57 protein-coding genes (2 of these 57 running past the window's edge) are annotated in these 57,671 nt (G+C 41.7%); 35 read left to right on the plus strand and 22 right to left on the minus strand.

Annotated elements, in window-relative coordinates; all coding sequences use genetic code 11:
* Nucleotides 1-120 carry the 5' portion of a DNA translocase FtsK 4TM domain-containing protein gene (locus MJ595_RS17905; RefSeq protein ID WP_263079410.1) on the minus strand. Its footprint begins 2,289 nt before the window's first position, so 120 of the gene's 2,409 nt are visible here — the first part of the coding sequence; the start codon lies at nucleotides 118-120; its stop codon lies off the left edge, out of view.
* 103 nt (nucleotides 121-223) lie between these two features.
* Here MJ595_RS17905 and MJ595_RS17910 point away from each other — a divergent pair, with 103 nt between their 5' ends.
* A complete protein-coding gene (locus tag MJ595_RS17910) occupies nucleotides 224-859 on the plus strand; it encodes an ion channel (protein WP_263322537.1) in 636 nt (211 codons plus the stop codon).
* Nucleotides 860-1,455: 596 nt separating this feature from the next.
* Here MJ595_RS17910 and MJ595_RS17915 read toward each other — a convergent pair.
* Nucleotides 1,456-2,721: a Rid family hydrolase gene (locus MJ595_RS17915; RefSeq protein ID WP_263079411.1), complete on the minus strand. Its 1,266-nt coding sequence runs from the start codon at nucleotides 2,719-2,721 to the stop codon at nucleotides 1,456-1,458.
* A 382-nt stretch (nucleotides 2,722-3,103) separates the two neighbouring features.
* Here MJ595_RS17915 and MJ595_RS17920 point away from each other — a divergent pair, with 382 nt between their 5' ends.
* The 3 genes from MJ595_RS17920 to MJ595_RS17930 all read left to right on the plus strand — a co-directional run bounded on the left by MJ595_RS17920 (nucleotide 3,104) and on the right by MJ595_RS17930 (nucleotide 4,986).
* Nucleotides 3,104-3,772: a hypothetical protein gene (locus MJ595_RS17920; RefSeq protein ID WP_263079412.1), complete on the plus strand. Its 669-nt coding sequence runs from the start codon at nucleotides 3,104-3,106 to the stop codon at nucleotides 3,770-3,772.
* Nucleotides 3,773-3,945: 173 nt separating this feature from the next.
* Complete coding sequence (locus MJ595_RS17925; protein WP_263079413.1) at nucleotides 3,946-4,623, plus strand: 2OG-Fe(II) oxygenase; 678 nt, start codon at nucleotides 3,946-3,948, stop codon at nucleotides 4,621-4,623.
* Nucleotides 4,624-4,827: 204 nt separating this feature from the next.
* A complete protein-coding gene (locus MJ595_RS17930) occupies nucleotides 4,828-4,986 on the plus strand; it encodes a hypothetical protein (protein WP_263079414.1) in 159 nt (52 codons plus the stop codon).
* Nucleotides 4,987-5,120: 134 nt separating this feature from the next.
* On the opposite strand, the gene MJ595_RS17935 is transcribed toward MJ595_RS17930, so the two are convergent.
* On the minus strand, nucleotides 5,121-6,488 hold the full coding sequence (locus tag MJ595_RS17935; RefSeq protein ID WP_263078002.1) for a transposase: 1,368 nt from the start codon (nucleotides 6,486-6,488) through the stop codon (nucleotides 5,121-5,123).
* A 47-nt stretch (nucleotides 6,489-6,535) separates the two neighbouring features.
* Between MJ595_RS17935 and MJ595_RS17940 the strand changes: the two genes are divergently transcribed.
* The 5 genes from MJ595_RS17940 to MJ595_RS17960 all read left to right on the plus strand — a co-directional run bounded on the left by MJ595_RS17940 (nucleotide 6,536) and on the right by MJ595_RS17960 (nucleotide 9,726).
* The gene (locus MJ595_RS17940) at nucleotides 6,536-7,156 is read left to right on the plus strand and encodes an RDD family protein (RefSeq protein WP_263079415.1); all 621 of its coding nucleotides are present in this window, start codon (nucleotides 6,536-6,538) and stop codon (nucleotides 7,154-7,156) included.
* A gap of 21 nt (nucleotides 7,157-7,177) precedes the next feature.
* A complete protein-coding gene (locus MJ595_RS17945; protein ID WP_263079416.1) occupies nucleotides 7,178-7,738 on the plus strand; it encodes a GNAT family N-acetyltransferase in 561 nt (186 codons plus the stop codon).
* On the plus strand, nucleotides 7,735-8,049 hold the full coding sequence (locus MJ595_RS17950) for a cupin domain-containing protein (protein ID WP_263079417.1): 315 nt from the start codon (nucleotides 7,735-7,737) through the stop codon (nucleotides 8,047-8,049). The genes MJ595_RS17945 and MJ595_RS17950 overlap by 4 nt, the downstream gene beginning before the upstream one ends.
* 149 nt (nucleotides 8,050-8,198) lie before the next feature.
* On the plus strand, nucleotides 8,199-9,077 hold the full coding sequence (locus MJ595_RS17955) for an IS982 family transposase (RefSeq protein ID WP_263078216.1): 879 nt from the start codon (nucleotides 8,199-8,201) through the stop codon (nucleotides 9,075-9,077).
* Nucleotides 9,061-9,726 (plus strand): hypothetical protein, encoded by a 666-nt coding sequence (locus MJ595_RS17960; RefSeq protein ID WP_263079418.1) that lies wholly within the window; start codon nucleotides 9,061-9,063, stop codon nucleotides 9,724-9,726. The genes MJ595_RS17955 and MJ595_RS17960 overlap by 17 nt, the downstream gene beginning before the upstream one ends.
* Before the next feature lie 108 nt (nucleotides 9,727-9,834).
* Here MJ595_RS17960 and MJ595_RS17965 read toward each other — a convergent pair whose 3' ends face one another.
* Nucleotides 9,835-11,202: a transposase gene (locus MJ595_RS17965; protein WP_263078002.1), complete on the minus strand. Its 1,368-nt coding sequence runs from the start codon at nucleotides 11,200-11,202 to the stop codon at nucleotides 9,835-9,837.
* A gap of 283 nt (nucleotides 11,203-11,485) precedes the next feature.
* Here MJ595_RS17965 and MJ595_RS17970 point away from each other — a divergent pair, with 283 nt between their 5' ends.
* The 4 genes from MJ595_RS17970 (at nucleotide 11,486) to MJ595_RS17985 (ending at nucleotide 14,352) form a co-directional block, all read left to right on the plus strand.
* Nucleotides 11,486-12,481 carry a hypothetical protein gene (locus MJ595_RS17970; protein ID WP_263079419.1) on the plus strand — a complete coding sequence of 332 codons (996 nt, stop codon included), beginning with the start codon at nucleotides 11,486-11,488 and terminating at the stop codon, nucleotides 12,479-12,481.
* Between the two features lie 108 nt (nucleotides 12,482-12,589).
* Complete coding sequence (locus MJ595_RS17975; RefSeq protein WP_263079420.1) at nucleotides 12,590-13,138, plus strand: hypothetical protein; 549 nt, start codon at nucleotides 12,590-12,592, stop codon at nucleotides 13,136-13,138.
* 78 nt (nucleotides 13,139-13,216) lie between these two features.
* A complete protein-coding gene (tmpT, locus tag MJ595_RS17980; protein WP_263079421.1) occupies nucleotides 13,217-13,855 on the plus strand; it encodes a thiopurine S-methyltransferase in 639 nt (212 codons plus the stop codon).
* 152 nt (nucleotides 13,856-14,007) lie between these two features.
* Nucleotides 14,008-14,352, plus strand: a complete 345-nt coding sequence (locus tag MJ595_RS17985; protein WP_263079423.1) for a ribonuclease E inhibitor RraB — start codon at nucleotides 14,008-14,010, stop codon at nucleotides 14,350-14,352.
* Between the two features lie 185 nt (nucleotides 14,353-14,537).
* On the opposite strand, the gene MJ595_RS17990 is transcribed toward MJ595_RS17985, so the two are convergent.
* Entirely contained in the window at nucleotides 14,538-14,834 is a 297-nt protein-coding gene (locus MJ595_RS17990; protein ID WP_263079424.1) for a helix-turn-helix domain-containing protein, read from the minus strand.
* A 108-nt stretch (nucleotides 14,835-14,942) separates the two neighbouring features.
* Here MJ595_RS17990 and MJ595_RS17995 point away from each other — a divergent pair, with 108 nt between their 5' ends.
* Nucleotides 14,943-15,077 (plus strand): hypothetical protein, encoded by a 135-nt coding sequence (locus MJ595_RS17995; RefSeq protein WP_263079425.1) that lies wholly within the window; start codon nucleotides 14,943-14,945, stop codon nucleotides 15,075-15,077.
* 24 nt (nucleotides 15,078-15,101) lie between these two features.
* The gene (locus MJ595_RS18000; protein WP_263079426.1) at nucleotides 15,102-15,800 is read left to right on the plus strand and encodes a glutathione S-transferase family protein; all 699 of its coding nucleotides are present in this window, start codon (nucleotides 15,102-15,104) and stop codon (nucleotides 15,798-15,800) included.
* On the opposite strand, the gene MJ595_RS18005 is transcribed toward MJ595_RS18000, so the two are convergent.
* Complete coding sequence (locus tag MJ595_RS18005; protein WP_263079427.1) at nucleotides 15,797-16,063, minus strand: hypothetical protein; 267 nt, start codon at nucleotides 16,061-16,063, stop codon at nucleotides 15,797-15,799. The genes MJ595_RS18000 and MJ595_RS18005 overlap by 4 nt on opposite strands.
* Before the next feature lie 194 nt (nucleotides 16,064-16,257).
* Between MJ595_RS18005 and MJ595_RS18010 the strand changes: the two genes are divergently transcribed.
* A complete protein-coding gene (locus tag MJ595_RS18010; protein WP_263079428.1) occupies nucleotides 16,258-16,497 on the plus strand; it encodes a YecH family protein in 240 nt (79 codons plus the stop codon).
* Nucleotides 16,498-16,811: 314 nt separating this feature from the next.
* On the opposite strand, the gene MJ595_RS18015 is transcribed toward MJ595_RS18010, so the two are convergent.
* The 6 genes from MJ595_RS18015 to MJ595_RS18040 are packed head-to-tail and all read right to left on the minus strand — an operon-like array spanning nucleotide 16,812 to nucleotide 22,245.
* Entirely contained in the window at nucleotides 16,812-17,588 is a 777-nt protein-coding gene (locus MJ595_RS18015; RefSeq protein ID WP_263079429.1) for an SDR family NAD(P)-dependent oxidoreductase, read from the minus strand.
* A gap of 50 nt (nucleotides 17,589-17,638) precedes the next feature.
* Nucleotides 17,639-18,289, minus strand: coding sequence for a DUF6134 family protein (locus tag MJ595_RS18020; RefSeq protein ID WP_263079430.1), 651 nt, complete (start codon nucleotides 18,287-18,289; stop codon nucleotides 17,639-17,641).
* On the minus strand, nucleotides 18,286-18,834 hold the full coding sequence (locus MJ595_RS18025) for a DUF3833 domain-containing protein (protein WP_263079431.1): 549 nt from the start codon (nucleotides 18,832-18,834) through the stop codon (nucleotides 18,286-18,288). The genes MJ595_RS18020 and MJ595_RS18025 overlap by 4 nt, the downstream gene beginning before the upstream one ends.
* A gap of 48 nt (nucleotides 18,835-18,882) precedes the next feature.
* Nucleotides 18,883-20,103, minus strand: a complete 1,221-nt coding sequence (locus MJ595_RS18030; protein WP_263079432.1) for a cyclopropane-fatty-acyl-phospholipid synthase family protein — start codon at nucleotides 20,101-20,103, stop codon at nucleotides 18,883-18,885.
* 34 nt (nucleotides 20,104-20,137) lie between these two features.
* A complete protein-coding gene (locus tag MJ595_RS18035) occupies nucleotides 20,138-20,920 on the minus strand; it encodes a DUF1365 domain-containing protein (RefSeq protein ID WP_263079434.1) in 783 nt (260 codons plus the stop codon).
* Complete coding sequence (locus MJ595_RS18040; RefSeq protein ID WP_263079435.1) at nucleotides 20,917-22,245, minus strand: FAD-dependent oxidoreductase; 1,329 nt, start codon at nucleotides 22,243-22,245, stop codon at nucleotides 20,917-20,919. Before MJ595_RS18040 ends, MJ595_RS18035 begins: the two co-directional genes overlap by 4 nt.
* A gap of 160 nt (nucleotides 22,246-22,405) precedes the next feature.
* Between MJ595_RS18040 and MJ595_RS18045 the strand changes: the two genes are divergently transcribed.
* Together MJ595_RS18045 and MJ595_RS18050 are read left to right on the plus strand one after the other, a co-directional pair.
* Nucleotides 22,406-22,960 (plus strand): sigma-70 family RNA polymerase sigma factor, encoded by a 555-nt coding sequence (locus MJ595_RS18045; protein WP_263079436.1) that lies wholly within the window; start codon nucleotides 22,406-22,408, stop codon nucleotides 22,958-22,960.
* Complete coding sequence (locus MJ595_RS18050) at nucleotides 22,957-23,610, plus strand: ChrR family anti-sigma-E factor (protein WP_263079438.1); 654 nt, start codon at nucleotides 22,957-22,959, stop codon at nucleotides 23,608-23,610. Before MJ595_RS18045 ends, MJ595_RS18050 begins: the two co-directional genes overlap by 4 nt.
* Before the next feature lie 44 nt (nucleotides 23,611-23,654).
* Here MJ595_RS18050 and MJ595_RS18055 read toward each other — a convergent pair whose 3' ends face one another.
* The 3 genes from MJ595_RS18055 to MJ595_RS18065 all read right to left on the minus strand — a co-directional run bounded on the left by MJ595_RS18055 (nucleotide 23,655) and on the right by MJ595_RS18065 (nucleotide 27,037).
* Nucleotides 23,655-24,197 (minus strand): YaeQ family protein, encoded by a 543-nt coding sequence (locus tag MJ595_RS18055; protein ID WP_263079439.1) that lies wholly within the window; start codon nucleotides 24,195-24,197, stop codon nucleotides 23,655-23,657.
* Nucleotides 24,198-24,288: 91 nt separating this feature from the next.
* Nucleotides 24,289-24,816 carry a YfiR family protein gene (locus MJ595_RS18060; protein ID WP_263079440.1) on the minus strand — a complete coding sequence of 176 codons (528 nt, stop codon included), beginning with the start codon at nucleotides 24,814-24,816 and terminating at the stop codon, nucleotides 24,289-24,291.
* Nucleotides 24,817-24,829: 13 nt separating this feature from the next.
* Nucleotides 24,830-27,037, minus strand: a complete 2,208-nt coding sequence (locus tag MJ595_RS18065) for a TonB-dependent receptor (RefSeq protein ID WP_263079441.1) — start codon at nucleotides 27,035-27,037, stop codon at nucleotides 24,830-24,832.
* Nucleotides 27,038-27,192: 155 nt separating this feature from the next.
* On the opposite strand from MJ595_RS18065, the gene MJ595_RS18070 reads away from it, so the two are divergent.
* The 5 genes from MJ595_RS18070 (at nucleotide 27,193) to MJ595_RS18090 (ending at nucleotide 35,762) form a co-directional block, all read left to right on the plus strand.
* Nucleotides 27,193-27,906 carry a hypothetical protein gene (locus tag MJ595_RS18070; RefSeq protein ID WP_263079442.1) on the plus strand — a complete coding sequence of 238 codons (714 nt, stop codon included), beginning with the start codon at nucleotides 27,193-27,195 and terminating at the stop codon, nucleotides 27,904-27,906.
* 100 nt (nucleotides 27,907-28,006) lie between these two features.
* Nucleotides 28,007-28,558, plus strand: coding sequence for a hypothetical protein (locus MJ595_RS18075; protein WP_263079444.1), 552 nt, complete (start codon nucleotides 28,007-28,009; stop codon nucleotides 28,556-28,558).
* 135 nt (nucleotides 28,559-28,693) lie between these two features.
* Nucleotides 28,694-29,491 carry an enoyl-ACP reductase gene (locus tag MJ595_RS18080; RefSeq protein WP_263079445.1) on the plus strand — a complete coding sequence of 266 codons (798 nt, stop codon included), beginning with the start codon at nucleotides 28,694-28,696 and terminating at the stop codon, nucleotides 29,489-29,491.
* A 130-nt stretch (nucleotides 29,492-29,621) separates the two neighbouring features.
* Nucleotides 29,622-31,175 carry a hypothetical protein gene (locus MJ595_RS18085; RefSeq protein ID WP_263079447.1) on the plus strand — a complete coding sequence of 518 codons (1,554 nt, stop codon included), beginning with the start codon at nucleotides 29,622-29,624 and terminating at the stop codon, nucleotides 31,173-31,175.
* Nucleotides 31,176-31,691: 516 nt separating this feature from the next.
* Nucleotides 31,692-35,762, plus strand: a complete 4,071-nt coding sequence (locus tag MJ595_RS18090) for a hypothetical protein (protein WP_263079448.1) — start codon at nucleotides 31,692-31,694, stop codon at nucleotides 35,760-35,762.
* A gap of 117 nt (nucleotides 35,763-35,879) precedes the next feature.
* Here MJ595_RS18090 and MJ595_RS18095 read toward each other — a convergent pair whose 3' ends face one another.
* Both MJ595_RS18095 and MJ595_RS18100 read right to left on the minus strand, forming a co-directional pair.
* Complete coding sequence (locus MJ595_RS18095; RefSeq protein WP_263322538.1) at nucleotides 35,880-37,187, minus strand: transposase; 1,308 nt, start codon at nucleotides 37,185-37,187, stop codon at nucleotides 35,880-35,882.
* A gap of 192 nt (nucleotides 37,188-37,379) precedes the next feature.
* The gene (locus MJ595_RS18100; protein ID WP_263078015.1) at nucleotides 37,380-38,717 is read right to left on the minus strand and encodes an IS1380 family transposase; all 1,338 of its coding nucleotides are present in this window, start codon (nucleotides 38,715-38,717) and stop codon (nucleotides 37,380-37,382) included.
* Between the two features lie 323 nt (nucleotides 38,718-39,040).
* On the opposite strand from MJ595_RS18100, the gene MJ595_RS18105 reads away from it, so the two are divergent.
* From MJ595_RS18105 to MJ595_RS18115, 3 genes are all read left to right on the plus strand, one after another.
* Nucleotides 39,041-40,444: a DUF3638 domain-containing protein gene (locus MJ595_RS18105; RefSeq protein ID WP_263322539.1), complete on the plus strand. Its 1,404-nt coding sequence runs from the start codon at nucleotides 39,041-39,043 to the stop codon at nucleotides 40,442-40,444.
* 84 nt (nucleotides 40,445-40,528) lie between these two features.
* Nucleotides 40,529-42,004, plus strand: a complete 1,476-nt coding sequence (locus tag MJ595_RS18110) for a hypothetical protein (RefSeq protein ID WP_263078329.1) — start codon at nucleotides 40,529-40,531, stop codon at nucleotides 42,002-42,004.
* 198 nt (nucleotides 42,005-42,202) lie between these two features.
* Nucleotides 42,203-43,843 (plus strand): hypothetical protein, encoded by a 1,641-nt coding sequence (locus MJ595_RS18115; protein ID WP_263079450.1) that lies wholly within the window; start codon nucleotides 42,203-42,205, stop codon nucleotides 43,841-43,843.
* 117 nt (nucleotides 43,844-43,960) lie between these two features.
* Here MJ595_RS18115 and MJ595_RS18120 read toward each other — a convergent pair whose 3' ends face one another.
* From MJ595_RS18120 to lon, 3 genes are all read right to left on the minus strand, one after another.
* A complete protein-coding gene (locus MJ595_RS18120) occupies nucleotides 43,961-45,862 on the minus strand; it encodes a SurA N-terminal domain-containing protein (protein ID WP_263079451.1) in 1,902 nt (633 codons plus the stop codon).
* A 276-nt stretch (nucleotides 45,863-46,138) separates the two neighbouring features.
* Entirely contained in the window at nucleotides 46,139-46,411 is a 273-nt protein-coding gene (gene hupB / locus MJ595_RS18125; RefSeq protein ID WP_263079453.1) for a DNA-binding protein HU-beta, read from the minus strand.
* 952 nt (nucleotides 46,412-47,363) lie between these two features.
* Nucleotides 47,364-49,781 (minus strand): endopeptidase La, encoded by a 2,418-nt coding sequence (gene lon, locus MJ595_RS18130; protein ID WP_263079455.1) that lies wholly within the window; start codon nucleotides 49,779-49,781, stop codon nucleotides 47,364-47,366.
* A gap of 702 nt (nucleotides 49,782-50,483) precedes the next feature.
* On the opposite strand from lon, the gene MJ595_RS18135 reads away from it, so the two are divergent.
* From MJ595_RS18135 to MJ595_RS18165, 7 genes are all read left to right on the plus strand, one after another.
* The gene (locus MJ595_RS18135) at nucleotides 50,484-50,843 is read left to right on the plus strand and encodes a hypothetical protein (protein WP_263079456.1); all 360 of its coding nucleotides are present in this window, start codon (nucleotides 50,484-50,486) and stop codon (nucleotides 50,841-50,843) included.
* 101 nt (nucleotides 50,844-50,944) lie between these two features.
* Nucleotides 50,945-52,312, plus strand: a complete 1,368-nt coding sequence (locus tag MJ595_RS18140; RefSeq protein WP_263078002.1) for a transposase — start codon at nucleotides 50,945-50,947, stop codon at nucleotides 52,310-52,312.
* Between the two features lie 179 nt (nucleotides 52,313-52,491).
* Nucleotides 52,492-52,758, plus strand: coding sequence for a hypothetical protein (locus tag MJ595_RS18145; protein ID WP_263079457.1), 267 nt, complete (start codon nucleotides 52,492-52,494; stop codon nucleotides 52,756-52,758).
* A 141-nt stretch (nucleotides 52,759-52,899) separates the two neighbouring features.
* Nucleotides 52,900-53,373: a helix-turn-helix domain-containing protein gene (locus MJ595_RS18150; protein ID WP_263078037.1), complete on the plus strand. Its 474-nt coding sequence runs from the start codon at nucleotides 52,900-52,902 to the stop codon at nucleotides 53,371-53,373.
* Complete coding sequence (locus MJ595_RS18155; RefSeq protein WP_263322427.1) at nucleotides 53,295-53,948, plus strand: IS630 family transposase; 654 nt, start codon at nucleotides 53,295-53,297, stop codon at nucleotides 53,946-53,948. Before MJ595_RS18150 ends, MJ595_RS18155 begins: the two co-directional genes overlap by 79 nt.
* A 601-nt stretch (nucleotides 53,949-54,549) precedes the next feature.
* Entirely contained in the window at nucleotides 54,550-54,975 is a 426-nt protein-coding gene (locus tag MJ595_RS18160; protein WP_263079458.1) for a GNAT family N-acetyltransferase, read from the plus strand.
* A 94-nt stretch (nucleotides 54,976-55,069) separates the two neighbouring features.
* Nucleotides 55,070-55,594 (plus strand): GNAT family N-acetyltransferase, encoded by a 525-nt coding sequence (locus MJ595_RS18165; RefSeq protein WP_263079459.1) that lies wholly within the window; start codon nucleotides 55,070-55,072, stop codon nucleotides 55,592-55,594.
* Between the two features lie 54 nt (nucleotides 55,595-55,648).
* On the opposite strand, the gene MJ595_RS18170 is transcribed toward MJ595_RS18165, so the two are convergent.
* Entirely contained in the window at nucleotides 55,649-56,356 is a 708-nt protein-coding gene (locus MJ595_RS18170; RefSeq protein ID WP_263079460.1) for a hypothetical protein, read from the minus strand.
* Between the two features lie 49 nt (nucleotides 56,357-56,405).
* On the minus strand, nucleotides 56,406-56,804 hold the full coding sequence (locus MJ595_RS18175) for a hypothetical protein (RefSeq protein ID WP_263079461.1): 399 nt from the start codon (nucleotides 56,802-56,804) through the stop codon (nucleotides 56,406-56,408).
* Nucleotides 56,805-57,156: 352 nt separating this feature from the next.
* Between MJ595_RS18175 and MJ595_RS18180 the strand changes: the two genes are divergently transcribed.
* Together MJ595_RS18180 and MJ595_RS18185 are read left to right on the plus strand one after the other, a co-directional pair.
* A complete protein-coding gene (locus MJ595_RS18180) occupies nucleotides 57,157-57,420 on the plus strand; it encodes a helix-turn-helix domain-containing protein (protein WP_263078558.1) in 264 nt (87 codons plus the stop codon).
* Between the two features lie 23 nt (nucleotides 57,421-57,443).
* Nucleotides 57,444-57,671, plus strand: the start of a protein-coding gene (locus tag MJ595_RS18185; RefSeq protein WP_263322482.1) for an IS630 family transposase. Its footprint extends 600 nt past the window's final position; 228 of the gene's 828 nt are visible here — the first part of the coding sequence; the start codon lies at nucleotides 57,444-57,446; its stop codon lies off the right edge, out of view.

Genomic DNA, 57,671 nt, shown 5'->3' on the forward strand with positions numbered 1-57,671 from the left:
CCGCAGGCGCAGCGATAATCCCTCACTCAACACCGAGTCAGGCCCAAGCAACCAGGACAGGGAGTCCAACACCCGGACTGCTTTAGTTTTTTTATTTTTCTTGCTCACAGTCTTCGCCATCGCTGTAGAGAAAATCCTTTTTTTCTGAAGATATCACGGCCATCCCTTCAGGATACAGCCTTGTTATGAAACCATTACCCCCAGGAATAAAGGAAATAGAGTGATGACAGCATTACACCTGAGAGCACCCGTTGCTCATTTAACAGTATTATTATTGGCATTGATAACCAGTTTATTATTATCACCCTCTATCAACGATAACTCCGTGGCGGGAACCTTATTCTCATGCCTGATGCTAATCACCCTTATGACTACCCTGACACCACTGGCCACAGACACTCACAGAGTCAGGCTTATTCTTAAAATAACCGGGATCATCCTGATACTGCTAAGACTGGGGGTAACAGATACACAGCTACCCAAATGGGTTTCCTTATTTAGCCTGGCCAGTGTGATTATTTTTCATACCGTCCTGATGGTGCTATTAATGAAACACCTGTTTTCTGATGCACCGCAAACCGAAAAACTACTGGCTGCCATTAACTTTTATCTACTCACTGGCATTAACTTCGGTTTTGTTTATGTCCTGTTGAATCTACTTTCTCCCGGCGCCTTTAACTTTCCTTCCGGCGGCATTTATGACTGGCCAGACTTTCTCTATTTCAGCTTTGTCTCGCTAACCACCCTGGGTTATGGTGATATCATTCCGATTTCGCCCCTGGCTCAAAGCCTGGCTGCTTTGGAAGCGGTTATTGGAGTACTAAGCCCTACGGTAATGATTGCCCGTTTTGTCAAGTAACTATACATGGAGTGTCCTGGTTGCCAGTGCCAGAAGAGAAATGGAATAGCATCCTTGCCTTTACTATTTTCAGTTTTTCTTTAACAGGATTTCTTTAATTTCCAATGACATCATTTCGCTCCGGTTTTTTTATTTGGAAGCCTGATTATAGACAGGAAAAACCAGTACTTTTTAACCAGCCATGTCGCACCCAATCGTACCTATTTATCGCTCTAACTGTGTAAGGTTTAGCAACCTGGTTCAATTTCTCAATGGTTATTCCATCGTTACGGCCAAGAATATCCCCTAAACAAATCAGGCTTTACACGACACTTACATTTTAATAGAGTGTCCGCCGCAACTATCACTGTTCACAGGCATGGATCAATAGCCAAGAAGAACCTGCTAGCGGATGATGCATATCAATCAGATAACAAGCTACTGAGGCCCATGCTTTGCCTGCCCATTTCAGGGTAAGGAGACTCCTCCGGGCGGTAGCGTCTATTGATCATCTCTCTTCAAAATATCTACTTCCTGCCCCTGAATGTTTAAGCTCCCAACAGAAATGCTTGTCATTAAACGAAAACCCCACAACCAAGGAGGGGCCAAAATCCGCGTTAGGCTTGTGGTGGAGTACCTATACCATTAGAAACAACCGCATCAATTTGTACTAAAGCACCCATAGGAATAGCTGAAACGCCAATGACTGTTCTAGCAGGCAGGTCGCCTTTAAAGAAGGTTGTGTAAATTTTATTTACAACATCAATATCTGCGATATTTTTGAGCTGGATATTTATTTTAACTATATCGTCCATAATATGATCAACACTTTCCACAATAGCCTTGATATTTTTCAGGCATTGTTGAACCTGCATTGTTATATCACCCTCTACCAATACATTGGTTTTTGGGTTCAAAGGCAGCTGGGCCGCAATATGATTATAATGAGAAAACGCCACGGTTTGCGTATATAAATCACTTTTTGGTGCATTTTTCGTATTATTTGCTCTTATGACAATACCATGTCTGTCTTCAACTGCCTGTGGAGGTGTACCATCGCCGTGAGATACAACAGCATCAATTTGCACCAAAGCATCCAAAGGCAAGGCTGAAGCTGCGATTACTGTACGTGCAGGAAGATAAGCTGCAGTCCGGGCGATGGCTGAATCCGGGAAAAAAGTTGTGTAGACTTCATTGACAGCTTCAATGTCAGAAAGATTTTTAAGAAAGATATTTATTTTGACAATATCATCAAAAGGTACGTCAATACTGCATAAAATGGCCTTTATATTTTTCAGGCACTGTCCGGTCTGTTCTTTTACGCCACCAGTAATCATTTTACCTGACTCAGGATCGATAGGTAGCTGTGCTGAGATATTATTGTAATGAGAAAAAGCGACCGTTTGTGTAGAAACAGGACTTTTTGGCGAGTTTTCCGTATTTCTTGCAACTTTAACAAGATCACAAGGGGCCTGCGAAGGTGTACCTTCACCGTTTGAAATAAGCGCGTCAATTTGTATCAAAGCACCATCTAAAGGTAGCGCCAAAACTTCAGCTGTCGTCCGTGTAGGAAAACTGCCATGAAAGAATGTTTCATAGACTTTATCAACGACACCCACATCTGAGATATTCTTGAGAAATATATTGATTTTAACAACATCGTCCATCACATGATCAATACTTTCTACAATTGCCTTAATATTGACTAGGCACTGCTTTGCCTGCTCTTCTATACCTCCCGCTACAACTTTACCTGTTTCAGGGTCTACAGGTAATTGAGCTGAAATATTATTGTAATGGGAAAAAGCGACCGTTTGTGTAGAAATAGCGCTTATTGGTGCATTCTCAGTATTTCTGGAAAGCTTGATAATATCGCCACTCATATCGATACCTATCCTGTGTAAAATCTCAAAGGGGATTATAGTCGATATCATAAATGAGAAGATAAAATGTGGTTTATATAGCCACCAATTCTCTAAATCCTATTAGTATTTCTTAGCCTTCTAGTTATTCATACTACCTTGACCACAAACTATCTACATCATAAAGCTTCGGCATCACCTACTCAGGTCTCTTTCATGATCAGACCTTTATAACTATTATTGCATTTTGATATTCAATTAAAAACTTTCTCTTTCCAAATACTTACCAGCCATAAATAAAGTTTACCCCAGATAATGTTTAACCGCTCTCATTTTATAACACCCCTGATTAATTCCACAACAACCCCACTTCACTCATTATATTTACCCTGATACAGAGACCATGTTTAAATTTAAATTTTATTTTTTCATTATCATTATCACCCTACTTACAGGTTGCGTTAGCCCCATTCCATTAAATGAGCAATCTCCTGCTCCTGAATATAAACCAGCTGACAAATTACTAATATCTGTTATAGATGAAAGAAAGCGGGTTTCAGAAGGAAAACCTGATAACTTTATAGGCGTAGCTCATGCTGCATTTGGCATTCCAGTTGACTGGAGTATCAGTCAGGCGCTGTCTGTTGAAAAAGGAGATAAAGAGCGAAATCTATCTGAATTTCTTACATATCGAATTATCAATGGATTGAAGTCCAAAGGATGGAATGCAGAAGCAATCATCATGGATAACAGAATAGATACTGATAAAGCAGCTGAAGTCCTTAAGCAAAATAAAGCCAATAAACTATTAATTTTAAATATTCATGAATGGTATTTCAGCATCAACTTAAACTGGGTATCTGAATTTAATTTTGACACAGATACCCTTATACAAGTGTATCAAATAAAAAATGGCAAAATACTGGAAAAACAGATTGCAGGACGGGATGTCATTATTGAAAAAGCTGATGACTCTCCTCAAAATAGCATTTTAAGGGCATACAGGGATCAATTGCAGGAAATATTCAGTGATCCCGATATCCAGAGTGCACTTATAAAAAATAAAATCTGATCGATTAAAGGTATAAATTTTTAATCGACATAGAATCAAAGTAGCAATAGTGGTATAATATCTAAAATCAAAACAATAGGTATTATATCACTTATTTAATAAAGCTTAAAAAATTATCAATAAATAAGAAGACTGAAAAAAATCATAACTGCATGTATTAATTAGGGGGAGCTATGTTGGAAGCAACAAGCTTATTGGAGAACATTTGTGTCAATGATGCCAGCAATGAGAGACTTTTTGCTAGCATTGCCCAAGATATAGAACAAAAAGGTTTCAGTATCCGGCCTAAAGCCTTGTCTGAGGATTTACAAATAGCCTTAAGTGCTCAACAACAAAAAATAAATGATAATAATTATTCCACGGCTGGAATAGGTCGAGCAATCAATTATTTAAAAAACGATGGAGTGCGATCTGATAAAATCTCCTGGATTACCGGTCAATCAGTGGCAGAAAATAATTGGTTATATTGGGTAAACCAGTTACGGACTTATTTAAACCGCCATTTATTCCTGGGCCTATTCTCCTTCGAAAGCCACTTTGCTCACTACCAGCCAGGTGATTTTTACCGTAGACATTACGATGCCTTCAAAGGTGAGTCCAATAGGATATTATCCCTTATTATCTACCTGAATGAAGGGTGGACCCAAGCCGATGAGGGAAAACTGGTTCTTTATGGAAATGACCATGACAGGGAAGGAATCAAAGTGATACCTGCCATGGGTACACTGGTTACCTTTCTTAGTGAAGATTTTCCCCATGAAGTACTGCCGGCCAATAGGGACCGGTTTTCTATCGCTGGCTGGTTCAGGATTAACACATCAACAAAGGAAAAAACTGATCCTCCTTTATAAAGGCAGGGGTTATAAAGCAGTTTATTAATTAGAAAAGCTTGCCAATAGCAATTCCCATGGTAAGCTTTTCCCTGGTATAAATACTTAAGCTCCATATTCAATCAATCCATAGAAGAATTAACCAATAATAGATATTTATATAACTTATTGTAGATGAAGTATTTTTTAAGATAATTTCTCACTCTATTTCAGGAATTACTATTAATGTACCCAAGACTGATCCGTCGAATAAAAGCCTTGATCATTGATTCCATAATAGTCGTCACCTTATTTATTGCCTGTTTAACCATTGTCTCTTTAGCAAAATTTGATAATGATTACCTTAACTTAGCTATCGTTATTTTACCAGCTATTCCCGCATGATGAACGTCGATGATCGTTGGTATTGACAATAAGGCAGCAAAAATAATGAAGCCGATCAAAACTGAGCCGCCAATTAACAAAGCGGAGCTTTAAAGAAAAAATGTCACCCCTGAACGTAGCTACGATATGGCCGGTTATGATGTATCGAATGGAATCACCCTTTTCTCTTCAATACCATGAGTTACTGTGTAAAAAAGCCCCTCCCACGTTTTTATCAGCCAATGCAAAAAATAGCCCTGTATCCATTTCCATAATGCTATACGGACTCCTTTTGAGCGGGTTCTTAAAGCTTCCTGAAACTGGGGACAGCACAGTTCCTGTATTTGATCTACGAGAAAAGCAAGCATCGTCAGATAGGCCAGATTTGTGGCTAAGTGCTTCTCACCGTGACCGTAGTTATGTTCGAGATCGTAGCCTTGATTTTTCAGGGTGTTAAACGTCTGGTTCTCAATATGCCATCGGCAGCGCCCTCCTTTCATGACGGGTTCTATGGTTTCTTCGTTAAGCGGAATATCAGTCACCCAGCACCAGATATGCTGTTTACCTTTTTTATCGGTTTCGACAAAATCAAGCACATTAACCTGTTCTGCATATTTTGCCTTGTTCAGCCTGACGTCATTGGCATAGCGAAACCACCACTTAATTCCAGTCTCTTCATTAACTTTTTCAGCACGGTGAACTTTTCCTTCTTTATCCAGCTCATCCATCGCTTCAACCAGCGAGGCATGGTTGCCATCTTTCGCGACAATGATGTAATGCCAGCCATAACTCTTAATCAGTTGGACAGTGGGGTTGTCAGCATAAAGACTGTCCAGAAGAATAACGAACTTTAGACGTGGGTGATGCTCTCGTATGGTGGCAAACAACCGTTTAATGGCATTTTTTTCACAGTCATTTTTGGTCGAACCGTCCTGGCAAACTATGGCTTCCGGTGCCAATGGCAAGACTGTTTTTTGATCCGGGTGAGCAATGCATGCTGCCATTAACTGGTGGTAGTGAGCTTCGTTGGCCTTTCCCTTATTTTTAGTACAGCACTCCTGACAAGGTTTTTTATTATTGCAGGAGTAAAATAGCCCAGTTCCATCGATCGGGAGCAAGTAGTGATTTTTCAAGTTCCCGCAGTGAAATTCGAATGCCTTCAGTAATCCGCCCCTTTGGACGTTAGACAGCAATGTCTTAAAAGGCTTTTTGAACTCTACGGGATCTATTGGATCCAGGATTTCCCGCATACTGGTATCACAGGGAGCACGTTTTTTTATCTGATACAGGTGCTCAAGGTTATGCCTTACTTCTTGCTCTGTTTTATCACGCTCAAACGAGAGGAGCGATGGGTACTTGAGATGCATCATGGCAAAAGCGGACATGGAGGCATCATGTATTGTTATTTTTCTGGAATCCTTGTTTGGTCGGACATCTGGAATTTGCTCATAACTTTCAGAAATCGTAGTAATTAAACTGTTTGCACAAAGATGCTTACGACTTTTTTGGAATGGATAAGCCATGAGAGACAGCCATTGATAAAGTATCCCTATCAAAAGTAGACGTTATTTTGTGCGAAATCACTCCATTTGGAATTTACTGTAAGCCTTGCTGTTGCAGTGATTTAATTGATGTCACGGGAATAGCTGTTATTTTACCTGTTATTTTTTATGAGCCCCTATTCATCACTTTTAAGGGACAAACCCCTGGCCACAGGTTAAATGGACTTCTGGTAAGAGATAAACAGGGAATTAATAAGTTGAACATTATCCGCTCTACCCTGAGATTTATAGCCAAATTAGCCCTGGGGCTTCCCTCATTCTTTTTTGTCTTTACCACTAAAAATCATCAGGCACTTCATGATCTTATTACCAGAGCCATTGTTATCAATGATAGCAAGGTAAGCCTTCCCCACTATGAACAATTATCTGCCCGGGCGCCCCTAGGAAGCAATGAATCACTGGCTTCACCGCCTAAACGAATCTTTATGATTGTTTTATACAGTGCTATCAGTCTTATCTTATTATTCCTTGCTACAAATCTGCTCTTAACACCCAACTGCATTAGCCTTGATCAGTGCACCCCCTCCGACCAGATCATTCTGGATGCAACGGGCTTTTTCTGGCTATTGCTACCGGGCCTCATCATGATCACTGGCTGGAGAGGCAAACTGCCCTTCTGTAAAAACTAAGAAGCAGGCTTTTAAGGACACATGCTAGAATATCAAGAAGTTACTCTAAGAAAAGCCACCCCTGATGATAAAGAAACGCTGTTTCACCTGATCACTGAAAATCAGGAATGGACTCGATTCAACGGCCCCTATTTTCCCTATAGCCCACCCACTCCGGATGAATTCCAAACCGGGCTTTTCGAGCGTTTGCAACAGGGTGATGACACATTGATCATTGAGTATAACCATACTCCTATTGGAACCGTTTCCTACTACTGGGAAGATAAACGTACCCGCTGGCTGGAAGTGGGTATAGTCGTTTATAGCCATAACCAATGGGGAAAAGGTCTCGGTAGAAAAGCCCTGATTCCCTGGATTACCCACTTGTTCCACACCCTGGAAATTGCACGTGTTGGTTTAACAACCTGGTCTGGTAACCCCCGTATGATGGTTTGCGCAGAGGCTATCGGCATGAAACTTGAGGCCCGTCTTCGAAAAGTCCGGTATTATAACGAGCATTACTACGACTCAGTAAAGTTTGGGGTACTCAGGGAAGAATGGTTCAAAAAATACCCCAACCTGTCCGAAAAGGTGGTAAAATGAACAATATTTTTGAATCTATTCCAACCGAAATCCCCAATGAAATCTTCACAGACCTGGTGACAGGTGAAAATATCCGTGTAGAACGCATTTTATCCAAGGGTCAAACCTCACCTGAAAATGGCTGGTATGATCAGGATGAGAATGAATGGGTTATGGTACTAAAAGGTGAAGGGACTATCACGTTTGATGACGGCCACAATATTTGCTTGCAGGAAGGTGACTTTATCACTATCCCAAAACATAAAAAGCATAAGGTATCCCGCACCGATCCAAATCATGTTACGGTATGGCTGGCTATTTTCTATAAATAGTCAAAAAAACAACGCCAATAATAAAAGTAGCCCCCCTCAAGAGACGCTTTCAAAAAATCATTAAGGACGTCCCTTATGACCTGAGTTCGACATAAGGAACTGATTTTATATAGCATAGCTACCACGCTGATTAGGGGTGGAGTAGTGCTGTGCTGACCAAGGTATTTTGCAGGGTAGACGATTTTTGCAAGCAATTTGAACCAAAGCTAAACCAGTATCTGATCGAGCATTGTGGCCGCAAGCGCATTCGTAAACAGTCTCTATCAATCAGCGAAGTGGCAACGATCGTCATCCTATTTCATGCTAAAGGCTATCGTTGTCTGAAGCACTTCTATATTAATCATGTCTGTAAATACTGGCATAAGCACTTTCACGGGCTAGTCAGCTACAATCGGTTTGTTGAGCTGATGCCACAAGCGCTTATGGTACTCTCAGCTTTCTTGCAGACACGATATGGCAAGGTGTCTGGCATTTCTTATATAGATTCAACCGGCATCGCTGTCTGTGAAAAAAGTCGGGCTCTGCGCCATAAAGTGTTTAAAGATGAAGCAGGCTGGGGTAAGTCTTCTACACACTGGTATTACGGCTTTAAGCTTCACCTGATTATCAATGATACCGGTGAGTTGCTGGCGGTTAAGTGTACATCAGGTAATACCGATGATCGTGCTGTTCTTGAAGATATGTGCTGCCACTTGTTTGGTAAGCTGTTCGGCGACAAAGGCTATATATCCAAGGCCAAAGCCCAGCTTTTAAAAGAAAAATACGATGTTGACCTGATTACGACGCGCAGGAAAAACATGAAACCTCAGAACCTGCCTGCTTTTGATAAAGTACTGCTGAGAGGGCGTGCAATCATTGAGACGGTCAACGATCAGTTGAAAAATATCTCTCAGATAGAGCACACCCGCCACCGCTCAAAGTTCAATTTTATGGTGAACTTGCTGGCAGGGCTTATAGCCTATACGTTTCAAAAAAAGAAGCCTTCTCTGAGCATTCAGCATACGGGGCTGGTTGAGTTGGTTGCTTAACCGTTATGTCGAACTCAGGTTTAATGATTTTGGTATTGACCTTGAGCAGTTCACGGACCCCTTAAAAGGAGCCACAGAAGTAGGTGCAGGTGTACTGGAAGGAGTGTTAATCACTGCCTTCGCGCAAAAAAAACTGTACACCATTAACAAAAGGCGTAAGGCTGTTCAGAATGCCCATAAAATCCGTACTGCGCGGGAACAGGAAATTTTCAGGCAGTTAGCCACTCCTGTTCCTGGCAGTTATCAACTGCCGGAAGAGCAGCTGGAGCCAATCATAACCTTACAGGGACTTCTTCTAAGCAATAACCAACCGTTGAACAGGGAAAAATTCCAGGCACTTATTATCAAGCTGCATCATGCTGTTGGTGCCAGTGCACCTGAGGTACCAATGGCTTCTGATCATTTAAAAAAAACGTGTCAGGCAATGGGAGTCCACCTGAAATCAGGTAAGGTTACTATGGATCTTGATAAACTGTTAAATTACCTGAAAACCCACGGCCAGCCTTTTCCTGATTTATTCAATATCGAAGAGGTGAGCAACCCTATCAGCAGAAACCAGTTTCAACAGTTTGCCGACCTCTGCTTTCTTGAAGAAGAGCAATCGGACAGCTATTCCCGCATGATGAACGTCGATGATCGTTGGTATTGACAATAAGGCAGCAAAAATAATGAAGCCGATCAAAACTGAGCCGCCAATTAACAAAGCGGAGCTTTAAAGAAAAAATGTCACCCCTGAACGTAGCTACGATATGGCCGGTTATGATGTATCGAATGGAATCACCCTTTTCTCTTCAATACCATGAGTTACTGTGTAAAAAAGCCCCTCCCACGTTTTTATCAGCCAATGCAAAAAATAGCCCTGTATCCATTTCCATAATGCTATACGGACTCCTTTTGAGCGGGTTCTTAAAGCTTCCTGAAACTGGGGACAGCACAGTTCCTGTATTTGATCTACGAGAAAAGCAAGCATCGTCAGATAGGCCAGATTTGTGGCTAAGTGCTTCTCACCGTGACCGTAGTTATGTTCGAGATCGTAGCCTTGATTTTTCAGGGTGTTAAACGTCTGGTTCTCAATATGCCATCGGCAGCGCCCTCCTTTCATGACGGGTTCTATGGTTTCTTCGTTAAGCGGAATATCAGTCACCCAGCACCAGATATGCTGTTTACCTTTTTTATCGGTTTCGACAAAATCAAGCACATTAACCTGTTCTGCATATTTTGCCTTGTTCAGCCTGACGTCATTGGCATAGCGAAACCACCACTTAATTCCAGTCTCTTCATTAACTTTTTCAGCACGGTGAACTTTTCCTTCTTTATCCAGCTCATCCATCGCTTCAACCAGCGAGGCATGGTTGCCATCTTTCGCGACAATGATGTAATGCCAGCCATAACTCTTAATCAGTTGGACAGTGGGGTTGTCAGCATAAAGACTGTCCAGAAGAATAACGAACTTTAGACGTGGGTGATGCTCTCGTATGGTGGCAAACAACCGTTTAATGGCATTTTTTTCACAGTCATTTTTGGTCGAACCGTCCTGGCAAACTATGGCTTCCGGTGCCAATGGCAAGACTGTTTTTTGATCCGGGTGAGCAATGCATGCTGCCATTAACTGGTGGTAGTGAGCTTCGTTGGCCTTTCCCTTATTTTTAGTACAGCACTCCTGACAAGGTTTTTTATTATTGCAGGAGTAAAATAGCCCAGTTCCATCGATCGGGAGCAAGTAGTGATTTTTCAAGTTCCCGCAGTGAAATTCGAATGCCTTCAGTAATCCGCCCCTTTGGACGTTAGACAGCAATGTCTTAAAAGGCTTTTTGAACTCTACGGGATCTATTGGATCCAGGATTTCCCGCATACTGGTATCACAGGGAGCACGTTTTTTTATCTGATACAGGTGCTCAAGGTTATGCCTTACTTCTTGCTCTGTTTTATCACGCTCAAACGAGAGGAGCGATGGGTACTTGAGATGCATCATGGCAAAAGCGGACATGGAGGCATCATGTATTGTTATTTTTCTGGAATCCTTGTTTGGTCGGACATCTGGAATTTGCTCATAACTTTCAGAAATCGTAGTAATTAAACTGTTTGCACAAAGATGCTTACGACTTTTTTGGAATGGATAAGCCATGAGAGACAGCCATTGATAAAGTATCCCTATCAAAAGTAGACGTTATTTTGTGCGAAATCACTCCATTTGGAATTTACTGTAAGCCTTGCTGTTGCAGTGATTTAATTGATGTCACGGGAATAGCTGGCAATCGGATGGTCTCCTGGAAGGTAAGGATGCCCCCCTCAAGAATATTTTGAAACACAATGAAAGCTATATCGAAAGAGCAGCGCTTTCAACACTTATAAGAGACATAGATAAACTCTTTAAAGGCCGTCAATCACCTTTCAGTTACGAGGATAAGATGCAGCTAAGATGGTTTGCAAAAACACTGGAGGATGATCAGGCAAACAGCATGCAGGATAAGAAAAAACTTGAAAGTATCAATCAGATACTTAAGAAAGCCAATATAAAGATTGACTACAAAACAGACAAACTATTGGGTTCTGTCAGAAAAAATTCAAAAGCTATATTTCACCGTATCAAAATTGATACAGAAAAAATGTACAACCACCTTCAAAGAATGGATAAACTACCAACCGTCAAAGGCGTTGATGATATTTTAACCAGGCAAAGTCGTAATATAGAAGCACTGTATCACCTGAGAGACTATGATCAGTGGAAAGTACGCCAACATAAAAGGGACCGGAATATCAAGCTGGCATCGGCTGTAACAGGTTTTTTACCTGTTTCCCTTGGAGTGGATGAAATACTCAAGGCCGTTGCCTATAACAAGGATCGAAGGTATAGAGAAAAGAATGAAACTTCAATGAATAGTCGTATAAAAAATGCCTACGAAGCTAGACATAATACCTCTCTTAACAAGAAAGAAAGAAAAGAACTGGCTCGCTTGCTAAGTAATGCCCGTGATGTTAAACAAGCCCATATGAAAATCAAAAAAAATAGAAGTGAAGCCAATGAAGACATTCACATTGTTGCAGCCATTGCTGATCCTTTTTCTACGGTAATGGGTCCTGTAGGCAGAGGTGTAAAAGGGGGAATAAAAGCAACGGCAAAAACAACGGCAGCTATTGCTGCAATGGCTGATCGAAAAATAAAAGATAAAAAATTGAAAAAAGAAAATCGTTTTAATGAAACCAATGATATCTACCGTTTTTACAAAAAACTTTACCTGACAGCCATAGAACAGGATAATGATGAAAAAATGGATGAAATACAGACACTGGCAGAACTCACCTACGGAATTAATGGTGAAAGCTTCGATGCCCTGGTTAGAACAGAGCTTGTTGAAAACAACAAGTTTAAATTAAGTTTCTCACAGCGGACAGTGAAACATTAGCAGCAAATATCCCTAATAGAATAACCTGCATTTATTTGATTATTTTAAAAATAATAAATAAGGTCTTTCTCGTTTTTTAACAACCACCCATTTACTATGGAGTTTAGTGTGTCTACAAGACTATTAAAGTTATTTTTATTAATTATGTTCTCCTCTCTAGTGACAGCCTGCGCCTCCAACACATTTATCCAGGAGATACAGCCTGTTAAAACGTCCCTCTCACCTTACAACAAGGCTATTATTACTGTTAAAGAAGGATCGCCATCAGTTAAAACAAAAAAAGGGTTTGAAGCCAGTAAATCAGCCTTGGAAAAAGACTTTGCAGCCAGCCTTACCGAGCTGAACACATTCCATATAATCTCCAGAACACAGGCAAAAGGCGTCGTTGAAAATGACACCACATTATTAATCAACCTGATCATTGAGGACTTCCAATATTTAAGTGGAGCATCCAGTGTCGTGGCAGGTGTTTTTTCCGGTAACGCTTATTTTAAAGTGCGAGCACAGATAATTGATTTAAAATCTGGTGATATTATTGGTGAAGTGCGCTCTGGTGCACACACAGAGTCTTCCGATGGTATATTTCGCGGCAGTACAGGAACACTTATTACCAAAATATCAAAGAAACTGGCAAAAGAAATTGACAGTTATAAATAAGACAAGTATAAGCAATGAGTGATAAGGAGGCAGGATATTTATCCTGCCCCTTCCTAATTAATAAATAGAAAGACATCAATGAATACTGATTTCTGGCTTGAAAAATGGAAAAAGAATGAAATTGGTTTCCATAAAAATGAAACCAACCCCCTGTTAATGAAATATTTTGACAGACTCTCTTTAACAAAAGGGAGCTGTATATTTTTACCTCTTTGTGGCAAGACCCTGGATATTGCCTGGTTGTTGTCAATGGGGTATCAGGTCGTCGGAGCCGAGCTTAGCAAACATGCAGTTGATCAACTATTTGATGAAGCGGGCATTATTCCTGAAATACGACCGCTTAAGGATATAACGATCTACAAGGGCTCTAATATCACCATCTTTTTAGGGAATATCTTTACTCTCAGCCAAAGCTTGCTTGGAACAGTCGATGCCATTTACGACCGTGCGGCCCTGGTTGCTTTGCCTGAATCTTCAAGGAGTCAATACACCCAGCACCTGATTAAAATATCCCATGGAGCGCCCCAGCTATTGATAACTCTTGAATATGACCAACGTTTGCTATCTGGCCCACCATTTTCTGTTAGCAGCGATGAAATAACACACCATTACCATCACCGCTATCACCTGACACCACTGGAAAGCAACACCGTGCCCAATGGGCTTAAAGGTCAATACGATGTGCAGGAAACTATCTGGTTATTGTCTTATAAGTAGTGATCATTCTGCTGTTAATTGATATCTCTGATGGATTTGTTTATTACGGTTGGTATCAGTTAGCCAGTAGATTCGATACACTCATTTAATATATAAAAATGCCATCTGCCATAGGCCTGCCACCCCAAAGGCTGACAATATCAGGAGCAAGCATGGAAAGAGATTATGTAAAATTCCCAAAAGATGATAATGGCGATGTTCTCTGGGCTATGGCCCAACGGGGAGATACTTTAACAGAAGCCAGGGAAATTGATTTTTCCATTGTTTTCCAGACTGAGGAAGATGCCCTTCAATTTGCAGAATTTTTATTAGTTAATCGACAGAAGGTTTCTTTATCTGACCTGGAAGACAACGGCGAATATCCCTACGATATTACAGCCCACGTTCATATGCTACCGACCCATAGCAATATCTCGGAATATGAGGCATTACTGAATCAAAACGCTGGCCATTACAATGGTTATATCGATGGTTGGGGCTGTTTTGAACTGGAGTAGTCAGGCAAAAATAGACTTAATCCTAGGGGCTGTTGGACTTAAGCGTCCGTAGCGAGAATCGTAGAAAATTGAGGATAAAAATTCGCTTTTGTGAGGTGAATAGTGGTTCTATTTACCGAGCAAAAGCGAATTTTTAGACCAATTTGCTTCGACCACAGTAGGACAGACTTAAGTCCGACAGGCTCCTAGCACTCCTGATCTGCACAACATTCGCCCTGTAAAAAATGGATCACATTATGAAGCTGATCATAATTGGGCACACAAAAAAGTACTCTTCCCTCCCGACGCTGTACCAACAAATTAGCTGAAACAAGACTTGAAATATGGTGTGACAGGGTCGATCCGGGAATTTTAAGTTCTTCCTGCAATACCCCTACCGCTAACCCCTGGTAACCTGCACGAACCAATCGCTTAAAAATACTCAGGCGGGTGGGATGGCCAAGTTCTTTCAAGGCTTTAGCAATAACTTCCGTTTGGCTCATTACAACACCATTACAATAATAATATTTCCATATTACTAGAAATATATTGACACGGACACCTGTGGCTTTTATATTTCTATTATTCTAGAAATATAGATTGTTATTATAATGCCCATCACCGCTGAAATGATCAGAGAAACCCTGGATATTTTCCTGTTTCTTGCTGCCGAACTGACTATTTTATTTCTCGTGATTGTCAGCATGGCGATCGCTTCCGGATTTATTTATAGCCTTATCTTTTGATGGATCTGCACAGGAAAACCAAAGTTGATTAAAGTAATTAGCTTCAAAATTTGCCCCTTTGTCCAACGAGTCACTGGCTTGCTGGAAGCAAAAGACATTGCTTATGCCATAGACTATATCAACTTGAATAATAAGCCCCAATGGTTTCTGGATATAGCACCCAATGGTCAGGTACCAGTTTTGATTACTGAGTCAGGTATCGTCTTGTATGAATCAGATGCCATCGTCGAATACCTGGATGAAGTCTACAATCCACTGGAAACCAATCTCACACCTGAGCAACGAGCTATAGATAGAGCCTGGAGTTATCAGGCCACCAAGCATTATTTAACCCAATGCAGTGCCATGCGAAGCCCTGATAAAGACAGCCTCTCCGAGAGAACAATAACCCTTAATAAAGCCTTTGCCAAAGCAGAAGCAAGGCATGAAAACACGCCTTATTTTAAAGGTTCAGTCATCAGTAATGTAGATATTGCATGGCTTCCCCTACTCCATCGAGCAGAAATTATCACTCGTTATACTGGCTATGATTTCCTTTTAAAATTCCCAAAGGTAAAAGCATGGCAACAAGCTTTACTAAATACCGGGTTGGCAGAAAAGTCCGTAGCTAATGATTTCGAAAATATCTTTACCGATTTTTACCTGTCTGGACAAACCTTCCTGGGCAAAGACAGATGCCAGCAAAAATCTATAAATACAGCCTGTTCAACTGGATGTTGCTAAAATTCGGTTGCACTTTTCCGCCTGAGCTCATCTTCTGGTTGACTCGGCCAAATAGGAGCCAGTCCAGGCTGGCACTGTTCAAAATTAAGCGTCATAAAATCCAGTAAACGACCCTGCTGACATTGAATTGATACAGCCATTCCATCCGGAGCCGTATCATTCCTATAATTATTGAAATAGCCAGCAGAACCTAACCAGCCACATCCACTAACCATTAAACTGCCTGCCAGAATATTAAGCCATTGATAAAGATTCAAAGTCACACCCTACAAGCTTTATGAACGGAAAGGGTTGATAGCATTATAGTCAAAGAATAGCTATAGCTAAGCGTTTCTACTCATGACGATTAATCATCAGTTTATTATGGTTATACCCTTTTCCTGGAAATTTTTACTCGACTACTGTCGGTTAATTTAACGCCCAGGAGCCAGCTAAAGATATAACTGGAGCAAAACACTTGAACGAATCAATACATGGACATAATGTACTTAAGCTGATCAAAGGCCAGGACACTCCATTATCTCATGAGCAACAGCTTAAAGCTTTACAGGAGCACTTTGGCGAACGCGCTCAGTACCATACCTGCTCATTACAAGGGCTAACAGCAGAACAACTGCTCAGCCTTTTTATTGAAAAAGGCAAGCTGGCTATGGATGGCAATAAAATTAACTTTGTGGGTTGTCAGTGTAATCACTAATCTCCATCGCTTTGGCACTGAGAGCTAAACCTGAAAAAGCATCAAATTGTGCGGGTTCTTCGGGTTCTGTACACTGGCATTCATGCCGCGTTGTACATCATTAAAACAAAATACCCGGCAATTGCCGGGTATATAAGATATTCTTATTAGATTGCCTGAATTCATTTTGGGTCTGTGCTATACCTTCAGTAGCTACAGACGCTTTATAGGTTTCTCTCTTTCTGCTCCCCCTCAGTCAGGCAAGTCCATAGTAGCCATTCACCGAAGGAAATACAGTGATATAAATCAATAAATCTACGCACTTTCCGAAAACATTACTCAAGCCTGCGAACAAAAAACTTGTATAACCGAAAAGGCAAGCAGCGAAGCCCGGCCATTATTAAAGCAAAAACAGCAGGAAACCGAATATCAAAACGGCGTGATTGCAATCCATTTATGATTATTTTAGCTGCCTTATCGCTGCCTATAAGAAATGGCATATAAAAGGTATTTTGATCCGTTAAGGGGGTTTTAACAAATCCCGGATTAATTACCTGCACACGAATATTCTGGCTTTCAAGATCAACGGATAGTGACTCAGATAGATTGATCAGTGCCGCTTTACTGGCTCCATAGCCACTGGCTTTAGGCAACCCCCGATAACCGGCAAGGGATGCATTAATGGCAATATGTCCTTTATTACGCTTAAGGAAAGTCTTTAATAGTGCTTCTATACCATGGCATACTCCCATCACATTCAGTTCAAGCTGCCCACGAACCAGCTCACTGCTGAACTCTGTGGCTTCAATGGGTATGTAGGTTCCGGCATTCAGGACAGCAACATCAATTTCTCCCAAATCACGCTCAATGTTTTTTACTGTCTCTGCCACCGCATCTTTCTGTAATACATCCAGAGGATAGGACTTGATGTTTCCAGCCAGAGAGGAAGCCTCCTGCTCCAATATTTTTAACCGCTCTACGCTTCTGGCGCTGGCTGCAACATTGATACCCTGTTTTGCCAGCTCCAATGCCAATGCCCGCCCTATTCCCTGACTGGCTCCGGTTATCCATACGCACTTCCATGGCAGTTTTGGAACACCTGTTATCGTCATCAACAGCCCCTAATGAAGGAGAAATAATTTACAGTGCCACTCACCACTAACTACTGTATACATTGGACACAGCGAAACTCGATATCAGATCCATCATCCCCTTTAAACCAAAGCCTGACCCAGTGCCCTTCAGGGGTATACCAAACCTCTGTATCATCCAGCTGCCCTTCATACCGGAAGCGACTCGCCATCACCAGCCCCTTATTGGTATTGACCAGCTCTTTTTTCATTGGTTTCAGGGCGTAGTGATTCACTTCTCCGGTAAGCGTATTGAGTACCTGGCTACCCGTTAATACCGCACTGTTGTAGTGTGAAGTGGTTAAAATGGGTAATCTCACATTCAGAGGACCAGACTGCCCCTCTCCCACAAGCCGTTGATTTTCTGCCCGGGCTTTCAATAGCAGGGTTTTGCCATTGCGAGATTCCTTGACGGCTAACTGTCTTAACAGATTATTTTGCCAAATCTCCTTTGCCTCATAGTGATAGTTGAAAGTGAACAGCAAGAAAACCGAGATTGACATCTCCATACCGCTGGTTATGTGCCATTCTTCACCCTGCTGGTGAAAACTTATGCGGTAGTCTCCCACATCCTCACCATTACGCACCACATCAAAGCGCATACCCTCGCCATAAAGCCGGTGCCAGTCGGTGGCCTGGGCATTAAGGGCCAATAACCAGAACCAGACAACGTACCGCTTCATTGCCCGGGTTCTTGCTTGGTGAAAACAAAGGTCAGGGAACCCAGGGTAATCCCCCACTTACTAATGGTAGCTCTATTAATCAAAACCCCGTCAGGTTGCAGAAAAAGCCAGTCATCAAACTTGACCCGCCATTTCCGGCCACTGATCTCCAGATCCATCTCATACTGCCAGTTAAAAGCGTTACCTGCCCTCTTCCCAGTGGCGGTACCAATTACCCCCTCTGCCGTGCCACGGTATCTGTTACCTTCCAGGGTATCAATTTTCCAGATACGCTTATCCAGAGTGCCATCATCATAAAAAAAGTCCTCATCGAGGATGAGTTGATTGTTTTTATAGTCTCCATTCATAACCACCTTAAATGACCGCCTTAATTGACCAAAGCGGTCTTCAACAATACCCCAGGCCCAGGTTTTACCCTGAAAATACTCTTCTATTTTTAATTCTGGCTCATTGCCAGCAAACTCATCAATATTCATAGAACTGCATCCTGCCAGACTAAAAATAACAATGAAAAGAACCCCTAACCGGCATATACGATCCTTCACTTCTTTCTCCTTCCCCTGTTTAATGTACGTATAAACAGCTTAAAACGATCAGTTTTTCTTAATCACAAAAAGACAGACATTAATACTTTCCTTCTTAAATCCTGTCTGGCAATAGGTCAGGTAGTAATTCCACATGCGCTTGAATCGTTCATCAAAGCCTTGCTCAGCAATAGCAGGCCATGAACGGTTAAATCGATGTCGCCACACCGCAAGGGTGGAGGCATAATCCTGGCCAAAGGTTTCAGAGTGTTGCAACACCATCCCGGCCTTTTTGATTTCTGAACAAATCACCTCACGGGAAGGAAGGGCTCCTCCAGGGAAAATATATTTCTGAATAAAGTCAGCGCGGTTCAGATACCCTTCAAGACGGTCATCAGCGATGGTGATCGCCTGAACAACAGCCACCCCACCGGTTTTAAGCCGGCGGGAAATACCCTTAAAATAAACAGGCCAGTTTTCAGCACCCACCGCTTCTATCATTTCAATGGATGCAATCCGGTCATACTGTCCGGACAGATCCCGATAATCCTTTAACTGAAACCGGCAGTAGTCATTTTTATCCTGCATTCGATCACGGGCATACATTAGTTGCTGTTCTGACAGCGTTATACCGGTATAACCGCTAATATCATGGAGCCGGGTAAGCTCATCGGCAAAACCTCCCCAACCACAGCCTATTTCCAGTACCTGCTGCTGGTCCTGAACATCCAGCAACTCGATAATTCTCCGATACTTGTTGCTCTGGGCCTGTTCAATCGAATCCGTGGGTGACCGGTATAAGGCACTGGAGTAGGTCATGGTTTTATCAAGCCAAAGCTGATAAAAGCTATTGCCTAAATCATAGTGAGCTGCAATATTTTTTTTGCTGCCCTTTTTAGTATTAGCTCTCATAAGATGTGTTAACCGGTTAAAAAAAGCAGAGACAAAGTCACCGGAAAAACTTTCCTCTAACACCTGTTCATTGGCCATTGCCCAATCAGTCACTGCAAGCAGATCCGGTGTATCCCATTCTTCCGCCATATAGGCTTCAGCCCAACCCAGCATGCCACTATGCATAGCCCTGAGGATAGCCTTCTCCCGATAAATCCTGATTCTGGGTACAGGAACACCCTTAACAGACTTGCCCAGACGATCCGCCTGACCGTTTGGACGTACCAATTCCAATGTAGTCAACGGTAGTTTCTTTAAACGATGAAATAGCCATTTATACAACGCACTGGATTTACCTAAACCACTGCCCAATACCAAATGATCATTCGCTGAATCCATTCTTCCCTCCCCAGGGAATCTTGTTGAAAAAATGCTATTCCACCGTAACGCCATAGCTGGAACTAACCGCTTTTTTAGCCGGCTTATGCTTAAAGATCTTCAACCCTTTTATATAGAGCCTGGTGGCCTCCCATAGGATGCCAACCGTTATCTTCACTGTCATCAAGGGCATGGTTGCCAGCTGGGCAGTCAATCCCCAATCGGTCAATGGTTTCCTGTTACCTTTCAATACTGCACTGAACATAAGCCCTTTGGTGTCAGCCATGGTAATCCCCACCAGCAATTGCTCTCCCGGGGGCTTAATACGAAAACCATACTGATAGTCCATGGCCATAAAGGGGGAGACATGCATCTCTTTACCTGCCCGCTGACGAATAATATCTCTTTCCCGATAATGGCCATTGCAGGGGATGATATAGGTATGCCGTTCACCAAAGGTGTTGCTTACTTCATGCAGAATGGCAGAAATAGACCCATCCGGTCGATAGCAAAAGTAAATACTAAGGGGGTTAAAAACATAGCCAAACACCCTGGGAAAACAAAGCAGGCTTACCCGATCAGGCTTACTAACCCCTTTATCCTGCAATAGTGCAATAACCTGGGCTTTCAAATCGCTGCCGGACCTATCACCATAATCCCTGTCATAAAAAGACAATAGGTTAAACCGGTTACGTGAAAACAACCTGAGCTGGCCAGCCAACTCATCTAACTCATCCAGGTCCACCAGCCAGGAAGTCACTCCATAGCGAAACCCATGCCGCCGGGGCCTGATTCGCTGATGCATCACCGATGCCAAATAAAGACAGGAGTGTTTCATAGAGTCATTCCTGTATCCCAGCCTCTAGCCGGTAAAGCAAGCCGGTAGCTTTCATTCGCTATCCGCCAGGGGCGCTTAACCTCCCCAAGCTTTTCTGCTGTTGCCAAGCCTGCCTGCAAGCCATCCTCATGAAAGCCATGCCCCATATAAGCACCGCAATACCAGGTTCTTCTACGTCCCTGTAACTCCCATATTTTCTGCTGTGCGGCAATGGCATGACGGGTGAACACCGGATGATCATAGAGGTAACAGCCATGAATTTTATTCTGTTCCGGCTCAACCAGTGGGTTCAGGGAAACAAAAAGAGGAATATCATCAATATGCTGCAGGTGATTCATCCAATAAGTTACGGAAGGCCCCTGATCCTTATTCCCGCCCATATAATTCCAGCTGGACCAGACCCGGTTACTACAAGGCATTAACCGCGTATCACTGTGTAATACCGCCTTGTTTCTTTGGTAGGGAAACGCTTTAAGAATACTCTGCTCCTGCTCATCCGGTTCATCCAGCAACTCAAGGGTAATATCTGCATGGGTGGCCATCACCACGTGATCAAAAGCCCACTCATCACCCTGACGGTCAAACACAACAACGCCATCGTCATAACGCTTAACCTTGCTGATGCAGCGATTACATAGTGCCTGACTGCCCAGGGACTCAATGATTTTTTCCACATAAACCCCACTGCCACCGACCACCGTTCGCCATTGGGGCCGGTTGCTTAACTGGAGCAACCCATGGTTTTGACAAAACCGCAAAAATGCCAGGGCAGGATAGTCCAGCATCTGTTCCGCAGGGGTAGACCAGATAGCCGCCCCCATAGGAATGATGTGTTCATTGATAAAACGCTGGCTAAAACTATTTTCGGCCAATAATTGCCCCAGGGTCACTGACTCATTCATCTCTTCAAGCCATCGACGACTGTCCCGATAAAACCGCCTGACATCCAAAAGCATTTTCCAGAAGCCAGGACTCACCAGATTTTTCCGATGACCAAATAAACCGTTGAGATCGGTTCCGGAATACTCGGTTTTACCCCCCTCCAAAGAAACACCAAAAGACATATCGGTTGCCCGGGTTTTAACGTTCAAATGTTGAAAAAACCGGGTCAGGTTAGGGTAAGTCCGCTCGTTAAAGACAATAAAACCGGTATCAACTGAAATATCATCATGCCGGCCTTTTACCTTTACGGTATGGCTGTGCCCACCAAAGCGATGGTCCTTCTCAAAAAGGGTGACCCGATGCCGGGTAGACAATAGCCAGGCACAAGAAAGTCCACTGATACCTGAGCCAATGACAGCAATTTCCAATGGCTGGCTTTGCATCGCTTTAGGTGCTCCATCTTTTTGTTGTTGTCACTTAATACGATAAATCGGTGAAACCGGATCAATAGTGATCCACTTTATTATTCAAATCGTATACGCAACTGTGTAGAACAAAGAGTTAAGACTTATAATGGTGGTGACGCAGCGCTGGAATAATAAAATGAATCATAGCACCGGTTCTCCACAGACTGATCAGCTCAAGGGTATTCTGGTCAACCTGGCTCGCCACCGTGACAAACGGCTGTTCCTAAAGCTCTATGACCACTTTGCTCCCCGCCTGAAACATTATCTCATAAAACAAGGTGCCACAGGGGAGCAATCGGAAGAAATTCTTCAGGAAGCCATGCTTTCCGTTTGGAAAAACTGTGACCGTTATGACCCCGGGCAATCAGCGGTCTCAACCTGGATATTCAGAATCGCCAGAAACCAGTGGATTGATTATTTACGTAAAAACAAGCCCCAGTTATTGGCATCCATTGACCTTTACCCTGAGCAAACAGTGGATCTCCCTGAATACCACGCTGACCAGAAACAACTGAAAGCGGCTTTGGACTCATTGCCCGCCAATCAGACCCAGCTGGTCTTTAAAGCCTATTATGAGGGAAAAAGCCACCGGGAAATCGCCAACGATCTTGATATCCCCCTGGGAAGTGTCAAATCGGGGCTTCGGCTGGCATTCAGGAAATTACGCAGTTACATGGGAGGTGAGTCGTGAGCCTGCATCATCATCCGGATATAAGCACCTTGATCAGTTATGCTGCCGGCAGCCTTCCTGAGGCACTGGCTACCGTGGTGGCATGTCATCTATCTGTCTGTGGCCAATGTCAGCAACAGGTTTCTGAGGCAGAACAAATAGGCAGCTTGCTCCTGAATGACATTGAACCTGTTCCAGTGTCTGACAAAGCAAAAGATGCTCTTTTACAAAAACTGGATCAGCTGGACAATATACAAACGCTGACCATCAAAAAAACATCGCAACCCATAGGGGAAAGCCCGGCGCTCTTACAAAAATTGTTAAAGTCAAAGCAGCTTGATCAACTGAACTGGAAAAGCATGGCACCGGGGATGAAACAATATATCATCAGCCATTCTGATGACCGCCTGAGACTGCTAAAAATTGCGCCAGGCACCTGTATGCCGGTTCATGGTCATACGGGATCAGAACTGACGATGGTGCTGCGAGGGTCTTACACGGATGAAACAGGTCACTATAGCTCAGGTGATATTGCTGATCTGGGTTCCGATATACAACACCAGCCTGTGGTGGATAGCCACCAGGAATGTATCTGTCTGATTGCCACAGATGCCCCCCTTCGTTTTGTAAATTGGGTTCCCAGACTTTTACAGCCTTTTTTTGGAATTTAGAACCTATTCTTCCGATTTTATAAGCAGTCTTGAAAATCTGCCTCTCACATTAACTCCCGTTTTTCAAGCTCAATATCAATACTGTGCTGATCATCTGTCATTAGCACCTGTCCATCCTGAATGGTGCATTGCAACTGCATAGCCTTTGCCGCCATATCACGAAGTTGGCTACTGGCCTGATAGGGAATATTAACCACTGTTAAATTACGAAACCGTTTAAGTGAAGTCTGGCTCTGTTGCCACCAAATATCTGCCTGACGCCCACCATAGTTGTAGATCAAAACCTGCTTGGCACGACCACAGGCTCGCCTTATGCGCTTCTCATCCGGTTGCCCCAGCTCAATCCACAGCTCAATTTCCCCGCTTAAATTCTTTCGCCAGATATCCGGCTCATCGTCTGTACTGATACCTTTAGTAAAGGTCAAATGCTCATCTGCATGCAGGGCAAACACCAGAATGCGAAGCATCATTCTCTCATCATTCTCAGAGGGGTGACGGGCGATAGTCAGGTTATGGGAGTTATAATAGTGACGCTCCATATCTGCAATATGCAGCTCAGCTTTAAGAATAGTCGCCTTCAGGGCCATTGACTGGACTCTACTTCAAAAAAAGGCACAGTGTAACGGGATACGATGGAAATACCAGGGACTTTGAATGTTGACTGGTCAACAGTCCCTGCTACTTGATAACCTTCTGAGCCATCCCCAGCAGCTGTGAACTGATGTCCAGTCCTGAACGTTTAGCTGCTTTCAGGTTGATAATGAAACGGAATCGTCCACCCCGCTCCCTTAACTGAATCATTCCCCCGCTTTTGGCAAACTCAGACTGATCACTCACCATTAATACCGGTTGGCCACCAGCTTCATTTTTAGTAGTTTGCACACTACCTGTCCCCAGATAAAGCATTTCGCAATCAGCAATAGAATTTTTCAGTCTTACCGGATCTGGCACCCTTATTTGAAAGCCTTTCGACTTTTTTCCCTCAGTGGTTTTTAACTCTTTATATAGACTGTCATCCTCCAAAACACACAGGTCCAGTATGTTGTCGGATATTTTGCCTTCAGGCCAATGAACAAAGTACGTGAGCTTAAAAAGGATAGCGGCTTTAACCTTGGTAATATCTTCATTGGCACCATAGGAAACCCCGCTTCCCACCAACAATAAAACCCCTATCACCCTGCTCAAAAGGAGGATGGCTGCTTTCATAGTCACCCCCATATTAAAACGCCCAATGAACGTTAACATAAACAGAGCGCTGTACTTCCGTTTGCATCTGCCCGGTAAACACCTCATAAAACTGCTGCTGCTGGCTATCCAATAAATTCTGACCAACTATAGAAAATTCCAGCCCTGGCCTGATTTCTTTTGAAAGTTTAATATCCGCATTGGTATTGGCCTTGATGTTATTCACTTCATAATGGGGATCAAGGTGCAATTTACTGATATAGCGCAGCCAGATGTTAAGCGTCCACTGCTCAGGTAATTTAAACGACGAAAGCAGATTTGCGGTATGCTTTGCAGCAATACCTTCCACTATATCTTCATTGGCCTCACCATACCCATCTTTGTTACTGCTATCTGCATCAACATTAATATAGGAATAGTTAAGCCGCAACCGCCACCAGTCCCTTACCTTCCAGTCCAGGGCAAGCTCCAGGCCATGAGTAAAGACTTTAAGCCCATTAGTCAGGGATGTAGGGAAGGCAACCACACCAGCCCTGGGTACAAATCCACCATTTCCATCACTAACATAAGTACGAATAGCAGGATCGTCACAAATCAGTAGTTCAAGAGCCTCAGACCGAGACAGCGGATAAGTTTCAAAACCCGGTGTTACGCAAGCATCTGACTCTTCATAACTGGTGACATCCTTATAAAAATTCAGATAGCCCGCAAGATCAACACTCAAATCGGGATTAATCTGCTTACGGATGCCAAAATCAAAAGCCGTCAGTTTTTCAGAATCCAGCTTCGGATTGCCTGATACGCTGAACATGGATGGTATGCCATAAAATAGACCACCATTGCCGGTTTCATCTGTTTTTCCCAAATAACTGATATTAGTAATGGTCAAGCTGGTTTCTGATAAAGCCGGGGTTTTTACCGCTTTTGAAACCGCCCCCCAAACCGTTGTTTCACGATTCGGAGTCCAGGCGAACCGCATATTGGGTTGAAATTCGTTTCCTGTTACCCGGTTATTTTCCATCCGGGCGCTCAGGGTAATATCCAGGTCAGGCCTTAACTTAAATGAGTCTTGTGCAAAAACACTATAGAGTTCTTCATTAAACTTTCTGTCTTCTATTGAAATAAACCGCTTATCCCTATCGTCCAGGTTATACCAGTCAACACGGTAGTTGCCGCCCCAGATAAAATGGTGAGTATCCCACCAGGGGAAGCTATGCTGAAACTCCAGATCCCAGGTTTCACGACCCTCTTTCAGTCTAAGGTCATCATTCAGATATTTTTCATAGTAGCTTTTCAGTATTAACTCACCATCACCCAGTGACTGTTTATAACGGGCAATAACATTGCCACCATTCTGATCCCGGTCAACCTTATCCCTGGCCTCGAAAGCGTGTTGATTAAGGTTATAGACATAATAGGGTGGTTTGGTGGTTCCCTGGTAAACCCCACCCTGTAAAGTCAACTCATCCTGATCTGACAGGTAGTAATCAAAGCGAAAACCCGCCTGGCTCATATGCCAGTTATCATTCGCCGAACGCCCCGAGGGCACCTTGACCTGGGCATCCCGGTCAAAGCCCCGGACAAATACCCGATAAAATGACTCGTCACTTAACTCCCCCCCATAGCGGACAAGTCCGGTAACCCGTTCTTCTGTACCCACGCTGGCACTGACTAAACCACCCTGGGTATCTTCTGAATGTCGCGTAATAATATTAATAACACCGTTAACGGCATTGGCTCCCCAAAGTGCGGCACCTGGTCCCCGAATCACCTCAATCCGGTCGATGTCTTCCAAGACCACATTCTGAACATCCCAGTTCACCCCGGAAAAAAGCGATGAATAAACGGTACGACCATCAATCAACACCAATACTTTATTGGCAAAAACATAATTAAACCCCCGGGCACTGGCGGACCAGGTATTGCCATTAAGGCGGGCCACCTGCATTCCCGGCACCATCCGTAAGGCGTCAGGAATGGAAGTAATGCCCATATCCTGAATATCATCACGGGTTATTGTATAAACCGCTGCTGCCGCATCAAACTGTCTCTGGCTTCTCCTGGACACTGAAGTGACCTGTAACACCATCAGTTCCTGAAGACTAAAATCCAGTAATTCCACCGTACTGCCCAGGCTATCACCCTCAGAGGCTTTTACCTGTGAACCAACAAAGACAAAGCAGGAAATTGCTGTCATTAGCAGAATAACGATGCTGTTTGAGTATAAAATCCTTTTAATCATAGCCCTATCGCCGGTTCGAGTATCCCATCCAGCAATTCTTATCGGCGATATGCATTAGATCTGTATCAGTCAACTTTAAATCAGGTTCAGGCCCGAACCAAAAACCGTCTATATTGATGAACTCATTCAATGACCAATGATACAGATCCTCAACAATGCTTACCTTTCTTAAATTTATCCGACAAAAATGGTGGCTTTTTCTCTGCTTTATCCTTGCCCTTGTTTTAATCAATCTGTTTGAAAAGGGCGATCCCATTGAGGTTCTGCTGTTATTTATTGTCTATAGCTTTGCCGATTTCTGCATGATTCTTATGACCATGGCCTGGCAGGAAAACAACCCAAAAAAATCCGGCTACTATCATCTGCTGGCCTGCAGCACCTTTACCCTGATTTTTATTTATCAAGGAGTCAGACACCATGAATGGCACTATGCCTGGGTGACTATTATTTTCCTTATCGGGGCATTAAAGGCCTTCTTTCAGAACAGCTTGCAATTTAGTGGACTCAACAGATTTAACTGGCAATTAGGTGCCATTATTCAAGTAACCATACTGTCTCTGCTGTTTATTTATCAATATGGGCCCGAGCACCTGGTGAACTGGCTGGAAGCCATCGGTATGGCGGGGTTTTCCATTGTGCTGCTTATAAAAGAACGGGATTTTACCTCTCCCCGGGGACGGCGAAGTAACTGGCTGGCCCTTGCCACGGTTGGGCTTCTGGTGACCAGCAGCCTGACTAATACGATCCTCCAGTGGCAACAAGGCCATATCAACGGCCTGCCCATTGCGCTGACCCTGTTTGCTTTTTGTGTATGGCTTGAGTACTTGCAAGGGCTACTCAAAAAAAATTATCCGTTGCCATTCCAATAAAGCCACTGCGGTAAAATTTCCTCAAGAACACCAGCAAAAACGCCCGCTCTCAACTATAGTCACTGCTGTATCCACTCCAGAGAATCCAGGGAGCACCAGCATGGTTGACCATACTGAAATCATGGGCGAGCTCATTGAAATGGGGATCAACACCAACCCCGTTCTTCCCTTTACAGCCTGTATACTGGATCCCTGCAAGCAGATTCTGGTAACCAGCTGCAATGCCATGCATATAAGCCCTCTATACTCTGCTGAAGGGCTTGCACTCCATATGCTGGCCGGTAATTTTCATTCTGATGACAACCAGCACTTAACCCTGATAACCACCTGCGAACCGGATAATGGCAGCCTGCTGGCCATTTACTGGGCCAGCTTGCAGGGTATAAGAATCAGTGAAATCGTTTATGGCGCTACCCGTGATGATATCAAAGCCAGTTGGCCTGATGATCCGGGATTACCCTTTAGCGATTACCTCGGGCATTTCCCGGCCGCATTCCGCAATAGCCTGAAACTCACCGGTCCCATACTACAGCCAGAATGCCGCGAAATATTTCAGGAAGGGCATGATATGGAAAAACAGGGTTCATATCCTGTACTGTCCATGGATATTGACCAGTTCTGGATGCCCGGTGACTGGCTGATGGACGATTAGCGGCTTGATGGTTGACAGAAGGTTATGTGCCAACGTTATACACTGCACTTACAAACCGCAACAGGGCTTATATCGAATTACGCAGAGCCATAGATTATACTGGCTCCATTGCTACAGTATTAAGGAACAGAATCTATGGGATTTCTGAGCGGCAAACGTGTACTTATTGTTGGCGTTGCAAGCAAGCTCTCTATCGCTGCCGGCATTGCCGAGGCAATGCACCGTGAAGGAGCCGAGTTGGCTTTTACCTACCAAAATGAAAAACTCAAGCCCCGGGTTGAGAAGTTCGCAGAGGGCTGGGGGTCATCAGCAGACTTATGCTTCCCCTGCGATGTAGCCAATGACGACGATATTGAAGCGGTTTTTGCCAAGCTTGGTCAGCACTGGGATGGACTGGATATTATCATACATTCTGTAGGCTTTGCCCCGGGCGATCAGCTGAGCGGAGACTTCCACCAGGTAACGACCCGTGAAGGCTTCAAGATTGCCCATGACATCAGCACCTATAGTTTTATTGCCCTGGCCAAGGCCGGTGCTGCGATGCTGGAAGGCCGTAACGGTTCACTGCTGACCCTGTCTTATCTGGGCGCCGAGCGCACCATGCCAAACTACAATGTTATGGGTCTGGCAAAAGCCAGCCTGGAGGCCAGTGTTCGCTATCTGGCAACCAGCATGGGACCACAGGGTATCCGGGTAAACGGTATTTCTGCCGGTCCTATCAGAACTCTGGCGGCTTCCGGTATTGGCAGCTTCCGTAAGATGCTTTCCCATAACGAGCAGAGAGCTCCCCTGCGCCGTAATGTAACCCAGCATGAAGTTGGCAATGTTGCCGCATTTCTCTGTTCTGACCTGGCATCAGGAATTACTGGTGAAATCACCCATGTTGACTGTGGCTTTAACATTACCGCAATGGGATCACTGGAATCAGCCTAACGTCCAAACACATGATTTTAAAAAAAAACCGCTTATTAGCGGTTTTTTTATTTATTAAACAAATTCCATAAAACATAAAATTTATTACAATAATATAAATAATATTAAAAAAAGCCAAAGGGATATTGCTTTGCCATTTAAAAACAAATTAATAACCGCCATTATATTGACGACAGCTATCAACTTACCCAATACTTTCGCCAAAGATTGTAATTCCCTGGTTGTTGATAACAGCATTGAAATCAGCAAAATTGTAGATGAAATTATTTACGCCAATAACCAGGGAAAACTTAGCTGCTGGAATGAAGAACAGGTAAATCATATTAAATCAATATTAAATAATTACCCTACGGCAGATCTGACACATGAATTAAAAAGAGAACTCTCTTACTGTCGAAGTTCAGAAATACTTGAGATCAGCACCACATCAATAAAAGAGTTTAACAGAATTATAAAATATAGTAGTATGAATGCCTCCACTGTATTATTGCATTTAGTAGGTGACATACTTGGTAAAAGTTTGGATTTAGAAGGATCTTCTCCCCGAGGTGAAGATTTCTTAGAAATAAGAAGAGAGATATTAATAAAAATAAGAACCCTTTTTACAAACTACAAATTCATTCCTAAAAATGAACCAGTAGAATGTCTGACTAAAGAAAGGCTAGCAGAGACTCCACCAGACTTACCGTTAGATTACCTTGATCAACTGATATCTCAAACTGATACAGCTATTACTGTAGGTAAAGCATTACAAGGTTCTTTTAACTCATTTTTCAATGCATTTAACAATGCCACAGAAAACTTATCAGGCACAAATCCATCATTTTTCTTTAGATCAGGATGGTATAGCCATAGTATCACCTATATGATAACAAAAGAAAAAAATAAGACATTTACATTTAGAGTTTTTAATCTTGGAGGAGGATCAGATTATAATATCTCTAACGATCAAAATGTTGGTTTTATTCCAGCACTTCCTTATACCGAGTTCAAGAATATTGAAAAAGAAAGGCTTGTAGAATTCTTTTTCCTAAAAAATATTTATGATATTTATCACAGTTCAAAAAATACAAAAGCCAATTACTCAGAAAATATTCAAAAAAGCCTTGAATACTACCTATCCGCTTCACGTTGTACAAATAAAGTAACTCTTCAAGATATGGAAACCTATCAAAAATCAGGAACTTGCGGATATTACACCCTACCTTTGCAACAACAATTTTGGGCAAAACAACAATTCTCTGAAAACCCAAGAATAAGACAACAATCGATACTATTAGAACAATGGATAAATGCCATTTTTATCCATTATTTTTCAAATCAAATAAGCAAGGAAATAAATAATAAAAAATCAGGCGCAATCAGCTATTTAAAAAACATCCTGGAAAAACCTCAAAAACAACTTATAAAAAACATTGATCTATTCGCCACCTCTTCTCAACATTATATTGAAAACATATCAAAGAGAAAAAATGAAGGAATGAGTGACTATGGGCTTATAAAAAAAACAACCAACCTCCTAAATATTTCCCTAAAAAATATTGATTTATATAAAAAAGGCCTCAACCTACAACCTTCTTTCATAAAAAAATTCAATACAACCCCTTCAATACAGGGCACAAAAAAAATATGGAACACAAAATATTTATTTAACAATGATCAACAAGAAAAAAATATTTTTTAAAAATTAAAAGAAACGGGTCATTTATATGAAATCATAGATTTTTGGAACCCTACAAATGAAAATATTATACCTACTATAAACAAAGTAGTTTCCATACTAAATGAATGGCAACTAGACAACAGTACAATATACAACCCAGAGTTACATTACGGCCTGGAGGCAATACAAGCCATTCGGCTACTAATAAAAAAAATCCCCCTAAGCTGCCAGTCCGATAACTGTTTCTGGAGCACCTATTTTAAAAACAATAATAAAAATACTGAAAAAATAGATACACTCATAAATTTACTAAGCTCTCTTAGCTTAGAATATTTCTGGGCCATACAATCCAGTATCAATTACCATGATTATTTATTAACGGCGGAGGATATTTTCACGCAACTAAGATTATATTCCATAACAGAAAATATATTAAATAATTTCTCCCAAAAAACAGCAGTCACAGAAATCAAAGGAAAAAAATTTAATTTAAAAATAAATAAAATTTCACAAGTATTCAAAAAGTTTAACATTTTATTGACAAGATCAAAAAACACTCAAGAACTATGGGATGAACAATTTAACTATTGGATGAAACACTACAGACCAGTCCCGACTTTCTTTCCTGACGAAAAAACTTCAATTGAATCAATAATATATAACTCAACAATAGAGATACTGACGTATTACCCTACAGACACAGATGCCACCAACGCTATAATAGATAACACCCATGTAAATGAAAACATGATTCCTGATGCAAATCATAAATGGCGAGCAGAGGAAATAAACTTCCTTCTTCAATACCAGGAATCTGTCAAAAATGAAAATAGCTACCTAGATTTTAATGAAGACGCCAACGACATTGATATTGCCCTTTCCATGTTAACCAACAACACAAAATATAAATCAAACACAAGTAATAAAATACCCCTATTCTATTATGCAGCCAGAAATATTTATTCATTAACAAAAACATTTCTTTCTGGCCATATTTTTTCCAACTCCAATATAAGAAAACATCTCAATAAACAAGCAGGTATAAATTACAACGTTGAACTTAAAAAAAACCATTCTTTCAAATACCTTCAGTTAAAAAAATTCGTATTTGGAATAGACAATATCGAAATGGGTATATTAATAAATGATGATAGTCAACCCAGCTTTTCAGAACAAGAGGCTGGAATAACATTTTTTAAAAACATACTAACTCAACCCAATATATATTATTTTAGAGATATAGAGTACAAAAGACTTACTAAAACCAAAGATAAATATTTTAATTATGCTTTTACAGATAAAGAAAACGGTAAATTTACTTTAGAGGAACAAAGACACCTCCAGCATATACTCAGCAAAGAAGAGAAACAGATACAAGAAGCTATTTCTTATTACAGTACAAACCCATACCTACTAAAAGAAAGAGAACATCAAATAACATTTGAGCAACTTATTCTTCAACCAGAACTGCTACAATTAATAACTCAATCAAAAAAAACAATTAACCAAATTGCAAGACTGATAAAATCACAATACATGATATATAAAGGAATTGATTATAACATATCATCTTTTCTACTGAGAATAAATTTTTTAATGAAAGAAATAGTATCAATAAAAGTACCAGAAAAAAAGTCACTATTTTTAAACTCAAGAAAAGAAATTATCAACCTTATCTCACCATTAAACAGTAATATAAATAACAAACAAACCATTAAAACCAGATTATTTCTTACATACTTACAGACTTTCTCCTATAACAATACAGCATGGACAGTAGAAACTTTAAGCTGGTATATTATCGCCAACATTTACCTTAACATAACATCCGGACAACAAAAACTTACACATTTAAAACATGAAAAAAATGAAATACTTGGATTAAATGAAAAACTATTGCCATCAATAAAAAAACAATTAATAATTTATGACAATCTGCCACTTCACAAGACAAGAGAGTATTTCACTAAAGAAATAAGCAACACTTCATGGAAAAACCAATTTCCTATTTATTCTTCTGAAAACCATAGCATTAATATTTTCACATTTAATTTTACAATCGGGTCAAAATCAATAACTACTCTACCAAACGATATATCCAACCACCCTCTCTTCAAAAAAATAATTCAGTGGGACCAAAATATAGTAGAAAAAAGCATTGGAAACACGTATATTTTATTTGACAAATACTCAAACAAATATCGCATAACTCTTAATAGCGATGGACTAATCATCCAAACTAAAATAAATAATCAGTGGGGGCAATTAATTAATAAAAATGAAATTAACGATAGTCGCTTAGCTAACCATGATCACTTTAATGCTTGGCTGACACAAACAGAAGAAACGATATATATTACAAACAAAAAAAATCAACCTTATATCAAAATAAATAAAACTAATAATAAAAGCCCAAATATATTAACAAACCCAAATAATGAAAATATTTATTTATGGCAAAATCAATACATAAAAGGAGTAACCTTAGATCCTGACTTAAGTTTTATCTGGGGAGACAATAGTGATAAAATACACAAAATAGATTTCCCAAACCTAGATGTAACATTTAAACTTGATGAGAAAAATCAATTAAAACTAGATAAAAGAAACTATCATTTAAACTTTAATCAAACACCTATAAAACTTAATAAAATAAACTACTTTACTGAATTAAAAAATAGCGATTCTGGTGGTCCATCAATAATAATACCAAGATATTATCTAAAAAAAGATAATTTATTTGATCATGAATTTAAACTTGATAGAAATTTATCCGATATAAAAGATAGAAAAAATAAAAATAAGTATAATTATCATATTTTTGACATCAAACAAAACCACATCATCCCTCACAAAAACGGCAGATTCTATCTCTCGTACTTACATTTATTAAATAGAGACTACTTCCAATCACTAAGAATAATGAAATTATTCAGCTCAAGCCTATCCGAACTTTCAGACGAACAAAAAGAAGAAATAGTTTGGATATTATCTGTTAACGACTCCTCTCCTAATGCACTCGCTATCAAAGTACAAGCTTATGCCATACTAAAAATGAACAGTTTATTCTTTAATTATGAAATTAGCAATATCATTGAAACATTTAATAGAAAAATTAATGATCCTGAAGATGAAGTATTCATAGAGGATATTTACGAGGAATGGCTCAGTGTTAACTTTAATATTGGTGAATACTATAACTTAAATTCAATCTCTGAAGAATTCGCTTTTAGCGATATTATGTCAGACAACAGGAAGAAAGAAATTAATACCCAAAAAGTCAATTTTGAATTTAAACACAGTGGCAATAACGAAAAAAATTTATTTAACTTAGAGCAATCCATAATAAAACTTCTTAATGGTGATTTTATCAATGATAGAAACATAAAGTCACACTCATCAAAAATCGCACAATCTTTTTACTCAAATTTTTATTCGATTTACGAAACCGCACTTCAATTTGACAAAAAAAGCTACAAGAAAGAAAAAGAAGAATTAATAACCAACTTGCAAAACTGGCTACCGGATTTACAAATAAATAGGCCCGCAGACCAGCTATTTATTCAGTTCTTAGAATTTATTGAAGATATAATTGATCCAGAACTAGGAAAATTAATCAAACTAATTATTTATTCAGATGACAAAGATGGAATACCTTCAAGCGATATGTTAAAATCAATTCATGATGATGAAGAAAAAACAGGTCTAAAACATCGAATAAGATTTTTCAAAAGGTCACTTAAATCTTCTTACGAAAATATTTACTTAGAAACAACTGCCCAGTCTGAGCATGAGGAAACTAAGCCATCCAAAAGCACAACAATAGAATATACTGATACTTGGGTAAGGCCCTTATGGAGCAAAGTCAAAAATCCTAATTTCAACTCAAGCTATACCCCACCAAAACTAAAAAGCAAGGACAAAGAACTTTTATTAGATAATCCCGTTCTTACAGAAAAAGAGATTTCAAATTTATTCAACACTTATACAGTTAAAAAATTCTCTGAAGGAGATATTGAACAGCTTATAAGGTATGAAGGACTATCCGTTAATGAAAAATATACAAAACAATATTTAATTAAAATAACATCACTAATCAAGCAAGAATCATCCAGTACGCACTCATCTATAAGTAAAATATCTGCCCTTGACTCACTACTATCCAAATATTTAAACCAGGAAAACTCACTAAAAGAACAAGCTAAAACCCTAAAAGAAAGAATTTACGATATGTTAAATGCTTCCCCTTCTGAAAAAAACCTTGAAACAGACGCTTTATCTCGCTCAATAGCTGAGATTGATCAAAAACTACAATTTAGCTCTCTACTACAACTTTACGGACGTTCTGATTTTGAAGCCATATTTAATGCAATGCCCTATTTTAATGAATATGAAATTAATGAAATATTATCATCAACAAAAAAACTTCTTCTTATTGAGACAAAAGCAAAGCACTTAAATAGAATAGTAAAAGAAGGTAACGCTATTATTAAAAAACATTCTAAATCAGAGCTCACTGAAACTGAAATAATTAACTTTATTGAACTACTCAAATTAAAAAGAGAATTTAATGTAAATAATAATATCGACTATCTTATTCATGCTTAACTTTAGAGTTAGTATGACATGAACGTTTGGTTATATTTTAAAAATTGTGTGCAAAAATACATCCAAACGTTTTTTCAGATTCGGTATTATTCTTGATTATTGCGTTGTTGCCGCTATTTATGCCGCTTTTTTCTTTTCTTTGACTATTCCGTCAGTCAAACTATTAAAATTGAACTCATATTTTTGGCTATATCGGTTCCAGCCCTCACGAATAGGTAATCTGGGGATAATTCCTGCGAGTGCAAATCTTAGCATGCCAGCGGTGGTTGTATCCTGATCCCGCCAAGGAATCCTTGAAATGCCCACGCTTGCTTGATTTTTACAGACGGTCAACAGTTGCAATAATGCGTATCCAGCCATCTTCAGATGCATCCACCGCAACAGAGTTCTCAGCTTTTGCTGCCATAACTGGCGGCAACCAAATGAATGTTTAATTTGCTGAAACATGGGTTCAACCGGCCATCTTTTCGCATAAATACGAAGGATGTCTATACCTTCAAGTCCAGTATTGGTTGCAATGAATATACGGCTTTCTGTCAGTCCTTTATCATTTTCAAACCGACCCCAGACAACCCGAACCTTGCGGCCTTTCAGGAAGCGAGCCCGACATACCCGGGTGCGATAACGTATCTTTCGAAATCTGCCGTATATTCTTACGGTTGTTTGATATTCCGGTAGCTTCTCCACTTCCGGGGGCGTCATTTTGATGCCATACTTTTTGGGTCGCCCACGTTTTTTTGCAGTGGACTCCAACGGTAAGGCATACAATGCCCGGTTTAACGGGATTTGCCCTACTACTTCATAGCCCATTTCCAGAACGGGTTGCATTAGCGTCCAGTTCATATACCAACAGTCTGTCAGCAAGCGCAGTCCTTGCACCTTCACCTCTTGCCTCACTACTTTTAGCATGGCAACAGCGATTTTTAGCTTACTGGCATTGCCTGAAGCAGGAGATGGAAAGGAAAGCACAGGGATGGCAGTAAATACTTCATCTTTAGCCCGCTCAAATACAACAGCCAGGGATACCCAGCATTGTCCCCAGATATACGTTGGCCGGTTCCTTTTTTTACTGTGCTGGTGATGGGTTCGGCAAGCGGGAGCCTTGTCAGAAAAACGCTCCACCACCCAATCATCAAGACCAATGTTGATAAGTTCACCCCGTGGTACTTTTGAGCATACCAGCTGAATGAGCCGGCATGCGAGGCTCCTCCACCGCCACTTGCCTTGAGAGAGCCAATGGTGGTAACTGCTCCATACGCATTGAAAGTTATTAATAGATAACAGCGCCTGAGTGACAAAGCCTTGCCCGGATAGCATGCAGCCAAAAAGAAGTTCGCAGAACGTAGGTACTGCTGTTGGGGATAGCGCTGAAGCAAGAAACGTTGTATATAACCTGAATCCGTGATTTCTTGATTTGCCCGGCAGTTTTGAAAATGTGCTGATTAATTTTTTCCTTTGAAAATAACTCGGGTTATTGATTGAAGTGTTTTTATGTCGTTTTTAAGCATAAATGCTGATCAAAATATCATCAAACTTGAAGACAGGTTGAAAGAAGCCCTACCGTTATCAATACAGTACTTTCTCATTTATGGCATTTTTTTCTATCTCGCTATTCAATCAACAAAGTGCATGCTGGCTTATTAATTGATGGAAAGACCTGAAACCAGGACAGTAACGACCAAAGCGTAGCCGGTATTGATGTCCTTTTTTCAGAAGACGGGCAGCCAGGTAGATGAGTTCCTGTATCACGGTTTTTAACCGGCGTCGTTTGGCTTTATGACGTACCGGCGCATCTGGCCCGAGCAAGCAACTCTGCCCCATGTAGCGCAGAATGTTATAGACCAGTGCACCCAAACACATCACCAGGTCGTTGGTGTCAAACTTGCCTGAAGGCAGGCGCTCTAAATCCATATCAGTCTTCAACTCACTGTGAAACTGCTCGCTGGTCGCATGATCCTCATAAAGATTAATGATCTGATCATCGCTGTAGTCAGCTTCGCTGAGTGTTGTCCACCATCCTTCCAGCTCATAATCGGGTGTCAGAAATCTCTGCCCTACAGTATCAGTGGTACGCTTGATAATGCGAATAATCAGACGCTGGTTACCATAGTTGGTTTCATAGACGGTTGAGAGTGTCGCATAACTCTTTCCTGGACGCGACTCCTCCCATTTGACTTGCTTTTCTTCAAAAATGGGGAGCCAGTGTTCCTTGGTGTGATACTTTCTTGGGTTGAGCTTGATAATGTGATTCACACCTTTGAACCCGGCGATTTCCCGGCGCGATTCCTCAGCATCGTGGCCACTATCAAGGCGAACCAGAATAGGCGCTCGGGTCAAACGTCGGCTGCGGTGCAGCACTGCTTGTAAAAAGCCAATAAAATCATTCTGGGAGTGCTGAGAGCCTGGGCGTAATTCACATCCCAGGCACCAGCCTTCGCAGCCAAAGTAAGCGGCAATAGGGGCATAACCAAAGAATTTTTTATACGTGTACTCGACCCCCTCCTTTTTGGTATTGCTGTTATCCATAGGGAATACGTCGATATCCAGTGGTATGTGCTGCTTCTTATCGAGTTTTTTCGGAAGGGGTGTGACGGGCACCTGAAGATTAACCAGGACATCGGTAAGGCTGTCCTCGATGAAAGGAATCAGTTGGGCGGCATCTTCATTGAAACGCTGTCTTAAGCGGCTGGCTGAAGGCATTTGTTTAATGCCCATTGCCAACCGGAACCAGTCGTTATCCCGGTTATTATCAACATTATCAAAATCACTTTTACCCTGAGCCAGTTGGCCGCAGTAAGCTCTGATCAGGTCGATATGAGTGATACGGTGCCTTTTTTTTATTTTGCGCAGGGATTTGCTTAACGCTGTCTTTTTGTTGAGTGCATGACCAACGAAATAAAGCCCTGCGACCGGTGTATAAAATTCCGTCTGTGATTGTTCAATTTTCAGTTTCACAAAAATGCACCCAGGTGGTGAAAATTAGAGTGGGTGCATTTTAACTTGGAACTTACGTTTTGTGGTTGATCCAGAGGAGTTGGGCTACAGTGAACTCACGGATTCAGGTATAAGGCAAGCTCCCGGAGGATCTCTTTATGATCTGAAGTGAGCATAGCAACCATCTTTGTATTTTGTTTGGAGATGGTTGCTATTAACCGATTTCAGATGAAAATCGTACTATTGTTCTTTGGTAACTCTAAAGTCGAGTTATTCATGAATACCACGCTGGATTTCTTCTCAGAAAAGAACAAATTCATAAATTAAAAATACTTGAAGAAGGAATTTATACGGATAACCCAAACAAAAAAACCGGCACTCTATTAGAAATGAAAATGGGTGGAGGAAAAACATCAGTATTACTTCCATTACTTGCTAATAAAATAATAAAATCATCTCATTTAAACATCATTGTAATGCCAGAAACATTAATTCCTTCAGTGTCTAGTGAATTATCACAAATATTAGAACAGTCTTTTGATCTTTTTGTTGACGTCATTGTTGTTGACCGAAAAAAACTGAGAAAAACTGAAAATATAAAAATTTTGCGTCAACGTTTAGAGTGGGATTATAACCAAAAAAGAATGATATTAATATCTAACTCCAGCATTCAAAGCCTTTTTCTTGCCTATATTGAAAACATGAAAGCTGGCATACAGGAAAACATTGATGAATTTACAGGAATTTTTAAATTATTTAAAGAAAAATCTATTGTCACCATAGATGAAGCAGATCAAGTACTTGATATTATGAAAAGCTTGAGATTCACTTCTGGTGAAACATTGCCAATAGATAACAATATAATTTATGCAACCTATATGCTATATATTGGAATTGTACAAACTCCAACCCTAAAAAACCTCTTAATCAACCCGGCATTTACCGACGAGGAGTATCAAAACTCTACAAAAGAATTAATTGTTGATGCATTTATAAAAAATATTAGTGATATTAATTCCAACCACTTCCGCTTTCTATTCGGGTCAAATGATTACAATGAACTGGCATCATATGATAGGAAAGCTGTAAAAGAAGCACTTCTTACACAAAACCAGGAGACGCTCACACAGTTTATTTCTTTAATCAAAAATAAAAATATACAGACATTTTTCTCTACAGCTTACAAACAAATACATTCAATACTTCCTTTAACATTACGAAAAATACATGGGGTCAACTATGCTCTCTATCCAGATGAAGGATGCGCCCCCCATAATCAAGGCTGCCCTAAAATCATTGCTATCCCATACCATAATGGAAAGCCAATGATAAAATCAAGATTTGGAAGTATTCTTGAATCATTAAATTATACACTTCAAGCTATATTACTAGAGAAAAAAACAATCCACCCTCTTTTAAGCCTGATGAAAAAAACAAAGTCATTTAAAATATATAAGGATCAAAATTCAGAATTTTTACAATATATAAATTTCCTAATACCGGAGAGTGATATTGCCCCACTCATTTCAAGTATTTCTTTAGAAGATAATGAAGCCTCACCAGAAATTATCAATTATGCAAAAAATAATATAAATAAAAACCTGACAAAAGTATTATTGGTGACAAAAAATATCATCAATGATGCAATTCAGCAATCTCCCTCGCAACTAAAAACAAATGCCTATATTTACCCGCTTTTATTTAATAAAATCCAAGGCATTACTGGTAGGGTGAAAGTCTCAAATTGACCGAGCTTCTTCAGCTTGCCAACCGGGGAAAGTAGTAGGCAGCTATTTTTTCAATGCTTAAACAGAAGGCAGCCAATCACAGGTATGATGTTGATAGCACACAACACCTTGCCAGTGAGAGGCCGCCCCATGGAAGTATGTCAGCTACGGACTGAAGCCGCCACCATTTCTTGTGATGCGATTCAACGGTTAGGCCACCAATTGCAGGCTCTGCGAGAGTCTGGCAATCCTATCAGGCACTTTGAAGAGTTTGAGCAGACCGTTAATGCTCTCTTTAATCAAGCTCAGCAAGATTTTTTAGCAGAGGCGCTGGCTGAGCTTGATATTGATACCCCAGCTATTGAGGTCAGCGGGATCACTTATAAGCAGGTGTTGCGCAGTTATAAAACCTACCAGACAGCGGTTGGTTCAGTCCGGGTTATGCGAACACTTTACCGTAACGGCAAAGAGCCGTGTATCGTGCCCATGGAGTTGAAAGCCGGGATCGTGGAAGGCTTCTGGACGCCTCGGGCTGCAAAGCAAGCTGCCTGGGTTGTTGCTCAAATGTCTCCCGGTGAAGCAAAAAGCCTCCTTGATCTCATGGGAGGTATGTCTCCCTCAGAAAGCAGTCTTGCTCGTTTCCCCAGGCAATTTAATACTCAGTGGGAACAGCACCGTGAGCCTTTTGAAGAGATGCTTATTGAGAAACTTAACGTGCCCACCAATGCGGTCACAGTAGCCGCCTCCCTGGATGGCGTTATGCTGCCCATGAAAGATGGCAAACGAGTAGAAAAGCGAGCCAGGAGCGCTTCTGAAGGCAAACGGACTCAAGGGCCAACAGGTTGCAAGGAGGCCAGTTGCGGAACTTTGTCGTTTTACGATCAACAGGGGGAGCGTTTATCAACAGTCCGCATAGGACGAATGCCAGAAACTAAAAAACTCACACTCAAGCAGTCTTTGTCAGCACTATTGCAAGAAGCGTTGCGACAAAAGCCACAGCTGTCACTGGTCAAAGTCGCTGATGGCGCCAAGGACAACTGGTCATACCTTTCCCGGGAACTACCAGCGGGTGTTGAGGTTATTGATTACTACCACGCAGCCGATCACCTGAAGAAAGCATTTGACCAGGCTTATGGAGAAAACAGCATCAAGTCCAAAGAAAAGTTTGTCACTTACCGACACGTCCTCAAAGAGGAACTTGATGGGGTTGAGCGCATTATTAAAGCCCTGGCTTATCAGCATAAAAAGCATCCGCGCCGCTCAAAATTAAAGACCGAGCTGGAGTATTTCAGAAAAAATCGCCAGCGTATGCGCTATGCTGAACACTTGTCGAATAACCTTCCGATCGGCTCTGGTGTGGTAGAGGCAGCCTGTAAAACCTTGGTTACCCAGCGGATGAAGTGCTCAGGTATGCGCTGGAGAAATCCGGGTGGTCAGGGCATATTGACGCTTCGGTCATTAGTTCAGAGCCACTGGTTTGAAAATGGCTGGAAGTTATTTGCTGCAACTTATTGCGAGAAAGTCACCAAGGCTGCTACAAGCAATGTCATACCATTCCCTGAGAAAGGTGGCAGTGTTTAGTTGTGGTCAATATGAGACTTTCACCCTACTGGTACATTATGGAATAGCTCAACCTATCCAAACTTTTATAACAGAGAGTTTAAGTCCTCCACTCTCGAAGACACTTTAAATCTGATATTCAGTAAATCTGACCCACTGGTTACTGTCATAGATCAGCTTAGTACCACTACCGAACTAACTGAACGTGTCAGTATGATTATGGATATTATGCAAACTAATGACTGCTCATTTATTGATACCGGTAGCTTTTTTAAAGGTTATGGTAATGATCAGGTAGCAGCTGCTTTGCTTAACCATCATTCAGTAGAACCTCATTTCTCAAATATTATCTTCTATGATACTGAAGGAAATATCAATCAATATAATAAAAAGAGTCAAACCATATCAAACTATAATAAGCAAACAAATAACCGTACTCATTCCTGTGCATACTGGGACATACAGCATACTGTAGGCTCTGATCTCCGAGTGAATAAACGCTCTACTGCCGTTGTTACTATTCATAAAGATACGATACTACGGGATTTACTACAGTCTGTATGGCGATTAAGAGAACTCAATGCTGCACAAAATATAAAATTTGCAATTTCGCTTGAAGATGCAATAGTCGTTAAAACAAGTCTTCTGCAAACCATGGGCATTGACTCCACTTTAGATTTATCACTGAGTCACTTAATTATTTACCTGGCAAATAATCAATCCGATCTACTAAGCCGTCAGGGGACAGTTGCCATTACGGAAGATTTAAAGTCAACACTCATTCGTGAAGTATTCGATGCCGCCTTGAAGGACAACCCTTATCCGTATGAAGATATAGGGCACCTATTTGAAGAACAATTAACCACAGATGTTATTCAAAGTTTCACTCAAGTTTCTAAAAATGAGGATGCATTTACGGTTTTTTCCAATACCAAAAAATCGCTTCTAAATAGTCCTGCATATAAAGCTATTTCCTCAAGATCCCCTGATAAAGCAAGAGCGATTTCCATTCAGATGGACTCTATTATTGAAAAAAGACTACCTACAATAAAATCGACACTCACTAATTCAGGCTCACTTAGTCTTGATGGCACAAGTGAAGTGGAAGTATCGCAAGAACAAGAACAGGAGCAGGAGCAAGAGCAAGAACAGGAACATACACTGCACGAAGGTGATGATATTACAAATTCAGTATCATATGTCAGCAGTCCCCTTAATGACTTCAATTTTATTATCAACAACCCTATAGTTTTAGGACAAGAAAACCCAGCCCATGCATTCACAAGACTAAAAGACAGTATTCTATATGCTTATAAGCCACTGTCGAAGAAAGACCTGCAACAGCCAGATAAAATCTCAGCTATTTTTGACCAAAGAATCTATATCAGTTTGAATGTTGCCCCCATACATACTCCAAATATTAGAATATGGGGCTATCGGCAAAGAGAAAGCTCTGATCTTTATATCCATCTTGATGATGAAGATCAGAAAATAAAGGGCGTATTTATACTCGATATTAGTGAAGATATTTATAGTTCGAATATTTTCAAAATTGGGGTTGATGACCCTGAAGAGTGGCTGGAGGATTATCTATCTTATTTTTCCAACGATGAATCAAGGGATGTATTTTATTACTTAATAGTCCAGGCAAAATTCGCCCTTGGGTATTTGACTTATACGGATAAAGAACAAGAGTACCTTAAACTATGGCTTGCAAGCCAAATAGCATCCCAACAGTTGAATCGCAGTGATCTTCTTCAGCTTTTCCAGAAACATATTCTGTATTATAAAGCTAAAAGTAGACAAAACTTCTATTCCAGTGATATTTATAAGGTATTTAAGGAACTTAAAAAATATTAATGATAGGTTCATCAACAATATGTCATAAAAAAAGCCGCTAAAAACTAGCGGCTTTCTTCTTAAAGTCACTCTAAACTACTTGAACGCAATTCATAATAGGACAATATGACTTCCTGACTATTCATCATTTGTTTTTATCTGCACATCACCGCTATTTTTCAGGCTTTGCAGATACTCGCCATAGGTGTTACGGCCATTACTACCCGCAATGTACTGAAGCAGTCCTTTCATCTTCTCACGTTCTTCACTGGTATAAGCACCAGCATAAACCCTGCTCAGGGAAATTATAGCCATATCACCATTGGGAAGCTCTGCTGAGTCCAGTACAACGCTATCACTGCCAGGGTGAGGCATTTTAAAGGCCTTGTTCAACAGCTGCCGGGGAATACCCGTCTGCCCACGGCTTACACCTTTGCTTTCTTGCCATTGAAGATTTTCGTCTTTAGCGACTTTTTCAGCATCTCCGGACTTAATAGCAGCAATCAATTTCCCGGTTTTTTCCTGAAGCTGTTCATATGCCGTTTGTTTTTTCAACGCCGTAGTAATACCGCCTTTCACATCATCCAGAGCAATCAATTCCGGCTTGTGGTGTTCCTTAACCCTGATTACTGCAACACTTTCTGGAGACAGTTCAATAATCTCACTGTTTGCCCCAAGGTTAAGCACATCATCACTGAATGCAGCTTTGACAACTTTGGGGTTAGAGGCAATGCCCAGTCCACCATCCCGACCAAAAGCCTCTGAGCTTTTTATTTCAAGGCCAAACTGTTCCGCCGGTTGAACCAGGTCAGCCGCTTCAAAGCTGATATCTGCCAGCTGACGGCTCTTATCGAGGAACAGGTCTTCAACGGCCCTTGTTTTCAAAGAATCAACAATATCATCCCGTAACTGCTCAAGGGTGGGCAACTTGGCTTCTTCCCTGGCAATTAACTTAAGGATCTGCATGCCATAATCCGTTTCAACAGGCTGGGATACATCTCCCACCTTCAGCTCAGCCACGGCATCATCGAATGCATCACCGAAAAAACCGGACTCAACAATACCCATATCCCCGCCCTTGCTGGCGGTGACAGCATCATCCGAATACTTTTTGGCAATAGCAGCAAAATCCTTACCCTGCTCCAGCTGCCTGCGAATATCCTTTGCCCGCTTTTCTGCTTCGGCAGGGGTACGTTTCTCACCCGTTGCAATCAGGATCGAAGCAACCTGCTGCCGTTCCCCCTTATCCTCTTTCAGGCTGTCAATACGCTGTTGATATTCAACAGCAATATCATCCCCATCAATGGCAACGGACTTTGCGAGATCCGCCCTGCTGAGTTCTATGTAATTGACAACCACTTCTTCCGGTGTCATGTAATTCTCTTTATTATTCTCGTAGTACGCTTTAATTTCTTCCTCAGAGGGAACAACAGCGTCTCTTACCGGTGCGGCTGGCAGGGTCAGCCAGGCAATATCACGGGTCTGGTTTTCCAGGGCGCTCAGTTTCTGCATTTCAGCATCAGTAACAAATTCAGATGCAGAGAAGCCTGAACGCAATTGAATCAACAGGTTTTCTTCTTTTAGCATCTGCTTGAACTGCAGGGGTGTCATACCAAAGTTACGAACCAGCATCTGAAAACGGGCTTGATCAAAACGACCGTCCTGCTGAAATTCGGGCATGCTGACAATCATTCGGTCCAGTGCATCCTGGCCAATGTCCATGCCTTGTTTTTCTGCATCCTGTAGCTGCAGTGAGCGATCAATCAGAGATTGGAGAACAGCATTTTTAAAGATTCCTTCATCAATCATGGATGGGTCAAACTGGTCACCCATTTGCTGTATCAGCATCCGTCGTTGCTGCTCCAGAGCCTGCGCTAATTGGGCACGGGTAATATCCTGACCGTTAACCGAGGCCACTGTAGGGTTATTTGGATTGGGTGCCAGTGTCTCCAGGCCCGTGATTGCCATCATAAAAGCAATGATGGCAACGACAACAACCGTCACCCAGCTTTTCGCCTTATCCCTCATCGATTGCAGCATACAAACCTCAGTTATCAACTCACTGTCCGGATTGGCTTTGGATGATTCGTCAGGCCGCCAGATCAAATAGACATGAGCAAAACCTCCTCCTGGTTGCTATACGATCATTCAGCAATACATCCAGCAGGAAAGAGTCCAGAATCAAAAAAAAGCGCACCAAATGATGCGCCTTATACGGAAAGAAGCACAGACCAGGCAAATTTCAATTTGAACTTGATCCAGCTCCATCCCTCTTAGCTAAGGAGCCTTTCGGACTCCTTCACAGTGGGCGCTAAATTAGTTCACTGCATCCTTTAATGCCTTGCCAGCCTTAAAGCTAGGAATTTTGGCAGCAGCAATCTGAATGGGTTCGCCAGTCTGTGGGTTACGGCCAGTACGGGCAGCTCTCTCTTTAACAGAGAAAGTACCAAAACCAACCAGAACAACTTGCTCGCCAGTCTTCAGCGCATCAGTCACAGAGGTGATCATGGCGTCCAGGGCACGACCAGCAGCTGCTTTCGGGATGTCAGCAGATGCCGCAATGGCATCAATCAGCTCAGACTTGTTCACTCTATTCCCCTTCTTTGTAGGATGCTTTCTTAGCCAGAACAGCTAACAGGCATATTGGCTACATTGTGCCTCAACACCTGAACCTTACGGGCGCGACTGCTATGCTGCTGGATTTTAGCTGAAAACTCAAGCAACAGCGCAGGCTCCGTGTCTTTTCTTACCGCATACCCCATAAATCAGGCACGGCTCTGTCAAGCTAAGCATAAGCTCAGGTGAACAAACCCTACAGCCCATTTCATGGATCTGCAATAAAAAACCTCGACAGATTCCTGCCGGATTCAAAAATCTATCAGCCTGTGACCCGGGAAATAGCCACTGGGGAAATAAAACCCGGAAAGCCTTCCAAAATCATGTCCAATAGCATAAGCCCGACCGGCTACTTGCCACAAACCGGTTCATTCAGTGTTAATAAGGATATCATCCAGACCAACAACCAAAAGCCGACCTGCAACATAAAACGTACTCTCTCCTGGCACTACCCTAAGGATAATAGCTAACCATAGAAATACCGGAGCAGGTAAAGCGGAAAAAAGATCACTCTCCGCTTCCATCTTGAGGCAGCGGCATTTTATACCAACCGGTTTATGCCACTGTCAACATACCTCCCCCGTCAACACTGAACATTCGCATATTTTTTTAATAAACCGGATGTTTTCGATGAAAATTGGCATAAGTAACCCGATATGGCCCAGAATGCTGGCTTATCCGCAAGATAAAAAACAAGGATGGATAAATATAACACCCGACACAAAAAGGCTATGCAAAAGCCTGACCGGAAGCAGAGAGGGGCACGGGACTCCCACGGCCTCTTGCTGACAGACCAGAGGCCAGTGAACAGGGTTTCCTTCTTACAGCCTGGTATTGCATAAACAGGCTCCCGGCAACAGTTGTTGTTTTGCCGGGAGCCACAACGTCCAGCGCAATGCTCGAGGCTGTTGATATAATACCCGGGCTAGTGTGTATTGACCCTCTCGCCATCATCGCCACCGGCATCTATTGACCGGGTCACTGATGCCTCGGCACTGGCCACAGGTTCTGGCATATATTGCAGGGCAATATCCAGCACCTCATCAATCCACTGCACAGGGACAATATTAAGATCCTCTTTGATATTTTCAGGAATTTCCTTCAGGTCCCGGCGGTTTTCCTCAGGAATCACCACGGTTTTAATGCCTCCTCTGTGGGCAGCCAGCAGCTTTTCCTTCAGACCACCTATGGCCAGCACCTGCCCCCTTAAGGTGATTTCCCCCGTCATGGCCACATCGGCCTTAACGGGAATACCGGTCAGGACAGAAACAAGAGCCGTACACATGCCAATACCGGCACTGGGGCCATCTTTTGGCGTAGCACCCTCAGGAACATGGATATGCAAATCGTTCTTTTGATGGAAATCAGCCGGAATACCCAGCGCAGCTGCACGACTTCGAACCACCGTCAGGGCCGCCTGGATAGACTCCTGCATAACATCACCAAGGGAACCGGTCTTGGTAATCTGGCCTTTACCGGGAACCACAACTGACTCAATGGTTAACAGTTCACCACCCACCTGTGTCCAGGCAAGGCCGGTTACCTGTCCCACCTGATCCTGTTCCTCTGCACGACCATAGTTGTATTTTCTGACACCCAGGAAATCCTCAAGATTTTCCTTGGTCACCTGGTCTTGCCTGTCAGCCACAGACAGGGAATCATCCTTCACCGCTTTCCGGCAAATTTTAGCAATTTCCCTTTCCAGACCCCGCACTCCAGCTTCACGGGTATAGTAACGAATTACATCACGGATCGCTGCCTCGTCAAAACCCAGCTCACCTTTTTTCAGGCCACTGTTCTTCACCTGTTTCGGGATCAGGTAACGTACAGAAATATTGACCTTTTCATCCTCGGTGTAACCCGGAATCCTAATGACTTCCATCCTGTCCAGTAACGGTGCAGGAATATTCATGGAGTTGGATGTACAGACAAACATCACATCGGACAGGTCATAGTCCACTTCCAGGTAGTGGTCATTAAAGGCATTGTTTTGCTCAGGATCAAGAACCTCCAGCAGCGCTGAAGCAGGGTCACCCCGCATATCGGATCCCAGCTTATCTATCTCATCCAGCAAAAACAGCGGATTCCGCACTTCAGACTTTGCCATTTTCTGAATCAGCTTGCCCGGCATAGAGCCAATATAGGTTCTGCGATGCCCCCGCACTTCCGCTTCATCACGAACGCCGCCCAGAGCCATACGAACAAACTTCCGGTTGGTTGCCCTGGCCAGAGACTCACCCAGGGAAGTTTTACCCACCCCTGGAGGCCCAACCAGGCAGAGCACAGGCCCCTTCACCTTTTTCACCCGCTTCTGGACCGCGAGGTACTCAAGAATGCGTTCTTTAACTTCCTCAAGCCCGTAATGGTCTTTTTCAAGAATCCCCTGGGCCCGTTTCATGTCATGACGCACCTTGCTGCGTTTCTTCCAGGGCACACCGATCATCCAGTCGATGTATCCCCTGACAACAGTGGCTTCGGCAGACATGGGTGACATCATCTTCAGCTTGTTAAGCTCTGAGATAGCCTTTTCTTTCGCCTCCTGGGTCATCCCGGCTGACTCAATTTTTTCTTTCAGCTCATCCAGCTCATTGGGTGCCTCATCCAAATCACCCAGTTCTTTCTGAATGGCCTTCATTTGCTCATTCAGATAGTACTCCCGCTGGCTTTTTTCCATTTGTTTTTTAACGCGCCCACGGATTTTCTTTTCCACCTGCAGAAAATCCATTTCGCCCTGCATAATGCCGATCAGGTACTCAAGGCGCTCACCCAGACTCTCAACCTCGAGTACTTTCTGCTTATCCTCGATTTTCATAGGCATATGCGCAGCGATGGTATCAACGAGCTTGCCCGGATCACTGATACTGGCCAGTGACGTCAACACCTCATTGGGTACTTTCTTACTTAACTGCACATATTGTTCAAACTGGGACATCAGTGAACGAACCAGGATATCACCTTCACGGGGATTAACAGGCTCTTCATAACTTTCTGCCACAGTGGCCACCACCATTCCCTCCATTTCCTCGAGGGAGGTAACTGCCACTCTTTCTTCACCTTCAACCAGAACCTTGACCGTCCCATCCGGCAACTTCAATAATTGCAAAATACTGGCAACAGTGCCTACCTGAAACAAGTCTTCACTTGTGGGATCATCCACCTGAGCATTTTTCTGCGCGACCAGCAGGATCTTTTTATCCTCTGACATAGCGACATCCAGTGCACAAATGGACTTTTCACGCCCCACAAAAAGGGGAATGACCATATGCGGGTAGACCACAACATCACGCAGGGGCAGCAAAGGCAGCTGAAATACATTGGACGAACGTAAAGTTTTATTATCCATAGCTAAAGCCCCTTTTGACACAGCATCAAAACCAGCCTGAACATCGGCCCTGCAGCAAACATATAGCAAGAGCCTCGACACAGGCATGTGACCAGTACCTCTGTTGGTATTTATCTCACTCAACAGGCACTTTTAAAGAACAGGCGACAGCCTATAGCCTAAAGATGCGGGTTTTCTTCGGAAATTACAATAGTATTAAGGGTGTTGGAACCATAGAAAGCCTGATAGTTCCGTCTTTTTTTCAGAAACTCCTCTACAGGCTCTGTTTAAATCCTGATGACGGGTTCTCTATCGCCTCCCCCTGACAAGATGAATTCGAGCAACTGTGAAGTACCCAATTTCACCAGAAACCTGCCTTAAAAAGCCGAAAGAGCCGCCGGACACACCCAGTCATACTGCGTATCACCCAAATCCACCCACTGATTTATCCCCCCAGACTTAGCTCAGCCAGTAGCTCTATGTAAAATAGTCAAGCAAATCTCGACACCCAATAAAAAAATCAATCATCTTACCGATACTACTTATGGAAAACTTTTAAGGATAATTCCGCCAAAATATAGTATTGCGAATACAGTTAGTCTTTTTTAGCCGAATAAAAACGTCAGGAGAAAATGCTGCTTGCTGGAGTTTGATGATAGTCCCCTGTGGCAGCTTTCATCATCGTATTTGATTTGCAGGTGGTTCTGATTTATTGGTACTTCAATGAAACTATATCAACATTTACTGGAAAGTTATAAATCATCAAACCCTGATGAAACCCCCAGCATGGGAGCACTTTGCATTTATGCAATCAAAAAGTTTTTTGGCCGTACTGTCAGCAAAGTATCTTTAGATAATAACCTAAATGATAGAAACTTACATAGCCATGAAATAGAAGATGAACCAAAATTAAAAACCCGATCAGCATCCTCCAGATTACCTAATGGCTACGCGTCGGGTATGCTTTCTGGAATTAGAAACTGGCTTCATAGCTTGGGGCGTAAAAATACTTTCAAAATTCCTCCAGCACTGAATCAAAATGAAATAATCATAGCAAGCAGCTATTCCCGTGACATCAATTAAATCACTGCAACAGCAAGGCTTACAGTAAATTCCAAATGGAGTGATTTCGCACAAAATAACGTCTACTTTTGATAGGGATACTTTATCAATGGCTGTCTCTCATGGCTTATCCATTCCAAAAAAGTCGTAAGCATCTTTGTGCAAACAGTTTAATTACTACGATTTCTGAAAGTTATGAGCAAATTCCAGATGTCCGACCAAACAAGGATTCCAGAAAAATAACAATACATGATGCCTCCATGTCCGCTTTTGCCATGATGCATCTCAAGTACCCATCGCTCCTCTCGTTTGAGCGTGATAAAACAGAGCAAGAAGTAAGGCATAACCTTGAGCACCTGTATCAGATAAAAAAACGTGCTCCCTGTGATACCAGTATGCGGGAAATCCTGGATCCAATAGATCCCGTAGAGTTCAAAAAGCCTTTTAAGACATTGCTGTCTAACGTCCAAAGGGGCGGATTACTGAAGGCATTCGAATTTCACTGCGGGAACTTGAAAAATCACTACTTGCTCCCGATCGATGGAACTGGGCTATTTTACTCCTGCAATAATAAAAAACCTTGTCAGGAGTGCTGTACTAAAAATAAGGGAAAGGCCAACGAAGCTCACTACCACCAGTTAATGGCAGCATGCATTGCTCACCCGGATCAAAAAACAGTCTTGCCATTGGCACCGGAAGCCATAGTTTGCCAGGACGGTTCGACCAAAAATGACTGTGAAAAAAATGCCATTAAACGGTTGTTTGCCACCATACGAGAGCATCACCCACGTCTAAAGTTCGTTATTCTTCTGGACAGTCTTTATGCTGACAACCCCACTGTCCAACTGATTAAGAGTTATGGCTGGCATTACATCATTGTCGCGAAAGATGGCAACCATGCCTCGCTGGTTGAAGCGATGGATGAGCTGGATAAAGAAGGAAAAGTTCACCGTGCTGAAAAAGTTAATGAAGAGACTGGAATTAAGTGGTGGTTTCGCTATGCCAATGACGTCAGGCTGAACAAGGCAAAATATGCAGAACAGGTTAATGTGCTTGATTTTGTCGAAACCGATAAAAAAGGTAAACAGCATATCTGGTGCTGGGTGACTGATATTCCGCTTAACGAAGAAACCATAGAACCCGTCATGAAAGGAGGGCGCTGCCGATGGCATATTGAGAACCAGACGTTTAACACCCTGAAAAATCAAGGCTACGATCTCGAACATAACTACGGTCACGGTGAGAAGCACTTAGCCACAAATCTGGCCTATCTGACGATGCTTGCTTTTCTCGTAGATCAAATACAGGAACTGTGCTGTCCCCAGTTTCAGGAAGCTTTAAGAACCCGCTCAAAAGGAGTCCGTATAGCATTATGGAAATGGATACAGGGCTATTTTTTGCATTGGCTGATAAAAACGTGGGAGGGGCTTTTTTACACAGTAACTCATGGTATTGAAGAGAAAAGGGTGATTCCATTCGATACATCATAACCGGCCATATCGTAGCTACGTTCAGGGGTGACATTTTTTCTTTAAAGCTCCGCTTTGTTAATTGGCGGCTCAGTTTTGATCGGCTTCATTATTTTTGCTGCCTTATTGTCAATACCAACGATCATCGACGTTCATCATGCGGGAATAGCTGCATAGCAAGAGCTCGTGATCTCTTTTCTATGTGTCAAAAACCGGGAGATGCAATTTTCTTAAATTTTCGTGGTGGAGCACATACGGCTCTGATCATTTATGATGAATCAGAAAAAAAGCCTGTTTATCTTAGCTATACAGCAGGAGGCGATATAGAATCTGGTGGCATCCCTCAATGTTGTTATGAAATAAAAGCTTATAAAGATTTACTCCTTGATGTAAATATCATCAAGCTTGAAAAGCTTAAGGGTCAGAAAATGATGGAGAAATGGGATACTGAAAGGAGAAAAGGATAAGTAGGTCATAGTTTGGTTTCAAATAAAATGGATGTTCGGCCAGTACGAGAAATCTACTTCTTGATCTAACGATCAGATAGCTATTGAATGATACATTTACTCTATTATAAAGAGAGTACTGGTCTTTAAATCCCTCTCCCTATGAAGTACGTCACTACAATCACTGATGAAGCTGTTTTATTAACTTTGAAATTCGCCAAACACTACGGACCTCTGAGATGTATAAGGGAAAGAGCCCATAGCCTTTTATTGAGCAATCGTGGCTTTACCCTTGAGCAAATTGCCGAAATACTTGAAATTAGATATCAAACTGCTTCTCAGTGGATTGATGATTGGGAAGAATATGGTATTCGTGCCTTGTACAAGGGGCATGGTGGCGGTAGGCCGTGCATATATGACGAATCCGAAGTGCAACGCATAAAAGAATTAGTGGCTGAAGAGCCTCGTCGCTTATCGTATGTCAAATCCAAGATCGAGGATGAAACCGGTAAATCTTCATCAAAAATTACTCTGGCAAACATTGTAAAAAAGCAGGGCTGGTTTACAAAAGACTCCGTAAATCATGCAAACATAAACGGGACGAAGAGCAATTCCATGACTGTAAAACTGCTCTGAAAGATGCCCAGGAAGCCGAGAGCAAAGGGTTAATCAATTTATTTTATTTTGATGAGTCCGGCTTTACCCAGGAACCTTGTGTGCCATACGGTTGGCAGGAAAAAGGAAAGCAGCTCAGAATACCATCAGTCAAAAGTAAACGCATCAACGTACTGGGGTTTATGAACCGAAGCTGTGAGCTATTTCATTATCCTGTTGTGGGTTCAGTGAATAGCGATACGGTGATTGCGGCCTTTGATGACTTTGCAGAGAAAATGGCAGATGAAAAATACAGCTCAAATGATCGTTACACGGTAGTTATGGTGGATAATGCCAGCATTCACACCAGCAAAAAGTTTTGTGCCAGAATTGATGACTGGATGATTGAAAAGAAATTGCTGGTCTGCTTTCTGCCAACATATTCACCTGAGCTCAACCTGATTGAAATCCTGTGGAGGAAAATAAAGTATGAATGGCTCAACCTCTTGTCAATCAAGAGCTTTGCGGAATTTGAAAAAGAAGTTGAACGGGTGCTTTTTTCATTTGGAGAGGAGTATATGATCTCATTTTCTAATACTGTCCGACTGGATGGTTAAATTATTCGAAAGCAATCTATACACTACTTATAATGTACTAACTCATAACTGTGCCAAAGTAGCCGAACAAGTACTACTGGCAGGTACAAATGAAGAGGAAAGTGAAAAACTCAATAAGAGAGTTTGGCAAATGCCCTCCAACACACACGAAACAGCACTCCAGATACAGCAAATAAAGAAGATGTAATTTCATTTGTGTAAGCGCTTACTAAAGAATCTCAGAAACATTTTCAACCACGGTGTTAGGCAACCGCCAGGCCAGAATCCGGCGACGATACCCCGACCTATATCAATATCCAGATGATATTTTCCTGTCATAATCCGCCCACTTATACAGTGGTGAGGACTTGTACCATGCCCTCCATGACAACCCAGTCAATATTTTCTGCCGGAATATAAGCTGGCAGGCGGTAGCGTGCCTGAATTCAATAGCAACAGTCACAGCCTTTAGTCTGTCAGACTCACAGAATGCCAATGGTGCTTACTAATCACCATAATAAGCATGGCAAGCTGGATACCAACACAATGACGTCGTTAAAATATACCACTGCAACCAACCTCTTCTTCTTATTAAACTAATTATCGAGAAATCAAAAACACAATGAAAATTGATGTGTCATATGCCCCTTCAAAAGAAGAGATCTCAGTACTTTATGACGGGCTGTTGGATTTCAACAAACCAAATTTCCCAGACTTTGAGACAAAGCATTTTGCCTGCTATCTCAAAAACAATGAGGGTGAGATCATTGGTGGGCTAACCTCTGAAATCACCTACGAAAACATTTATGTTAAATACTTCTGGGTTTCAAAGAAAATTCGAAACAATGGACATGGCAAAGCTCTGCTTTCCAGGCTTGAACAGGAAGCCCTAACCCACAAAATTGATAACATTCATCTTGATACCTTTTCATTCCAGGCACCGGAATTTTACTCAAGACTTGGATTCAAGGAAGTTGGGAGGTTTAAGGATTACCCAAAAAAAGGGGTAGATAAAATCTTCTTCAGTAAAAAAATAATGCGTGCTTAATAAGATAAGAGCCAGCTTACCCCTGGCTCTACAGACACTGGTTTTATCACTCATACCGTCAGCAAAACCTTCACAATTATAAGACCATAAATTAATGAGAAAATACAGAAAAGCAAAGCCTGAAGATGATTTAGAAATAGCGGAAATTTCAGTGCAATCCTGGAAATTTGCCTATAAAGGTATAATGCCTGATGAAACTTTAAAATCACTCGACTCCCAAAAAAGAGCCAGAGAAAGACGTGATTTTTTAAAAGAAAACTCGCTATCAACCTATATATGTCTTGAATCCGGAAAACCTGTCGGGTTTGTTGATTTTGAAATTTGCCGTGATAAAGATTGTGATAAAAATGTCGGTGAAATTTGGGCTATCTATATTTCACCTGAATATATTGGCAAACGCATAGGAAAAGAGTTATTTTCTATATCCACCAATAAACTGGCCCAAAAGGGGTGCAGTGAAATCGCTGTCTGGGTTTTAAGCGAGAATAAACTGGCCAAAGAGTTTTATGAAAGACAGAACCTGACTGCGGATGGCAAAGAACGGGAATACCTCGGGTTGCGTGAAATCAGGTATCGCAAAAATATCGCCCCCACACAATCTAGCCTACATATTTCATAAACTGCCCTCAGGGCAGTTATCAAATATCCAGCCATAGAAAACCAATTTCCAAGTTTAATCAATTTTAAAATAACTTTTTAATAGTTTTGATGCTGCAAAAAGATGCACCTTCTCTAAATATTTTAACAAGTCATTAATTTCAGGAGCTTTTTTAGAAATCTCATTTAAATAAAGCTCCATAACATTTAATCTTGCTTCATCAAGAGAGCTAGCAGAAGCAAGTTTTGCAGATATCATTTTTTCCAAAAGAGCCACATCTGAAGTAGTAAAATATTCATAAAATGGCTTTAAACCCACACTGAAATCAACAACACCAAGTGCATCAAATAAGCCAATCAATAAACTCTTATGCTCTTTTTTTAATAACTCCTTGGTTTCTACAGAGCATCCATTTTTTACAGCTGGCTTCACATCGACAGTTAACTGACCAGTCTCTTGACATCTAACAGAGACCTTACTGTCAGGTTTTTGCATTGTGACATCACGTGGAAATGATTCCAAACTCCTCGTTCGTGGTGATTCTTTTTTAGATGGCAGGTGGTTCATGGAAGTCCCATTTCTGCCTGCATCCGATGAATCTTTTGGAATATATTTTTCAGCAAGCACACGTAAAATATTTTGACGCAACCTTGAATTAACAGTTTTCTGCTGTTCATCTTCATCTGGCTGATACAAACATAAGTCAGGCTTACGGGATATAACTTGAGTGTTATAAGGGTCATCATGCATGTATTTATGAATAAAAATATCATTTCTTAACATTTTAACATCCTCCTTAAATTAAAATTAATAGATTAATCATAAGTACAACCTAAGAATCCAACTTTTTTATCTTTCGCATTCTTATCACTGTATCACTTCTTTCTACAACCTCATATTCTATAGGCTTGGGTTTTTCCCGATACCGCCAATAACTATCAGGGTATTTATATATCACCTCTTCATTCGGTTCAATATCCCTAATAGCTTTAAACAATATAAAAGTTTTTCCAGGAGCATCTGTACGAACCATTTTTACATTTGCCACCCCTGGATACCCCATGGCATCATTTATAAAGCTCCCTCCTCCCATTTTTTCCAACTTTGCTTTTTTCGGATCTCTCTCTCCAAGTATCACCATATCGTGATTTATAGCCATAGTATGACTAGACTTCTGAACATCTTTTAAGTGTTCTTCTCCTTCCTTATTATTGGAAAAGTGATGAAGCATACCACCATACCAAGTAACAAATGAATTTTTATAAAATTTCCTATCTGTAAAAAGACCGTTTTCACGCCCCTCAAATGGAACAATACTACCTATAACGGATACCCCTCTACCTACCGCACAAAGCTCATCTTCACTTCGAGGAAGACAATACCTCTTTTTTTTGGGGACTGAACAAGTACTTGACGGCGTATCATACCCACTATCACTAAACCGCGCCCATTTAGAAAACCGTAGTTTGATAGATCAGTGTAAGGGCGCGCTTTAGCATAAAAAGTATGTCATTCTATCTCGATAAATACGACCTGTCAGTCAAGTTAAAATCAGTAATATAGCGCTTTTTGCCTGCTTGACCATGGTATTGAAAGTCTCTCCAGAAAAGTGGAATCAAACCAGGGATTGCCTGCTTCAGCAATCCATACATGCTTCTCATCCCCGTACACGTGAGCGTTTTTCGGCGCTTTATCAAGTTTCTCAGGGAGACTCAGCCTCTAACGTCGCTAAGCAACTGGGGCGTCGCCTTGATACCGTCACGAACTGGATTCACCTCTACCATGATAGCGGGCCTGAAGCCATGACTTATAAACGGACAGGTGGCCGCCCCCCTTTTGCCAAATAATCAGTAAAGCAGCCGCAGGCCTGATTGACAGAAATTTAGAAAAAGCTGCTTCTCAGGAATACTCTCCCATCCGCCCTCGCTGGACTTTAAAGTATCTGGTTCAGTGGTGCTGGGATCAATTTCAGGTACGGTGTTGTCGTGAGACCATACGACAAGCACTCAAACGACTGGGATATTCATGGAAGAAAGCCAAAAAACTGCTTAATAAAGCCGATACCGGCAAGCGGGCTGATTTTTTGGAAACATTGAAA

Source organism: Endozoicomonas sp. Mp262, from assembly GCF_025643335.1.
Classification (GTDB): domain Bacteria; phylum Pseudomonadota; class Gammaproteobacteria; order Pseudomonadales; family Endozoicomonadaceae; genus Endonucleibacter.

Bases quoted from the DNA above. Each gene is read 5' to 3' on its own strand.
- MJ595_RS17910 (WP_263322537.1), top strand. From the start codon at position 224: ATGACAGCATTACACCTGAGAGCACCCGTTGCTCATTTAACAGTATTA.
- MJ595_RS17915 (WP_263079411.1), bottom strand. From the start codon at position 2,721: ATGAGTGGCGATATTATCAAGCTTTCCAGAAATACTGAGAATGCACCA.
- MJ595_RS17920 (WP_263079412.1), top strand. From the start codon at position 3,104: ATGTTTAAATTTAAATTTTATTTTTTCATTATCATTATCACCCTACTT.
- MJ595_RS17925 (WP_263079413.1), top strand. From the start codon at position 3,946: ATGTTGGAAGCAACAAGCTTATTGGAGAACATTTGTGTCAATGATGCC.
- MJ595_RS17930 (WP_263079414.1), top strand. From the start codon at position 4,828: ATGTACCCAAGACTGATCCGTCGAATAAAAGCCTTGATCATTGATTCC.
- MJ595_RS17935 (WP_263078002.1), bottom strand. From the start codon at position 6,488: ATGGCTTATCCATTCCAAAAAAGTCGTAAGCATCTTTGTGCAAACAGT.
- MJ595_RS17945 (WP_263079416.1), top strand. From the start codon at position 7,178: ATGCTAGAATATCAAGAAGTTACTCTAAGAAAAGCCACCCCTGATGAT.
- MJ595_RS17950 (WP_263079417.1), top strand. From the start codon at position 7,735: ATGAACAATATTTTTGAATCTATTCCAACCGAAATCCCCAATGAAATC.
- MJ595_RS17965 (WP_263078002.1), bottom strand. From the start codon at position 11,202: ATGGCTTATCCATTCCAAAAAAGTCGTAAGCATCTTTGTGCAAACAGT.
- MJ595_RS17970 (WP_263079419.1), top strand. From the start codon at position 11,486: ATGCAGCTAAGATGGTTTGCAAAAACACTGGAGGATGATCAGGCAAAC.
- tmpT (WP_263079421.1), top strand. From the start codon at position 13,217: ATGAATACTGATTTCTGGCTTGAAAAATGGAAAAAGAATGAAATTGGT.
- MJ595_RS17985 (WP_263079423.1), top strand. From the start codon at position 14,008: ATGGAAAGAGATTATGTAAAATTCCCAAAAGATGATAATGGCGATGTT.
- MJ595_RS17990 (WP_263079424.1), bottom strand. From the start codon at position 14,834: ATGAGCCAAACGGAAGTTATTGCTAAAGCCTTGAAAGAACTTGGCCAT.
- MJ595_RS17995 (WP_263079425.1), top strand. From the start codon at position 14,943: ATGCCCATCACCGCTGAAATGATCAGAGAAACCCTGGATATTTTCCTG.
- MJ595_RS18015 (WP_263079429.1), bottom strand. From the start codon at position 17,588: ATGACGATAACAGGTGTTCCAAAACTGCCATGGAAGTGCGTATGGATA.
- MJ595_RS18020 (WP_263079430.1), bottom strand. From the start codon at position 18,289: ATGAAGCGGTACGTTGTCTGGTTCTGGTTATTGGCCCTTAATGCCCAG.
- MJ595_RS18030 (WP_263079432.1), bottom strand. From the start codon at position 20,103: ATGGATTCAGCGAATGATCATTTGGTATTGGGCAGTGGTTTAGGTAAA.
- MJ595_RS18035 (WP_263079434.1), bottom strand. From the start codon at position 20,920: ATGAAACACTCCTGTCTTTATTTGGCATCGGTGATGCATCAGCGAATC.
- MJ595_RS18040 (WP_263079435.1), bottom strand. From the start codon at position 22,245: ATGCAAAGCCAGCCATTGGAAATTGCTGTCATTGGCTCAGGTATCAGT.
- MJ595_RS18045 (WP_263079436.1), top strand. From the start codon at position 22,406: ATGAATCATAGCACCGGTTCTCCACAGACTGATCAGCTCAAGGGTATT.
- MJ595_RS18055 (WP_263079439.1), bottom strand. From the start codon at position 24,197: ATGGCCCTGAAGGCGACTATTCTTAAAGCTGAGCTGCATATTGCAGAT.
- MJ595_RS18060 (WP_263079440.1), bottom strand. From the start codon at position 24,816: ATGAAAGCAGCCATCCTCCTTTTGAGCAGGGTGATAGGGGTTTTATTG.
- MJ595_RS18065 (WP_263079441.1), bottom strand. From the start codon at position 27,037: ATGATTAAAAGGATTTTATACTCAAACAGCATCGTTATTCTGCTAATG.
- MJ595_RS18070 (WP_263079442.1), top strand. From the start codon at position 27,193: ATGCTTACCTTTCTTAAATTTATCCGACAAAAATGGTGGCTTTTTCTC.
- MJ595_RS18075 (WP_263079444.1), top strand. From the start codon at position 28,007: ATGGTTGACCATACTGAAATCATGGGCGAGCTCATTGAAATGGGGATC.
- MJ595_RS18080 (WP_263079445.1), top strand. From the start codon at position 28,694: ATGGGATTTCTGAGCGGCAAACGTGTACTTATTGTTGGCGTTGCAAGC.
- MJ595_RS18110 (WP_263078329.1), top strand. From the start codon at position 40,529: ATGATGTTGATAGCACACAACACCTTGCCAGTGAGAGGCCGCCCCATG.
- MJ595_RS18115 (WP_263079450.1), top strand. From the start codon at position 42,203: ATGGATATTATGCAAACTAATGACTGCTCATTTATTGATACCGGTAGC.
- MJ595_RS18120 (WP_263079451.1), bottom strand. From the start codon at position 45,862: ATGCTGCAATCGATGAGGGATAAGGCGAAAAGCTGGGTGACGGTTGTT.
- lon (WP_263079455.1), bottom strand. From the start codon at position 49,781: ATGGATAATAAAACTTTACGTTCGTCCAATGTATTTCAGCTGCCTTTG.
- MJ595_RS18135 (WP_263079456.1), top strand. From the start codon at position 50,484: ATGAAACTATATCAACATTTACTGGAAAGTTATAAATCATCAAACCCT.
- MJ595_RS18140 (WP_263078002.1), top strand. From the start codon at position 50,945: ATGGCTTATCCATTCCAAAAAAGTCGTAAGCATCTTTGTGCAAACAGT.
- MJ595_RS18145 (WP_263079457.1), top strand. From the start codon at position 52,492: ATGTGTCAAAAACCGGGAGATGCAATTTTCTTAAATTTTCGTGGTGGA.
- MJ595_RS18150 (WP_263078037.1), top strand. From the start codon at position 52,900: ATGAAGTACGTCACTACAATCACTGATGAAGCTGTTTTATTAACTTTG.
- MJ595_RS18160 (WP_263079458.1), top strand. From the start codon at position 54,550: ATGAAAATTGATGTGTCATATGCCCCTTCAAAAGAAGAGATCTCAGTA.
- MJ595_RS18165 (WP_263079459.1), top strand. From the start codon at position 55,070: ATGAGAAAATACAGAAAAGCAAAGCCTGAAGATGATTTAGAAATAGCG.
- MJ595_RS18170 (WP_263079460.1), bottom strand. From the start codon at position 56,356: ATGTTAAGAAATGATATTTTTATTCATAAATACATGCATGATGACCCT.
- MJ595_RS18175 (WP_263079461.1), bottom strand. From the start codon at position 56,804: ATGCTTCATCACTTTTCCAATAATAAGGAAGGAGAAGAACACTTAAAA.
- MJ595_RS18180 (WP_263078558.1), top strand. From the start codon at position 57,157: ATGGTATTGAAAGTCTCTCCAGAAAAGTGGAATCAAACCAGGGATTGC.